The 57,671-nt window shown below is 35.7% G+C and carries 52 protein-coding genes (2 of these 52 cut by a window edge); 36 read left to right on the forward strand and 16 right to left on the reverse strand.

Annotated elements, in window-relative coordinates:
• On the reverse strand, window positions 1-775 hold the 5' portion of the coding sequence (locus DN389_RS02110; RefSeq protein ID WP_000892986.1) for an ATP-binding protein. Its footprint begins 119 nt before the window's first position; only the first 775 of its 894 coding nucleotides appear in the window; it begins with the start codon at window positions 773-775; the stop codon falls past the left edge of the window.
• Between the two features lie 127 nt (window positions 776-902).
• On the reverse strand, window positions 903-2,432 hold the full coding sequence (locus DN389_RS02115) for a cardiolipin synthase (RefSeq protein ID WP_088121274.1): 1,530 nt from the start codon (window positions 2,430-2,432) through the stop codon (window positions 903-905).
• Window positions 2,433-2,819: 387 nt separating this feature from the next.
• Here DN389_RS02115 and DN389_RS02125 point away from each other — a divergent pair, with 387 nt between their 5' ends.
• Together DN389_RS02125 and DN389_RS02130 are read left to right on the forward strand one after the other, a co-directional pair.
• A complete protein-coding gene (locus DN389_RS02125) occupies window positions 2,820-3,155 on the forward strand; it encodes a cobalt transporter (RefSeq protein WP_088121275.1) in 336 nt (111 codons plus the stop codon).
• Window positions 3,156-3,634: 479 nt separating this feature from the next.
• Complete coding sequence (locus tag DN389_RS02130) at window positions 3,635-5,338, forward strand: putative bifunctional diguanylate cyclase/phosphodiesterase (RefSeq protein WP_087983374.1); 1,704 nt, start codon at window positions 3,635-3,637, stop codon at window positions 5,336-5,338.
• 31 nt (window positions 5,339-5,369) lie between these two features.
• On the opposite strand, the gene DN389_RS02135 is transcribed toward DN389_RS02130, so the two are convergent.
• The gene (locus DN389_RS02135) at window positions 5,370-6,767 is read right to left on the reverse strand and encodes an amino acid permease (RefSeq protein WP_000448430.1); all 1,398 of its coding nucleotides are present in this window, start codon (window positions 6,765-6,767) and stop codon (window positions 5,370-5,372) included.
• Window positions 6,768-7,216: 449 nt separating this feature from the next.
• Between DN389_RS02135 and treR the strand changes: the two genes are divergently transcribed.
• The 3 genes from treR to treC all read left to right on the forward strand — a co-directional run bounded on the left by treR (window position 7,217) and on the right by treC (window position 11,170).
• Complete coding sequence (gene treR / locus DN389_RS02140; RefSeq protein ID WP_088061842.1) at window positions 7,217-7,927, forward strand: trehalose operon repressor; 711 nt, start codon at window positions 7,217-7,219, stop codon at window positions 7,925-7,927.
• Window positions 7,928-8,067: 140 nt separating this feature from the next.
• Complete coding sequence (treP, locus tag DN389_RS02145; protein WP_098190764.1) at window positions 8,068-9,495, forward strand: PTS system trehalose-specific EIIBC component; 1,428 nt, start codon at window positions 8,068-8,070, stop codon at window positions 9,493-9,495.
• Window positions 9,496-9,508: 13 nt separating this feature from the next.
• On the forward strand, window positions 9,509-11,170 hold the full coding sequence (gene treC, locus DN389_RS02150; RefSeq protein WP_098190763.1) for an alpha,alpha-phosphotrehalase: 1,662 nt from the start codon (window positions 9,509-9,511) through the stop codon (window positions 11,168-11,170).
• A gap of 31 nt (window positions 11,171-11,201) precedes the next feature.
• Here the strand turns inward: treC and gerKC are convergent, their stop codons facing one another.
• The 3 genes from gerKC to gerKA are packed head-to-tail and all read right to left on the reverse strand — an operon-like array spanning window position 11,202 to window position 14,896.
• Entirely contained in the window at window positions 11,202-12,326 is a 1,125-nt protein-coding gene (gerKC, locus tag DN389_RS02155; RefSeq protein WP_000474009.1) for a spore germination protein GerKC, read from the reverse strand.
• Complete coding sequence (locus tag DN389_RS02160) at window positions 12,307-13,413, reverse strand: GerAB/ArcD/ProY family transporter (protein WP_098190762.1); 1,107 nt, start codon at window positions 13,411-13,413, stop codon at window positions 12,307-12,309. Before DN389_RS02160 ends, gerKC begins: the two co-directional genes overlap by 20 nt.
• The gene (gene gerKA / locus DN389_RS02165) at window positions 13,394-14,896 is read right to left on the reverse strand and encodes a spore germination protein GerKA (protein WP_098190761.1); all 1,503 of its coding nucleotides are present in this window, start codon (window positions 14,894-14,896) and stop codon (window positions 13,394-13,396) included. Before gerKA ends, DN389_RS02160 begins: the two co-directional genes overlap by 20 nt.
• Window positions 14,897-15,045: 149 nt before the next feature.
• Here gerKA and DN389_RS02170 point away from each other — a divergent pair, with 149 nt between their 5' ends.
• The 12 genes from DN389_RS02170 to DN389_RS02230 all read left to right on the forward strand — a co-directional run bounded on the left by DN389_RS02170 (window position 15,046) and on the right by DN389_RS02230 (window position 26,169).
• Window positions 15,046-15,732, forward strand: coding sequence for a CPBP family intramembrane glutamic endopeptidase (locus DN389_RS02170; protein WP_088121278.1), 687 nt, complete (start codon window positions 15,046-15,048; stop codon window positions 15,730-15,732).
• Between the two features lie 23 nt (window positions 15,733-15,755).
• Window positions 15,756-16,727: a phosphotransferase enzyme family protein gene (locus DN389_RS02175; protein WP_088061850.1), complete on the forward strand. Its 972-nt coding sequence runs from the start codon at window positions 15,756-15,758 to the stop codon at window positions 16,725-16,727.
• 159 nt (window positions 16,728-16,886) lie between these two features.
• The gene (locus DN389_RS02180; protein WP_000387178.1) at window positions 16,887-18,347 is read left to right on the forward strand and encodes an alanine/glycine:cation symporter family protein; all 1,461 of its coding nucleotides are present in this window, start codon (window positions 16,887-16,889) and stop codon (window positions 18,345-18,347) included.
• A gap of 136 nt (window positions 18,348-18,483) precedes the next feature.
• Window positions 18,484-19,215, forward strand: coding sequence for an amino acid ABC transporter ATP-binding protein (locus tag DN389_RS02190; protein WP_048541716.1), 732 nt, complete (start codon window positions 18,484-18,486; stop codon window positions 19,213-19,215).
• 12 nt (window positions 19,216-19,227) lie between these two features.
• Entirely contained in the window at window positions 19,228-20,058 is an 831-nt protein-coding gene (gene glnH, locus DN389_RS02195) for a glutamine ABC transporter substrate-binding protein GlnH (protein WP_098190760.1), read from the forward strand.
• 100 nt (window positions 20,059-20,158) lie between these two features.
• Window positions 20,159-20,815, forward strand: a complete 657-nt coding sequence (locus DN389_RS02200; protein ID WP_098190759.1) for an amino acid ABC transporter permease — start codon at window positions 20,159-20,161, stop codon at window positions 20,813-20,815.
• Window positions 20,816-21,460 carry an amino acid ABC transporter permease gene (locus DN389_RS02205; RefSeq protein WP_098190758.1) on the forward strand — a complete coding sequence of 215 codons (645 nt, stop codon included), beginning with the start codon at window positions 20,816-20,818 and terminating at the stop codon, window positions 21,458-21,460.
• Between the two features lie 204 nt (window positions 21,461-21,664).
• Window positions 21,665-23,083 (forward strand): amino acid permease, encoded by a 1,419-nt coding sequence (locus DN389_RS02210; protein ID WP_046953813.1) that lies wholly within the window; start codon window positions 21,665-21,667, stop codon window positions 23,081-23,083.
• Window positions 23,067-23,444 carry an OsmC family protein gene (locus DN389_RS02215; protein WP_088121282.1) on the forward strand — a complete coding sequence of 126 codons (378 nt, stop codon included), beginning with the start codon at window positions 23,067-23,069 and terminating at the stop codon, window positions 23,442-23,444. The genes DN389_RS02210 and DN389_RS02215 overlap by 17 nt, the downstream gene beginning before the upstream one ends.
• An 11-nt stretch (window positions 23,445-23,455) precedes the next feature.
• Complete coding sequence (locus tag DN389_RS02220; protein ID WP_098190757.1) at window positions 23,456-23,941, forward strand: HIT family protein; 486 nt, start codon at window positions 23,456-23,458, stop codon at window positions 23,939-23,941.
• Between the two features lie 286 nt (window positions 23,942-24,227).
• Window positions 24,228-24,785, forward strand: coding sequence for an RNA polymerase sigma factor (locus DN389_RS02225; protein ID WP_098190756.1), 558 nt, complete (start codon window positions 24,228-24,230; stop codon window positions 24,783-24,785).
• Entirely contained in the window at window positions 24,751-26,169 is a 1,419-nt protein-coding gene (locus DN389_RS02230) for an anti-sigma factor (protein ID WP_098190755.1), read from the forward strand. The genes DN389_RS02225 and DN389_RS02230 overlap by 35 nt, the downstream gene beginning before the upstream one ends.
• Window positions 26,170-26,200: 31 nt before the next feature.
• Here DN389_RS02230 and DN389_RS02235 read toward each other — a convergent pair whose 3' ends face one another.
• On the reverse strand, window positions 26,201-27,196 hold the full coding sequence (locus DN389_RS02235; protein ID WP_179955879.1) for a helix-turn-helix transcriptional regulator: 996 nt from the start codon (window positions 27,194-27,196) through the stop codon (window positions 26,201-26,203).
• A gap of 65 nt (window positions 27,197-27,261) precedes the next feature.
• On the opposite strand from DN389_RS02235, the gene DN389_RS02240 reads away from it, so the two are divergent.
• Complete coding sequence (locus tag DN389_RS02240) at window positions 27,262-27,783, forward strand: dihydrofolate reductase family protein (protein ID WP_098190753.1); 522 nt, start codon at window positions 27,262-27,264, stop codon at window positions 27,781-27,783.
• A 19-nt stretch (window positions 27,784-27,802) separates the two neighbouring features.
• On the opposite strand, the gene DN389_RS02245 is transcribed toward DN389_RS02240, so the two are convergent.
• On the reverse strand, window positions 27,803-29,188 hold the full coding sequence (locus DN389_RS02245) for a sensor histidine kinase (RefSeq protein ID WP_098190752.1): 1,386 nt from the start codon (window positions 29,186-29,188) through the stop codon (window positions 27,803-27,805).
• A gap of 11 nt (window positions 29,189-29,199) precedes the next feature.
• Window positions 29,200-29,877 (reverse strand): response regulator transcription factor, encoded by a 678-nt coding sequence (locus DN389_RS02250; RefSeq protein ID WP_098190751.1) that lies wholly within the window; start codon window positions 29,875-29,877, stop codon window positions 29,200-29,202.
• A gap of 174 nt (window positions 29,878-30,051) precedes the next feature.
• On the opposite strand from DN389_RS02250, the gene DN389_RS02255 reads away from it, so the two are divergent.
• From DN389_RS02255 to DN389_RS02285, 6 genes are all read left to right on the forward strand, one after another.
• Window positions 30,052-31,299 carry a cell wall-binding repeat-containing protein gene (locus DN389_RS02255; protein ID WP_098190750.1) on the forward strand — a complete coding sequence of 416 codons (1,248 nt, stop codon included), beginning with the start codon at window positions 30,052-30,054 and terminating at the stop codon, window positions 31,297-31,299.
• Window positions 31,300-31,456: 157 nt separating this feature from the next.
• Entirely contained in the window at window positions 31,457-32,908 is a 1,452-nt protein-coding gene (locus DN389_RS02260) for a SulP family inorganic anion transporter (RefSeq protein WP_098190749.1), read from the forward strand.
• Window positions 32,909-33,130: 222 nt separating this feature from the next.
• Window positions 33,131-33,220 (forward strand): hypothetical protein, encoded by a 90-nt coding sequence (locus DN389_RS29120; protein WP_327958286.1) that lies wholly within the window; start codon window positions 33,131-33,133, stop codon window positions 33,218-33,220.
• Window positions 33,213-34,568 carry an RNA-guided endonuclease TnpB family protein gene (locus tag DN389_RS02270; RefSeq protein ID WP_098190748.1) on the forward strand — a complete coding sequence of 452 codons (1,356 nt, stop codon included), beginning with the start codon at window positions 33,213-33,215 and terminating at the stop codon, window positions 34,566-34,568. The genes DN389_RS29120 and DN389_RS02270 overlap by 8 nt, the downstream gene beginning before the upstream one ends.
• A 328-nt stretch (window positions 34,569-34,896) precedes the next feature.
• On the forward strand, window positions 34,897-35,319 hold the full coding sequence (locus DN389_RS02280) for a universal stress protein (protein ID WP_000277996.1): 423 nt from the start codon (window positions 34,897-34,899) through the stop codon (window positions 35,317-35,319).
• Between the two features lie 208 nt (window positions 35,320-35,527).
• Window positions 35,528-35,653 (forward strand): DUF4027 family protein, encoded by a 126-nt coding sequence (locus tag DN389_RS02285; RefSeq protein ID WP_176535877.1) that lies wholly within the window; start codon window positions 35,528-35,530, stop codon window positions 35,651-35,653.
• Window positions 35,654-35,753: 100 nt separating this feature from the next.
• On the opposite strand, the gene opp4A is transcribed toward DN389_RS02285, so the two are convergent.
• The 6 genes from opp4A to glpT all read right to left on the reverse strand — a co-directional run bounded on the left by opp4A (window position 35,754) and on the right by glpT (window position 43,010).
• Window positions 35,754-37,529 (reverse strand): oligopeptide ABC transporter substrate-binding protein, encoded by a 1,776-nt coding sequence (opp4A, locus tag DN389_RS02290; protein WP_098802710.1) that lies wholly within the window; start codon window positions 37,527-37,529, stop codon window positions 35,754-35,756.
• 12 nt (window positions 37,530-37,541) lie between these two features.
• Window positions 37,542-38,447, reverse strand: coding sequence for an ABC transporter permease (locus tag DN389_RS02295; RefSeq protein WP_000880734.1), 906 nt, complete (start codon window positions 38,445-38,447; stop codon window positions 37,542-37,544).
• A 17-nt stretch (window positions 38,448-38,464) separates the two neighbouring features.
• On the reverse strand, window positions 38,465-39,430 hold the full coding sequence (gene opp4B / locus DN389_RS02300; RefSeq protein WP_033657692.1) for an oligopeptide ABC transporter permease: 966 nt from the start codon (window positions 39,428-39,430) through the stop codon (window positions 38,465-38,467).
• A 14-nt stretch (window positions 39,431-39,444) separates the two neighbouring features.
• Window positions 39,445-40,371: an ABC transporter ATP-binding protein gene (locus DN389_RS02305; RefSeq protein WP_098190746.1), complete on the reverse strand. Its 927-nt coding sequence runs from the start codon at window positions 40,369-40,371 to the stop codon at window positions 39,445-39,447.
• The gene (locus DN389_RS02310) at window positions 40,358-41,377 is read right to left on the reverse strand and encodes an ABC transporter ATP-binding protein (protein WP_000795385.1); all 1,020 of its coding nucleotides are present in this window, start codon (window positions 41,375-41,377) and stop codon (window positions 40,358-40,360) included. The genes DN389_RS02305 and DN389_RS02310 overlap by 14 nt, the downstream gene beginning before the upstream one ends.
• 283 nt (window positions 41,378-41,660) lie before the next feature.
• Complete coding sequence (glpT, locus tag DN389_RS02315) at window positions 41,661-43,010, reverse strand: glycerol-3-phosphate transporter (RefSeq protein WP_000466391.1); 1,350 nt, start codon at window positions 43,008-43,010, stop codon at window positions 41,661-41,663.
• 272 nt (window positions 43,011-43,282) lie between these two features.
• Here glpT and DN389_RS02320 point away from each other — a divergent pair, with 272 nt between their 5' ends.
• The 11 genes from DN389_RS02320 to DN389_RS02375 all read left to right on the forward strand — a co-directional run bounded on the left by DN389_RS02320 (window position 43,283) and on the right by DN389_RS02375 (window position 56,123).
• The gene (locus tag DN389_RS02320) at window positions 43,283-43,741 is read left to right on the forward strand and encodes a MarR family winged helix-turn-helix transcriptional regulator (RefSeq protein ID WP_098095864.1); all 459 of its coding nucleotides are present in this window, start codon (window positions 43,283-43,285) and stop codon (window positions 43,739-43,741) included.
• Between the two features lie 19 nt (window positions 43,742-43,760).
• Window positions 43,761-45,374 carry an MDR family MFS transporter gene (locus DN389_RS02325; RefSeq protein ID WP_098190745.1) on the forward strand — a complete coding sequence of 538 codons (1,614 nt, stop codon included), beginning with the start codon at window positions 43,761-43,763 and terminating at the stop codon, window positions 45,372-45,374.
• A 143-nt stretch (window positions 45,375-45,517) separates the two neighbouring features.
• Window positions 45,518-46,489, forward strand: a complete 972-nt coding sequence (rbsR, locus tag DN389_RS02330; protein WP_098190744.1) for a ribose operon transcriptional repressor RbsR — start codon at window positions 45,518-45,520, stop codon at window positions 46,487-46,489.
• A gap of 13 nt (window positions 46,490-46,502) precedes the next feature.
• The gene (rbsK, locus tag DN389_RS02335; protein WP_048541756.1) at window positions 46,503-47,399 is read left to right on the forward strand and encodes a ribokinase; all 897 of its coding nucleotides are present in this window, start codon (window positions 46,503-46,505) and stop codon (window positions 47,397-47,399) included.
• A complete protein-coding gene (gene rbsD, locus DN389_RS02340; protein ID WP_000716160.1) occupies window positions 47,396-47,791 on the forward strand; it encodes a D-ribose pyranase in 396 nt (131 codons plus the stop codon). The genes rbsK and rbsD overlap by 4 nt, the downstream gene beginning before the upstream one ends.
• An 18-nt stretch (window positions 47,792-47,809) precedes the next feature.
• Window positions 47,810-49,294 carry a ribose ABC transporter ATP-binding protein RbsA gene (gene rbsA / locus DN389_RS02345; protein ID WP_098190743.1) on the forward strand — a complete coding sequence of 495 codons (1,485 nt, stop codon included), beginning with the start codon at window positions 47,810-47,812 and terminating at the stop codon, window positions 49,292-49,294.
• A gap of 2 nt (window positions 49,295-49,296) precedes the next feature.
• Window positions 49,297-50,232 carry an ABC transporter permease subunit gene (locus tag DN389_RS02350; RefSeq protein ID WP_001074641.1) on the forward strand — a complete coding sequence of 312 codons (936 nt, stop codon included), beginning with the start codon at window positions 49,297-49,299 and terminating at the stop codon, window positions 50,230-50,232.
• A gap of 14 nt (window positions 50,233-50,246) precedes the next feature.
• Window positions 50,247-51,173, forward strand: a complete 927-nt coding sequence (rbsB, locus tag DN389_RS02355; protein WP_048541760.1) for a ribose ABC transporter substrate-binding protein RbsB — start codon at window positions 50,247-50,249, stop codon at window positions 51,171-51,173.
• A 34-nt stretch (window positions 51,174-51,207) separates the two neighbouring features.
• Complete coding sequence (gene fsa, locus DN389_RS02360) at window positions 51,208-51,855, forward strand: fructose-6-phosphate aldolase (RefSeq protein WP_000667662.1); 648 nt, start codon at window positions 51,208-51,210, stop codon at window positions 51,853-51,855.
• Window positions 51,856-52,322: 467 nt separating this feature from the next.
• Window positions 52,323-54,722 carry a M6 family metalloprotease immune inhibitor InhA2 gene (inhA2, locus tag DN389_RS02370; RefSeq protein WP_149236777.1) on the forward strand — a complete coding sequence of 800 codons (2,400 nt, stop codon included), beginning with the start codon at window positions 52,323-52,325 and terminating at the stop codon, window positions 54,720-54,722.
• Window positions 54,723-55,346: 624 nt separating this feature from the next.
• Window positions 55,347-56,123: an N-acetylmuramoyl-L-alanine amidase gene (locus DN389_RS02375; RefSeq protein WP_048567124.1), complete on the forward strand. Its 777-nt coding sequence runs from the start codon at window positions 55,347-55,349 to the stop codon at window positions 56,121-56,123.
• A gap of 30 nt (window positions 56,124-56,153) precedes the next feature.
• Here DN389_RS02375 and DN389_RS02380 read toward each other — a convergent pair whose 3' ends face one another.
• Window positions 56,154-57,332: an MFS transporter gene (locus DN389_RS02380; protein ID WP_046957312.1), complete on the reverse strand. Its 1,179-nt coding sequence runs from the start codon at window positions 57,330-57,332 to the stop codon at window positions 56,154-56,156.
• Window positions 57,333-57,558: 226 nt separating this feature from the next.
• Here DN389_RS02380 and bdhA point away from each other — a divergent pair, with 226 nt between their 5' ends.
• On the forward strand, window positions 57,559-57,671 hold the start of the coding sequence (bdhA, locus tag DN389_RS02385; RefSeq protein WP_000645832.1) for a (R,R)-butanediol dehydrogenase. The gene runs 940 nt beyond the window's last position; 113 of the gene's 1,053 nt are visible here — the first part of the coding sequence; the start codon lies at window positions 57,559-57,561; its stop codon lies beyond the right edge, outside the window.

The raw sequence follows: 57,671 nt of genomic DNA on the forward strand, positions 1-57,671 counted from the left end.
AATCACATGCGTCGATAATGCCACGAATACTTGCTGCTTCTTCACTTACACGTCCATCACGAGCTAAAGGCATAAGGTCGCTTGCAAATGCAACGAACTTTTCAATTGTTGCAACATCATTTAATTTTGATTCAGATAGTAATAGTTCTTTTAATGTGTCACCTTGAATGTATGGAACTTCAATAATAACGAAACGGTTTTTTAATGCTTCGTTTAGTTCACTTGTTCCAACGTAACCTTCATTAATTGCTGCAATTACACGATACTCGTCATCGCCATATACAACCTCTTGTGTAAATGGATTTGTAATCATTTTACGGTAATCTAATGCACCGTGAAGAAGTGGTAACGTTTCAGGTTTTGCCATATTGATTTCATCAATATATAGGAAATGACCGTTCTTCATTGCTTTCATAAGAGGGCCGTTAACAAATGTAACTTCAGATGCGCCATCTTTCGTTTGTAGTGTGTTGTATCCTAAAATACCTTCTACATCTAGGTCAACAGAACAGTTAATGCTATGCATTGGTTTTTGGAATAAAGAAGAAAGAGTTTCAGCTAGTACTGTTTTACCACTACCAGTTGGCCCTTTTAATAGAATGTTTTTGCCAAGAAGAAGTGCTGTAATAGCATCTTCAATAATGCTGTTATCAGATGCTTTATATATTTTCTTTCCAATTAAATGTGCGTTTTCACCAGCTTCTTGTTTATTTTTTTCGTGAATGGTTGAGAGCTGTTGTTTTAAATCAGAATGTATATGAAATTGTTCTAACATGTATTTCCCACCTAACATTATTTTCATAAAGTAATACATCTTATGATAACTTGTTTTAATATGGTATGCAAAGAAAAGGAGAGAGGGGAAATGGAAAAGAAAAAGCAATCAATAGTACATTGATTGCTTACAGTAAAGGAGAAATGAGTCGCATGAAAGACTCTAATATTCGTTTTTTGATACTTCTTTTTTGGAATGCGTTCCATTTAATTTCAGTGGAATGCTTAAAGTCGTCTTCAAAATCATGTTTAATATCATGAACGGTTTCTGATTCATATAGTACGCTAATAAGTTCATAATTTAATTCGAAGCTGCGTACGTCCATATTTGCCGTTCCAATTGTCGCGATCTTATCATCAACGAGTACAATTTTTGCATGCATAAAACCATCTTTATAACTATAAATGGAAGCACCAGCTTTTAAAAGCGGAGTGAAGTAGGACTGAGATGCTTGATCACTAATAATACTATCACTTTTACCAGGATATAAAATACGTACATCTATGCCAGATATTGCACTTAAACGTAATAATGTTAAAGTTTCTTGATCTGGAATAAAGTAAGGTGTAGCGATCCAAATCGATTTTTTTGCAGATCCCATAACAGCTAATAATGTATTGCGAATGCTTTTATCATCTGAGCTAGGCCCGCTGGCTACAATTTGCACAGCACCTTCTGCACTTGAAATTTCTTTACCTGGGAAGTATTGTCTATTCATAAATTGATCCCAAGAATAAGTATTCAATCCACTAGAGGCATAGAGCCAATCTTCTAGAAAAATTGCTTGTAATTTATATAACGCTTTTCCTTCTATTTTTAAATGACTATCACGCCAAACGGGAAATTTTTTTGAACGGCCAAGATATTCATCACCGACGTTGAGTCCACCAGTAAAACCGATTTCTCCATCTACAATAACGATTTTTCGATGGTTACGATAATTGACAGTTTCAAGTAACCAAGCTGAAAAAATAGGGTCAAATTCTACAATTTCAATACCAGCTTCTTTCATAGGTTTTAAAAAGCGTCTTCTTAACGTATTACTTCCGAGTCCATCATAAAGAAAGCGTACAATAACACCAGATTTTGCTTTTTTTATTAAAGCATCTCGAACTTTCGTACCAATCTCATCAGATTTATAAATATAGTATTGAATATGTATGTGATGTTTTGCTTGCTCGATAGCTTGCAAAATTTCTGAGAATGTTTGATCTCCATTTGTTAAAAGTTTTGTCGTCGTTCTATCTGCGGCAGGACCGCCTCCAAATTTTTGTACGACTTCTGTTAAATGTACAGAACGTTCATGTAAGGGGACTGTGAGTGATAATTCTAGTCGTCTTCCTTCTAATATTTCACGGAATAATTTTCTTTGTTCTTCTGAACGATGGAGATGTTTTTTCCTTCTCCAACGGCTACGACCGAAAATAGAGTATAAAAGCACACCTACAACAGGAAGAAGTGCTAATACTAAAAACCACGCTAAAGTGCTTTGAGGAGACCTATTTTCGATGAAAATAACGAATGAAATTCCTATGATTGTGATGGACCAGAGAGCACCGACAAATGTATATAAAGAAATAAACGATGTATTTAATAGGAAAAGAACGATAGATATAATTGTAAATATTAATAGTAATTGAACGATAGGCTTCTTCATTTCTATAAAATTCCTCTAATCTTTCTTAAATATAGACTTCTTATATAAAAGGTATAATCCGACATTCTTATTATAAAGTGTTTTGTTTTTTTTACAAAATATAGACATTTTCCCCATGCTTTCCGCATTTGTCCTACATACAGTATATTGTTACGTTATTATCCAGCTATTTGCTGGTTAATAAACAGTGTAGGAGGGACAAAACCCTTGCCCTTTATATAGGAACGGGGATAACCATATCATGGATTTGTAACAGGTGCATGATGAAGCCAAGGATATGGTTATTCGTATTATACGGATTCTTCTTATTATATAGGTTACTAACAAGGTCCGTAATATTCATACAATACCTATTAAGATAAGAAAATGGAAAAGGAGAGGGGAATAATGAATTATATAGAAAATAACGGATTGTATTATCGTCATAATCATGGAGGTCACCATCATAATGGCGGACATAACCATCATGGAGGGCACAATCACTATGATCATCACCACCATCACGGAGGTGGATGGGGCTGGGGTGGTGGCTCATGGGGCGGTGGATTTTTCCCAGGAAGTTTTGCTGGAGGCGTGTTAGGTGGACTTACAGCTGGCGCATTAACGGGTGCAGGAAGTGGAGGCTACTATCCAGCACCGTACCCAGTAACTTATCCAGCACCATACCCAGCACCATATCCAACTCCATATCCGGGGTATCAGCAAATACCATATCCGTATTAAACTAAAAAAGAGGCTTGCCTCTTTTTTTAGTTTAATAAAGTATTTATAAAATATTTCCAAAATAAAGGTGAAAATATGTTAATATTTTGTTATTGTAATTCAAAAACATATATACTAATTTTAACTTTTATATTATTATCCGTGAATAGTTGTATAGTGTGCTCGAAATTCTATTTCGCTAGTAAAGTAAAGAGGTTAGATATGCGCGAGATTAATAGGGAATAGGCGTTGTATAGAGCTAGCTATAAAGGAATGTAAGAGTATAATAAATTAGGCTAATTATAGCGATAAGAAACTACTATTTATAATTGAAACGGTATTATATTGCTTTTTATTACAAATAATATTATGTTATTTTAATCGGCATATTTCAAAATGTGATGAATGCAAATAGCTATTATTAAGAAATGAAATATCTCTATTTCTATGAAGAGAAACAAGTTGTGTTTTAGTCAGATAGGAAGCAAGGAGAGATGCGCATGCTAGAACAAAGAGGTCATGCATTATATGACTCTTCATTGCGAGATTTAAAGTTAGCATTAGATGAGTCTTCAATTGTTGCGATTACAGACCGAAATGGTCTTATTACATATGTAAATGATAAGTTTTGTGAAATCTCCAAATATACACGAGAAGAGTTAATAGGAAAAGATCATCGTATTTTAAATTCAGGATATCACCCGAAAACATTTTTTCAAATTCTATGGAAGCGTATTTTGAACGGAAAAGTATGGAGAGGTGAGATTCGAAATCAAGCAAAAGATGGGACGTATTATTGGGTTAAAACAACAATTGTTCCGTTTTTAAATGAAAAAGGAGAGCCGTATCAATTTATCGCGATCCGAAATGATATTAGTAGTAGGAAAGAAGCGGAACAGAGGTTGCGGTTAAGTGAAAGTCGTTATAGGGAGCTTGCGTATCATGATGCTTTAACGAGTTTACCGAACCGATTGCAGCTAATAACGACTGTAAACGAGATGATTGCAGGAAAAAAAGAATTTGGTATGATTTACTTTGATTTGGATCGTTTTAAATTAGTAAACGATACGCTAGGTCATATGATAGGGGATTTACTTTTAAGCGAAGTTGCTTCACGGTTGCATTATGTGCTAGGAGAGAAAGACGTTCTGGCTAGGCTGGGTGGCGACGAATTTGTGCTGTTAACAAAAAATCATAAACAAGATGAAATGAGGCAGTTAGCAACATCTGTGTTGTCATGTTTTCAGGCCCCATTTATGCTTGAAGGTCATGAAGTATACATTTCAGCTAGTCTAGGACTGTGCGCATATCCGCAAGACGGACAAGATGTAGAAACTCTATTGAAAAATTCGGATTTAGCCATGTATAGTGCGAAAGAACAAGGCAGAAATGCCGCGTGTTTCTTTACAGATGAGTTACGTGCGAAAATAAATCGTAGAATGAAAATTGAATTCGCTTTGCAAAAGGCAATTCGGGATGAAGAATTAGATGTGGTACTGCAGCCTATTATTGATTTGAAAACGAAGAAATATACTGGTATTGAGGCTTTAGCACGTTGTTCGACAGAAGAAGGGCCTATTTCGCCAGGCGAATTTATTCCAGTAGCTGAAGAATCTGGACTTATTATAAAATTAGGAGACTGGGTATTAGAAAAGTCATGTCGCTTGTTTAAAACATTGCCAGATTACGAAGAAGGACTAAAGTTATCTGTTAATTTATCCATACAACAATTAATGCAAAAGCGTTTTATTATATCTGTACGTAGCATTTTAAGGAGAACTGGCTTTCCACCGAATCGTTTAATTTTGGAAGTAACGGAAAGTATCGCTGTTCGCCATTTTGATTATATTATTGCTACATTACAAGAATTAAGAAATATGGGTATTTTAATTGCTTTAGATGACTTTGGAACGGGTTATTCTTCCTTATATTATTTAAAGCAACTGCCACTGGATATAGTGAAAATTGATCGTAACTTTATTCGTGAATTTCATTATGATCACGCACAGCCAGAGCGAACGATTGTAAAATCTGTTATTGAAATTGCCCATAGCTTAAATTTAGCAGTAGTTGCTGAAGGAGTAGAAACAGTAGAGCAAGAAAGTTTATTACAATCTATGGGCTGTGATTACGTCCAAGGATTTTATTATGCGAAACCTTTATCTGTAGGAGAGTTAAAAGAAAAGTTAATTACAGATTTTTAATAAAAAAGAGAAGCTGGTAGCTTCTCTTTTTTTAATTCGTTTTTTGTGAGTTTTTCATGAGTACTGGATAAAGAATAAGACCTAATACGAACAATCCGATTCCTAAGAAGAAAGTTTTTAAATCAGCAGTTCCGGTTTTGATAACCCAAATAGAGTATACAAATGCTAATGTGGTAATGATCCCATCCTTTATTCGAGAGCCAGGCATTATATCATACGTTTCTCCTGTAATAACCAATTTGAATTGGTACAGCGTAGAAACAAGGTATGGAATTAAATAAGCTAATGTTGCTACAACGATAGCGAAATTATAAGCTTCTGATACGGTACCAGAAATCGTTGAGAATAAGAAAATTTGCGTCATCACATTTGTAATAAATAATGATTTTGAAGGACTACCTTTTTTATTTGTTTTCGCGAAAAACTTAGGGAAAAGTCCATTCTTGGCTGCCTGGTAAGGTACTTCTGAACTAACAACGATCCAGCCAACTGTAGATCCAAATAAAGATACAAGTGCAAGTAAAGCCATGATATAGGCACCTTTATTGCCAATTGCTAAATTTAATGCGTCTACTAATGGTTTTTGAGATTCTTTTAAAGCATCTTGCGAGAGAGCTCCCATTGTAAGTAAAGTAATTGACATGTAAATAAGAAGAGCGATAATCAACCCGAAAATGGTAGCTTTTTTTACATCGCGCTGAGATTTTGCACGGTTAGAAAGCATTACAGCAGATTCAATACCGATAAATGCCCAAAGTGTTGCGATAGCAGCTGAATTGATTTGTCCACCTAACGAAATTGATTGTCCTGCTTCATTCATAAATGTTTGACCGTCTCCGAAATTAGAGGCATTGAAAATGAATAATGTGATTACAATAAACATTGTAAATCCAATAATTTTTGCAATGGTAGCAAGAAGATTCATATTTCCAGCTCGGTCAATATTTTGAGAAAGAATATATTGAATTCCCCATAACATAAGGCTACATACGAGGAAAGTTAGTCCTTTTCCGAGTTCTAGTGAAAATCCGTTCGTTGAAAAAAGAATTTGCTTACTTTGTAACACTGGAAAGAATGTTGATAAATATCCAGCAAAGGAAATAATAACAGATGCGGTTGCAGCCCAGTTCGCAGCCCAATAGCCCCATGCCATACTATATCCTGCAACTTTACCCGCTTTTTTTGAAGGGAACATCGCTTGAGCATAACTTTGTGGTCCAGCTTTTAATTCTGGTTTTCGGATTGCTAAATTTCCAAATACGAGTGCAATCATAAATACGCCAAGGCCTGTAATACTCCATGCGAGTGTAGAACCCATTGGACCTGATACATGTGCTAAATTTGCTGGGAGCATAAATACGCCACCGCCAACCATATTTCCGATTACAAAAGCTGTTAAAATCCATAATCCCCATTTTTTCGTTTCCATTTTTGTTAACTCCTTTGTAGTAAGTTTTGCTTAAACATCATTTTTTACTAGCTTTTTGGCAATAAAAAAAGAGCCATGTAGATAAAAAATACCTACATGGCTCTTCGCCTAACGTAGGTACAACGGGAATAACCCTTGTACCTACGCGTAATTTTTCCGCTAGGTTTCAAGGGTTACGTATGATGATGATGTTTTTGTGCAAATGTAACTACAATTGTTGTATAAGTAAGCATAGTTCTTTGCTCCCTTTCTCCTCTGATTTTGAAGTTAGTATACTACATGTTTTTTTGAATGAAAAGAAAAATATAAAAATTTTTATAAAAATACGTTTTAGAGATTAAATATTTACCTGTATTTTTCCTATACTGGAAAATAAGTGAGAGATTGGCAGAAGAGTGTAGCATGGTATAATACATATAGAATTAGAAGGTGACAAGGGGCTATTGTAGATGATGAGTAAGTATGAACAAATTTATACAGAAATCAGTAAGTCTATTGATAATAAGCGATTAAAAGAGGGATGCAAAATCCCATCCGAAACTGAATTAATGAAGCAGTATGAAGCAAGCCGCGGTACGGTAAGAAAAGCTGTAGATTTATTACAAGAGCGTGGCTATGTTCAAAAAATACATGGAAAAGGTGTTTTTGTTTTAAAGCGAAAAAACATTGAATTCAACTTTGGTGGTATTGTAAGTTTCCAAGAAGAAAATGAACGTTTAGGACGCCATTGTATTACAGAAGTCGTGGAAATGGAGAAAGTAAAAGCGACAAAAGAAGTTGCAAAGCTATTAAATGTGAAAGAGAAAACAGAAATAGATCATATTAAACGAGTACGAAATATTGATGGAGAAAAAGTAATTTTGGATATTAATCATTTTGTATCGGAATATATTCCTGGATTAACGAGTGAAATTGCAGCGGAATCCATTTATAAATACATCGAGAAAGAATTAGGTCTTCATATTAGTTACTCACAGAGGGTAATTGAAGTGCAGCCATGTACAGAGGACGATAGAGAGTATTTAGATTTAAATGGAACAGACTATGTTGTCGTTGTGAAAAACTTTACGCATTTTTATGATGGAAGTCAGTTCGAATATACAGAATCACGCCATCGTTTAGATATTTTTCATTTTTCGGATGTGGCGCGGAGAAAATAAGGAGATGGAACGAAATAACGTTTCATCTCTTTTTTTATAAAAAAATCACAAACTCGTACATACGAGTGTTGACTAACTTATATATACGAGTTAATATGTAATTGTAAACGGTATCAAAAAAAGAAAAGAGGGACGGGAATATGGGGAAAGACTATCGTCAAACAGCAGAGGAAGTGTTGCAGTATATTGGTGGAAAAGACAATATTGAACAAGCTGCGCATTGTGTAACGAGGCTCCGTATCGCTTTAAAAGATGAAAGTAAAATAGATAACGATAAATTACAGTCTGTTTCATTAGTGAAGGGAGCGTTTCATAACGCTGGAGTATTTCAAATTGTAATCGGTCCAGGAGATGTTGATCGAGTTTATGCCGAATTGATAACGCTTGCAGGTATGAAGGAAGCGACAGTAGCTGATGTAAAAGATTCTGGAAACCAAAAGTTAAATCCAGCTCAAAAGTTTGTAAAGGTATTTTCAGATGTATTTATGCCGATATTACCAGCCATCGTAACAGCTGGTTTACTAATGGGAATTAACAATTTATTAGGGGCAAAGGACTTATTTTTTGAAGGTAAAAATTTATTAGATGTGTATCCAAACTTAAGTGGGCTTTGGGATTTAATTAATATGATGGCGAATACAGCATTCGTATTCTTACCAGCACTTGTCGGTTGGTCAGCGACGAAGCGTTTTGGTGGTAGCCCGATATTAGGGATTGTTATGGGATTAATGCTTGTGCATCCAGCCTTATTAAACGCGTGGGATTATGGTAAAGCAGCGACTGGTTTAGATGGACAAAAGATTGAGTACTTCGATATTTTAGGATTATTTCAAATTGAAAAGGTAGGGTATCAAGGTCAAATTCTACCGGTTTTAGTAGCAGCATTTGTATTAAGTAAAGTGGAAATCTTCTTAAAGAAACATGTACCAAATGCAATTCAATTATTAGTTGTACCAATTACAACGATTGTCGTAACAGGTGTGTTAGCATTAGGAATTATTGGTCCAGTTACACGTCATATTGGAGATTTATTAACAGCTGGATTAGTAGGTGTATATGAAACAGTACCAGTAGTTGGAGCAATATTGTTTGGAGCATTATATGCACCGCTCGTAATTACAGGTATGCATCATATGTTTATTGCTATCGACTTACAATTAATTGCACAGCACGGTGGTACATTCATTTGGCCAATGATTGCTCTTTCTAACATTGCGCAAGGTAGTGCGGCACTTGCGATGTTCTGGATTTCTAAAAATCAAAATGATAAAAGCATGGCATCTACATCAGCAATTTCAGCATATTTCGGTATTACAGAGCCAGCTATGTTTGGTGTAAACTTACGAAATAAATTCCCGTTCTATGCAGCGATTATAGGATCGGCTATTGCAGCTATATTTATTACGTTAAATGGTGTATTAGCACCTGCTATCGGAATTGGCGGATTACCAGCATTTATTTCTATCATTCCGAAATCGATTCCAATGTTTATTGTAGGAATGGTTATCGCAGTTGTAATCCCATTTACGTTAACATGGTTATTTGCAAAACGAGTAAAACAGAAGTAGGAGGAAGTTAAACATGAAGGATTGGCATAAAAGTGTAGTTTATCAAATTTATCCGAAGAGCTTTAATAGCTATTACAATAAAGAAACCGGTGATATAAAAGGAGTTACAGAGAAACTAGATTATTTAAAAGAACTCGGAGTAGATTATATTTGGCTAACACCGATATACCAATCACCACAAAATGATAATGGATACGATGTAAGTGATTACTACAGTATTGATCCATCTTACGGAACGATGGAAGAGTTTGAAGAGCTTTTAGAAGAAGCAAAGGCACGTAACATTGAAATTATGCTCGACATTGTTGTAAATCATAGTTCTACGGAGCATAAGTGGTTTAAGGAAGCGAAGGAAGATAAAAATAGTCCGTATCGTAATTACTATATTTGGCGTGATGAAAAAAATAATTGGCAATCTAAGTTTGGTGGGTCTGCTTGGAAATATGATGAGAAGACAGAGCAATATTTTTTACATCTATTTGATGAGACACAAGCTGATTTAAATTGGGAAAATAAAAAACTTCGTGAAGAAGTATATGATATGATGCGTTTTTGGCTTGATAAAGGGGTAACTGGATTCCGATTAGATGTTATTAATTTAATTTCAAAAGATCAACAGTTCTTAAATGATGACGGAAGTACGGCGACAAGCGATGGGCGTAAATATTATACAGATGGCCCGCGCGTTCATGAATATTTACAAGAGATGAACCGAAATGTTTTTGAAGGGAAAGATGTAATTACAGTTGGAGAAATGTCATCTACGACAATTGATAATTGTATTAAATATTCAAACCCTGAGCGTAATGAATTAAGTATGACGTTTAGTTTCCATCATTTAAAAGTAGATTATCCGAATGGAGATAAGTGGACGCAAGCTGATTTTGATTTCATTAAATTAAAAGAGATTATGTCTAATTGGCAAATTGAAATGCAAAAGGGCGGAGGATGGAATGCGTTGTTCTGGTGTAATCATGACCAACCCCGCATAGTGTCACGCTTCGGTGATGATAGAAAGTACCGAAATGAATCTGCGAAAATGTTAGCGACAGCTATGCATATGTTGCAAGGAACACCTTACATTTATCAAGGCGAAGAAATCGGTATGACGAATCCTAAATTCGAGTCCATCGAGCAATATCGCGATGTGGAATCGTTAAATATACACGATATAAAGCTAGAAGAAGGATTATCAAAAGAAGAGATTATCGGGATTTTAAAACAAAAATCTCGTGACAACTCTCGTACTCCGATGCAGTGGAATGAAAAGGTGAACAGTGGTTTTACAACAAGTACACCTTGGATTTCAGTTGCTGAGAATTATAAAGAGATTAATGTAGAAAAAGCATTAGAAGATAAAGAGTCTGTATTTTATCATTATAAAAAGTTAATAGAACTTAGAAAAACGTATGATGTAATTACAGAAGGAGAATATGCTATTTTAGATGAAAATCATGCTAAGATTTGGGCATATACTCGTACTACAGAGAGTGAAGTGTTACTTGTTATTAATAACTTCTATGGAGAAGAAATAACGTACTCTGTACCAGCTCATGTTCAATTAGATGGGATGAAGCAAGAAGTACTAATGTCGAATTATAAAGATTTCAGCAAGGATATTACAAAACTTAACTTAAGACCATATGAGTCAATTGTCTATCGATATACGAAATAAAAGGTTGTATGCCCGCGCGGCATACAACCTTTTATTTTAAGACACCGCTATACAAAATGCTTACCTCTACCTCAGGCTTAAATTTTACTTTTGCATAATCTTTATTCCAATTTTTTTTCTTCCATAAGTCAGGGTGATAAGCGATAAGATGTCTTCCAATACCGAAAGCATCACAATTTGCTTTTTGTAATTTTTTCGTTATCTTTTTAGCTTCTTTCGTAAGCTGTTTAGACAATTCTTTGTTTAGTTTGGCTCTTTCATCCATTTTGTAAAGATTATCTCTCGGAGCTTCAAGCGCTATAACTTTTAATTGAAGCTTAATGTGAGCATAAACATTTCCTTTTTTATCCGTTGTTATTTTTAAGTCTCGTTTTAACTTTCGATTGCTAATTTCCATTGTTAAATAATCAGATGTCTTCTCTGATTCATCGCTAGTAAGTTTTTGGGTTATACGGGCACTTGTTCCCATTTTTCCGGTTAATAATACGAATAAAACAGAGTGTTTCAAAGGTAAATGCCCAGTTAATTTATCATTATTAAATAAAGCTAACCCGTTTGTAATTACTTCTTTTCCTTTTATTTTTATAGACGGGAGGGTGAAATCTTTACCGGGATCTAACATTTTTGTAGCAGCTGTTTCTAAAGTTTCTTTTGGAAATACACTCATATCTTCTAAGCTTTTCACTTTTTTCTTTAGAAAATCTCCAATTAGTAAATTTCCTACTTTCTTTTTTTCGAGTATCTCGGACGTTTCACCATCTACTGCAATAAGTTTTACTAAAGCAGTTGGATTTGTTGGGTCACGAAAGCTGACATCTAAATAGGGTAGTATACCTTTTTTTAGAATTTTGGTTCCTAGTAATTGAACACCATATTTGAAATAGCGAATATTCCCAGTCACATTTTTTTTTAGGGCATCGCTTGTATCCCTTATGTTATGCCCGGTTGCTGAATGTATTTCATTTTCGAATGAAGATTGCTCTCCGCTCGAACTTTTTACGAGCTCGATTGTTTGCTGGAGTTTATTCTCTTCCGTAATATCAGATCCAATACTATAAGCTAACCTTGCTTCCCTTAATGGTTCTTGATCCCAACAGCCAGAAAGGAGGGAACTAGTACATAATATAAAAAGTAATTTAAATCTTTTTTTGAACATACTGTTCTCCTTTCTTCTTTCTTATTACTGAATAGAGTAGAAATAAAAGAGGGAGGACAACGATGAAAATATAGGTGAACTTATCAGTGAAAGTTGCAATTACTTTTAATTCTTCAGGTGTATCTATAAATAAGGCTACACTAAAAGCAATAATACCAACGATTGGAACAGCCTTTTTATGATTAGAAAGATTGAATATATGTCCAATTCCGATAGAAGCGGCACAGTAATAACTAGCGATAGAAGCTACAACAGTTATCATCCAAATTGGTATGAATAGTAAATCAGTTCGGTCTATAATCCCGATATGTAAGGAGCGTAATAAGTAAGCAACTGGTTCTGGGATAAGTTCAATTTGTTTTGGACTAAATACGATAAAGCAAATCCAAACAGTAAAAGTATAAAAAAGAGTTACAAATCCATTAGCGATAGAAATGGCCTTCAGTTTTGCCACAGCAGTCCCATTTACTTTTGGGAAAGCGATAAGAATAATTTCAAAACCATACATAGCTGTAATTGTTTCTTTCGATGCTTGAATAATATTCCACCATCCAGCCTCTGTAATGGGAAAAATATAAGAAAAATCAGCCCGTGAGAGCCCAAGTCCAATTAAAAGCGCCATAGGTAAAATGAGAATAGAGGCCATGACATAAAATCGTACGATGACTTTAAACGTATTATAAGCTACATAACAACAAGCTATTGTAAATAGCATAAGAATGGCAGACCAAGGAGTGGCTTGTAAGATCCAAACTTTAATGACATTACAAGCGCTTAACATAACCGTCATACCAATAAGGGTAAAATAAAAAACATAAGCAAAACCTAATAGTTTTCCAAACTTATTACCAAATAGCATACAAACACTTTCATACATATCTGCATCCGGAAATCGTTTTAGGAAAAACCACATAAGTAAAATAATAAGTTGAATTGCAAGTCCAGCGATGAGAACAGAAATCCACCCACCACCTTTCGCAATTGGGTGAAGGCGGTTTGGGAGAGAAAGTATACCCACTCCGATTTGGCATTGAATAACGAAAAAGGTAAATTGAACAAGCGAGATGTTACTTTGCGTGTTTGTCACCGTTCTCATCCTCTCTCGTTACATGTTGTCGTTGCATTGTTTTCGGCTTTGGATCATGAGGCCGTTCCCAAAATGACCAAATTGGGAGTCTTACGAAAGAATCTTTCATATCTTTTATCCGCATCGGGGCAACAGGAGAAAGATATGGTGTATGAAAAGAATGAAGCTGACATAAGTGAACGAAAGTTATAATCAAGCCAAATGAAATTCCTACATATCCGAATAGGGCAGCAAGAATCATTAATGGAAAACGAAGAATTCGAACTGCTGAACTCATATCGTTTGATGGAACGAGAAAAGATGAGATTGCAGTTAAAGCTACAACGATAATCATTGTGTAAGAAACGAGTCCGGCTTTTACAATTGCATCACCAATTACTAAACCACCTACAATACCGATCGTTTGTCCAACTCGGCTCGGCAGACGAATACCAGCTTCCCGTAATAATTCGAAAATTAATTCCATTAAGAGAGCTTCAAAAATAGGAGGAAGCGGTACTTTCTCTAATGAAGCTTTAATTGTATACACAAGTTCGAGCGGCAACACATCGGGATGAAAAGCGACAGTTGCAATATAAAAAGCTGGCAAGAGAAAGGCAATTAAAAAACTTACTAAGCGAATCATTCGGATGAAAGAACCGACAATCCAGCGGTTATTATAATCATCTGGTGATTGATAAAAAGCGAATAACGTAACAGGTACGATGAGCACTGTTGGATCTCCGTCAGATAAAATGGCAACCCGTCCTTCCATTAAATTTGCTGCGACTCTATCTGGACGCTCTGTATTTAATTGCTGCGGAAATGGCGAGAAAGACGTATCCTCTATAAATTCTTGTATGTATCCTGGTGGCATAAGTGCATCCGTTTTAATTGTTTCTAATCTTCTTTTCACTTCTGTAACTAAATCGTCATTCGCTATATTTTGCATATAAGCAATTGCTACTTTCGTGTGCATTTCTTCACCAATTGTAAAATACTTAACAACTAAATTTGAACTCTTAATGAGTTTACGAATAGAGGTTAAATTAGTTGCTAGGTCCTCTACAAAACCAGTATGTGGACCGCGCACAACCCCTTCATTATCAGGCTCTGCTATATCTCTCTTTAAAGATAAAGCTGTTTCGAAAATACAAAAACTAACGACATGTTCATGAAAATATAATGATTTACCTTGTAATAAAAGTTGTATCCCATAATTTAAATTCGTTTCTTTTTTCATATTTAACGTAGAAAAAGATTTATCTAAAGATAAATCCGACCGCGTTAATAATGGCTCAAGAGCTAATTGATGAATTAGATTTGGATCTGCTAAAGATTCAATATATATGATCGTTCCTTTTCCGTTTTGAAAAGGGACATCTAATTTTTTTATATCATCTGAGTGACAGAGCTTATTTTCAATGTAATTAATATTTTCCGGAAGTGATGGAAACATATGCTTTTTGCTATTATTTTGTTGTGAATTTTCCTGTTCAGTCATAATTTCCACCTCTATTAGAATAAAGTCACTCCTGTTAATTTTTGCTTTTTGTGAGAAATTTATGCTTGGATTATTTGGAAAAAAATCTTGAAAGTTACGTTACGTCATCTTTTATACTTAAGGAAATACGGAGTAGAGGGATGGTGTATATGATTTTGAAAAATATGTGGGGATGGAAAGAAATTTTATATTTATTAGTTTTCGTATTTCTAATTGTCCCAGTAACAGTTGAATCTCTTTTTTATAACTATGCTTTAAAAATAATAGGGAACTCATTATATGCCGGAGTATTAATGGGATTTATAATGGCAGTGATATTTACTACTGTAGTTTATCTTTTTTGTATAAAAAGATATCAACTATCTTGGAAAGATATTGGAATCCGAAAGCTTTCATGGAAAGATTTTTTATGGACGGTTATAGCATTGATTACCTTAATTGTAGTTAGTGTTGCTGTATTAATGATAATGGAGAAAATGGGTATTTCTTTTGAAAATAGTAAAACGGAGACGGTCCAAAATAATAAATCAATATATTCGTTCTGTATCGCGGTAATTGGAGCAGCAGTTATATCACCAATTTATGAAGAGATTTTATATCGAGGTGTTTTTTATACATTTTTTCGTGATAGATATGGTATATGGGGTGGAGTGCTTATAAGTTCTATAATATTTACCGTTGTTCATATTCCAACATATAACACATTACCAGTGAATTTTTTAAGTGGAGTAGTATTTGCGTGGTTATATGAGAAAACAAATTCTATTTTATCAGCTATAATTGCCCACGCACTATTTAATTTCATAGCAGTACTTTTAACATTTGTGTCGAATTAAGAAGATATATAGGAGGGATACATATGGAAATAGCTGTAGAACGTGTTTTTACAAAAGAGGTTTTAAAAAGAGCAGCGAGTTTGTTTCATGTAACAGTGGAAGAGAAGCCACTTGGAGATTTTGAAAATTATATTTTTAAGGCGAAGGGCGATCGTGGTGAAGATTACGTATTACGTTTAACTCACTCTTCTCATCGTTCTAAAAAGGGGGTCGAAGCTGAACTAGATTTTTTACGATATGTTGCGGAGAATGGGGCAAAGGTAGCAGGACCTCTTTATTCAACGTCTCAAAATCTTGTAGAAGAAATTAGAGCAGAGGATGAAACTTTCTTTTTCGCTTCCTTATTTACATATGCAAAAGGTGAGCAAGTAAAAGGAGAAGAATCTCCTTATTGGGGAGAGACTTACTTTGAAGCATGGGGAAAAGCGATTGGCCAACTGCATCGCCTAACAATGAACTATCCTAAAACAGACTATCGTGATACGTGGGAAGAAGACGAAAGTGGGATTGTTAATGAATTAGAAGATGATCAAGTGAAAAAGATTGCAGCGGTATTAATGGATGAAATAAAGGCTCTTCCAATTGAAAGAGAAACGTTCGGCCTTATGCACGGTGATATCCATCCCGGTAATTTTCATTATGATGGTAAAGAGCTAACAATCTTTGATTTTGATGATGCGGCTTATAATTACTTTATACATGATTTAGCGATGGTTCTCTATTACTCTGTTCTATTTACACCGTGGACAGCGGAAGAGAAGACAGACTTTGCTCGTAAACAGCTACAAGTGTTACGAAAAGGCTATGAGTATGAGCACAGACTAGCGGATAGTTGGTATGAATCGTTACCGTTGTTTTTACGTCTACGTGATGTTGGTTTATACGGTACACTTCAAAAGAAGTTTAAGGGGAAAGATATGCCAGATAACTTCCGAGAATTATCAGAAGAGCTATATGAAAGAATTATAAAAAGAGAAGCAATTGTGAATATATAATACATTTTTGTGAAAACAAAGTATACAGAATAAATGTATGCTTTGTTTTTTTATACAAAAATATGTTTGTTTTATTAAAATAATATTGTTATAGATTCGGTATACACTTATAATTTTATATATATTCTGAATATTCTTTATAAAGAAGGAGGGGGAATGTTGGAAGCTTTCGTAAATTGGTTAAATAATATTGTTTGGAGTCCAGCACTTGTTTATTTATGTTTAGGAGTAGGTTTATATTTTTCCATTCGAACGAGGTTTTTACAAGTAAGGCATGTAGGCGAAATGGTGAAGCTGACATTTCAAGGTGAAAAATCAGAGGCTGGTGTTTCTTCATTCCAAGCGTTAGCACTTTCGTTATCAGGGCGCGTTGGGACAGGGAATATAGCTGGGGTAGCAACAGCGGTTGCATTCGGTGGACCAGGAGCTGTATTTTGGATGTGGGCAGTGGCCTTTTTAGGAGCAGGATCAGCTTATGTAGAATCTACATTAGCACAAATATATAAGACGAAACATCAAGGGCAGTTTCGTGGTGGACCTGCTTATTACATTGAAAAAGGTTTAGGTGTGAAATGGTATGCATTAGTATTCGTTGCAGCGACAATTCTTGCAACGGGACTTTTACTACCAGGTGTGCAAGCAAATAGTATTGCTGTAAGTTTAGAAACAGCTTTTGGAATTAACACTACCGTATCAGGGGCTTTATTAGTTGTTGTATTAGCTCTTATCATCTTCGGTGGCGTAAAGCGAATTGTTAACGTGGCACAAGTTGTCGTACCGTTTATGGCAGTAGGTTATATTTTAGTAGCTTGCGTTATTGTTGCTATGAATATTGAAAAGTTGCCAGAAGCATTTATGTTAATTATAAGAAGTGCTTTTGCATTAGAGGCGGCTTTCGGTGGTATTATCGGTTTAGCAATTTCTTGGGGAGTAAAACGTGGTATTTATTCCAATGAAGCAGGGCAAGGAACTGGACCACATGCAGCAGCTGCTGCGGAAGTATCACATCCAGCTAAACAAGGTTTAGTGCAAGCATTTTCCGTTTACATTGATACATTATTTGTTTGTTCAGCAACAGCATTTATGATGATTATTACAGGCATGTATAACGTATTTGATGCAAGCGGAAAAAACTTTATCGTAAATAAATTAAATGGTGCTCAGCCGGGACCGGGATATACACAAGCTGCGGTAGAATCTGTTTTCCCTGGATTTGGAAACGGTTTCGTTGCAATCTCGTTACTATTCTTTGCATTTACAACAATTATGGCGTATTACTACATTGCAGAAACGAATATCGCATACTTAAATCGTGATAAAGACCGTCCTTGGCTGTCTATGGTACTAAAATTTGTATTTTTAGGAGCTGTATTCTACGGTTGTATAAAAACAGCAGCAACGGCGTGGGCTTTAGGTGACATCGGTGTAGGAATTATGGCATGGGTAAATATCATTGCGATTTTACTATTACAAAAACCTGCATTAGTTGCATTAAAGGATTATGAAAAGCAGAAAAAAGAAGGAAAAGATCCGGTATTCGATCCAGGGCCATTAGGAATTAAAAATGCTGATTTCTGGGAGCATGAATACGGGAAAGATAAGAAAGAAGAAGTATCTTAATAGAATAGAAATGAAGAAGCAAAGGGAAATCCCTTTGCTTTTTTTATGGACAAAATGAGGCTGGAAGTTATTTTTTTGCCTATTTTTGAATATAAAAAGAATGTACATGCTTTGTTAGGGGAAGGAGGGGGAGAGTATGTTGATAGAGTTTCGTAATGTAAATAAATATTATGGCAACTTTCAAGTTTTAAAAGATATTAATGTGCAAGTGAAAAAAGGTGAAGTGGTAGTAGTTGTTGGTCCTTCAGGATCAGGAAAAAGCACGTTGCTTCGGTGTATAAATCAGCTAGAGACAATTACAGATGGAGAGTTACTTGTACAAAATACGGAGGTACACAATACAAAAACAGATATGAATGAATTACGCCGGAATATTGGGATGGTCTTTCAACATTTTTATTTATATCCACATAAAACGGTTCTTCAAAATATTACACTAGCACCGATTAAAGTAAATAAAGTTTCAAAAGAGGAAGCTGAGCAAACAGCGATGTTTTATTTAGAGAAAGTAGGAATTCCGGAGAAGGCTAGTGTATACCCGCATCAATTATCTGGAGGACAACAGCAAAGGGTAGCGATTGCGAGGGGATTAGCAATGCAGCCGGAAATTATGCTATTCGATGAGCCTACGTCTGCTCTTGATCCGGAGATGATTGGGGAAGTACTTGATGTTATGAAAACACTAGCTAAAGAAGGAATGACAATGGTCGTTGTCACGCATGAAATGGGATTTGCGCGAGAAGTAGCAGATCGGATCTTATTTATGGATGATGGTCAAATTATTGAAGATACGACACCAACACAATTTTTTGCAAATCCTGAACAGGAAAGAGCTCGTCTATTTTTAAGCCGAGTGTTAAATCATTAAAGGAGGAATTTCATGTTTAAAATGAAAAAGCTGTTTACGTTAATCGTATTCTCATGTTTATTCGTACTTGTCGTTGCCGGATGTGGAAGTAAAAAAAATGAGGCGAAAGAAACGAATACGAAGCAAGGTGGGGCTGTTGAGCAAATTAAAAAGCGCGGGAAACTAGTAGTTGGGGTGAAGAATGATACGAACTTATTTGGATTAAAAAATCCTTCCACTGGGCAGGTAGAAGGATTTGATGTTGATGTCGCGAAAGCACTTGCGAAAAAAATTCTCGGAGATGAAAAGAAACTAGAATTAAAAGAAGTAACATCTAAAACGCGTATTCCACTATTGAAAAACGGTGATATTGATGCAATTATCGCAACAATGACAATTACAGAAGAACGTAAAAAAGAAGTGGATTTTTCAGATGTATATTTTAAAGCGGGGCAATCGTTACTTGTGAAAAAAGGGAGCGATATTAAAAGTATTGATGATGTGAAAAAGGGTGTGAAAGTGTTAGCTGTAAAAGGTTCAACGTCTACAAATAATATTCGTCAAAAGTCACCAGAAGCGACTGTATTAGAATTTGAAAATTACAGTGAGGCATTTACGGCGTTAAAAGCGGGGAAAGGCGATGTTTTAACGACAGATAATGCAATTCTTTACGGCATGGCAAAACAAGATTCAAATTATGAAGTTGTAGGGAAAATTTTTACGGATGAACCGTACGGAATTGCAGTGCAAAAAGGTGCAGATGATTTGACGAAAGAGATTAATAGCTTACTAAAAGATATGAAAGCGAATGGGGAATACGATAAATTGTATGAAAAATGGATTGGACAAAAACAAGAGAAGTAAAGTGAAACTTTAATTAGTGGGGCTTTATTTCTAGTGAATAGTAACAGTGAGAGGATGAGGGATGCTCATCCTCTTCTTGTAAAGAAAGAGGGGAGAATATGTGCCTGATTTTTCTATATTAACGAATAATATTGATATGTATGTAGAAGGCTTTAAGTATACAGTTATGTCTAGTGTAATTGCATTAATAGGAAGCTTTATTTTAGGAGTAATTTTGGCTGTAATGCGTATTGCACCTATTCGTATTTTAAATTGGATAGGATCAGCTTTTGTGGAGTTTGTAAGAAATATTCCACTTGTATTAATTGCATTTATATTCTATTTTGCTTTACCTGTAATAGGAATTACTTTAAATGGGTTTGTAGCAGGAACAGTTACGCTTACCGTATATACAGCAGCGTTTATTGCGGAAGTTATTCGCGCTGGTATTTTATCAGTCGCAAAAGGTCAAATGGAAGCAGCACGTTCCTCAGGATTGACTTATACGCAAGCAATGTACTATATCGTTTTACCCCAAGCGATGAAAATCGTAATTCCTCCTCTAGGAAATCAATTTCTCAATTTAGTAAAAAACTCTTCCATACTCGGAATTATCGCTGGTACGGATTTAATGTATCAAGGAGACTTAATTTCAACGAAGACGTTAGTTACGTTTGATGTCTATATATTTGTCGGGATGTTTTATTTAATATTAACAATTCCGCTCAGTATGCTAGTGCGTTATTTAGAAAAACGCTTAGCAAAGGAGGCGGTGTAAATGGATTTTAAGGGAGCAATTACAGGAGATCATATTCTGTTTTTATTAAAAGGATTACTCATAACATTAGAGGTAGCGCTCGTAGCGATTGTACTTAGCTTTATTATTGGTAGTGTAATAGGGATATTGCGGTATATGAAAATACCTATCGTCTTACAAGTATTAGGAATTATCGTTGAAGTAATTCGAAATTTACCACTACTTTTAATTATATTTTTCACGTATTTTGCACTTCCAGAAGCAGGCTTGAAATTAGAAATTATAACAGCTACAATTGTTGCTTTAACAATATTTGAAGCAGCAATGATATCTGAAATTGTTCGAAGTGGTTTATTATCTATTGAAAAAGGACAGATTGAGGCTGCAAGATCTTCAGGATTAACGTATGTTCAAGCGCTTTGGCACATTATTTTACCACAAGCATTAAGAAGAATGGTCCCGCCGCTTGTTAGTCAGTTTATTTCATTGCTGAAAGATACATCATTAGCAGTTGTTATATCACTGCCAGAGCTTATGCATAATGCTCAAATTATTAGCGGACAGAATGTGAATTATATGATTCCAACGTTTATAGTAGTAGCTTGTATGTACTTTATCATAAATTATAGTTTATCAATTTTATCGAGAAGATTAGAACTTCGTTAACCTTTACAATATATGTAAAGGTTTTTCCTTGTTTCTCCTTATTTTCCTTTAATTATAATCTGGATCTCGCGATAATTCGATTTTTTATATTATTTTATCAGAAAAGTTTTAATTTTATATAGAAATTGTAATCGCTTTCGTGTATATTTTTATTATCAGAAAATTTTAACAAGATATAGGGGTATCGGTAGGGGGAGGATTTAGATGCAGCAACCAACGAATGAGAAATTACATCGTACGATGAAGAGTAGACATTTATTTATGATCGCACTAGGTGGTGTAATCGGGACTGGTTTTTTCTTAGGTTCAGGTTATACCATTAATCAGGCTGGACCAGGGGGAGCCATCCTGTCCTATTTAGTGGGCGGATTTATTATGTATTTAACAATGCTTTGTCTTGGAGAGTTAACGGTAGCAATGCCGGTTTCAGGTTCTTTCCAAAAGTATGCGACGAAGTTTATTGGGCCAGGAACGGGCTTTATGATTGGCTGGCTATATTGGCTTGGCTGGGCAGTGACAGTAGGACTAGAATTAACGTCAATCGGTTTAATGATGAAAAGATGGTTTCCGAATGTTGATGTTTGGGTATGGTGTCTCGTATTCGGCGTTATTCTATATGCGTCAAACGCAATTTCGGCGAAAAGTTATGCTGAATTAGAATTTTGGTTCTCTAGTATTAAAGTAGTGACAATTCTTGCGTTTGTTGTTCTTGGTGGTGGTGCATTATTAGGGTTTATATCATATGACGGAAAAGAAGCAGCACCTCTTTTCTCTAACTTTGTAAGCGATGGTGGATTATTCCCGAATGGACTAGCTGCCGTATTACTTACAATGATTACGGTTAACTTCTCATTCCAAGGAACAGAGTTAATCGGGATTGCAGCGGGAGAAAGTGAAAATCCAGAAAAAACAATTCCACGTGCAATTCGTAATACAGTATGGCGCATTATGTTATTCTTCATTTTAACAATGACGATTTTAGTAGGATTAATTTCTTGGAAAGAAGCAGGGGTAATTGAAAGTCCATTCGTAGTCGTATTTGATAAAATCGGTATTCCATACGCAGCTGATATTATGAACTTCGTTATTATTACAGCGTTACTATCTGTAGCGAATTCAGGATTATATGCGGCAACTCGTATATTATGGTCACTTGCAAATGAAGGAATGGCACCAACATCTTTCAAGAAAGTAAATAAACGAGGTATTCCAATTACAGCGCTAGTCGTAACGATTGCGGTAGCAGGGTTATCTTTATTCACAAGCTTCCTTGCAGAAGATACAGTATACATGTACTTATTATCTATAGCTGGTTTATCGGCTGTTTCAAGTTGGATCATTATTGCTCTATCTCAACTTCGCTTTAGAAGTCAGTATATAAAAGGTGGAGGAAAGTTAGAGGACTTAAAGTATAGAACACCGTTATATCCAATTGTTCCTATTTTAGCTTTAATTACAAATAGCATCGTTGTTATTAGTTTAGCGTTTATTCCAGAACAAAGAATGGCGTTATACTGTGGTATTCCATTTATCATTTTCTGCTATATATATTATTATATGAGTAAGAAACGGAAGAAACCGATGAAAGTGGAGATGGAAGCGAAGTATGAAAATAAAAATTAAGCATGATGGTATAGAGGCAGATTTATCGTATGGTCCATTAGCGATTGGAAAAGAAAATGGGTATTCACCGTTACAATTACTCGTTTCTTCTATCGCAGGATGTAGTGCAATTGTCTTTCGAACAATTTTAGAAAAGAAACGTATTACATACGATACGTTTACAATTGAAACTGAAATTGGTAGAAGTGAAGCTTTATCAAAACCAGTTGAAAGTGTTCATTTGCACTATAAAATTAAAGCCCAAAACATTACAAAAGAGCAATTGGACAAGGCATTACAACTTGCAGTGAAAAATTGTACGATTGTTCAATCGGTAAAAGATAGTATAAAAGTTATGGAAACAATTGAACTAATAAAGTGAAACATAAAAACGTGAGAATACGGCTCTCACGTTTTTATGTTTTAGAGAGAGGAGAAAGTGTAATGGAATGTTTAGGATGTAAATTAGCCAACGAAGAAGAAATTATATATAAAATATATGAAGATGAGTATGTAACATGCTTTTTAGATCATGAACCTTTTTATCCAGGTCATACTTTAATTGTGCCAAAGCAGCATGTTGTAGAAGTGGACGAATTAGATGATATTGTAGCAAAATCCATTATGGATGCTTCTAAGCTTATTGCAAAAGCGATTAAGCTATTATATAAACCAGATGGCGTTACAATTTGTCAAAATGGTGGAATCTTTAACGAGCTAACGCATTACCATATGCACGTTGTACCAAGATATAAAGAGCGCTCATTTGCAGAATTTTATACGGTACAACCGGGAGAACAGCAGAATCATAACTTAGAAGAGACAAAGAATTTGTTAAAAGAAGCGATAGAGCAAATACCGCCTACTGAAAAGGCATAAGAGGGATGTTCTTAATGGAACAGTCAGGAAAATTCTAATAAACAAAAGCCCAATTTACAATAGAGAAATTGGGCTTTTGTTTATTCTATTATTAAATTTTATCTATAAAAAGATTTTGCAGTGTCACAAAGTATATCGCTCATAAGAAACAAAAGCCCAATTTCTTAGTTACAATAGAGAAATTGGGCTTTTGTTTATTCTATTATTAAATTTTATCTATAAAAAGATTTTGCAGTGTCACAAAGTATATCGCTCATTCGTTATATAGAGTGAGAGGAGGAATTATATGAAAGTTACAAACAACGATTATGAAAAGATGGAAGAGCTATATGAGTTGTACGAACAAAAAATTTATTATGTAGCATATTCTATTTTAAATAATATTCAGCAGGCTGAAGATGCGGTTCAAGAGACGTTTATTACTCTTTATAGGAACTTGGAAAAGCTCCATAGCTTGAGCACTGAAGAGCTTAAACGCTACATTTTGAGGGTCGCGAAAAACAAGGCGATTGATAGTTACCGGAAAAATAAAAGACATGAAACATTTTTAGAAGAATATGAAAGAGAATCAATAGAAGCAGTAGATGAAAATATTGAAGAGTGGGAAAAACGTAACATGTCTGAGGTTCAAATTGATACATTGCTAACAGAATTAAGTGAATCTAACAGACAAGTGTTTAAGTATAAAGTCTTCTATAACTTAACGTATCAAGAAATTTCAAGTGTTATGGGAATAACCGAGGCTAATGCTCGCAAGCAGTTTGAACGCGCTCGAAAACGAGTCCAAAATATGATAGGAGGTATACAACATGACGAATTCAAAGAACTCCAAAGAAATATATGAACTTGCTGAAAAAATTGCTTTAGATGATTTTGATAAACTCGAAGAACAACATGAATTTTCACATACATATACGCGCAAAAAGAAATTGTTTATGGAGGAAATGAAGTTGAAAGATGGACAACCGCAGAAAAAGCGTAAAAAACATCGTATGTTAATCGCTGCTGCTTGTTTATTGATTGGTATGCCGACAACAGTTTTTGGTGCAGTAAAAGTCTACAATATGATCGTTCAAAAACAAAATTATGAAGTAAATGTTTCAGTAACAAATAAGGACTCGAAAAAGGATGATAAGTGGTATAAGCTGAAAATTGATAAATTACCAGAAAATATGGAAGCAATTGATGACTCTGCAATGAAATATTCCTTTAAAGATAACTATGCAATGGGGGGATTTTCATTCGCTCTTTGGAGAGTAGGGGGGAATTCAGATTTTCCAACTTTGTACTCGAAAAGTTATGAAGAAAAAGAGATAAATGGTAAGAAGGCAGTAATTGTCCATAGAGAAACTGGTAATAAAGATTTAATGTTTAATAGAGTGGTTTTTCTCTATTTTGAGGAAGAGGGAATTATGTTACAAAGTTATATTGGAAACGATATAAAAGAAGAACAAATGATAGATGTGCTAGGGAGTATTTCACTTGAGCCCACGTCAAAAGAAAAGTCATCACATATAAGCGATTATGATAAAAAGTATTTTAGCCAAGAAGGTAAAACAACTAAGGTGATTCCTTTGAAAAAAGACAGCAAACGACTATTTCATATAGGGCAAAAAGTTCCAGTAACGATATCTATGGATAACAGCCAAATTGAATATGTGATAGGAAAAGTTGAAGTTTTTGATTCAATTAAAGATTTTAAGCAAGAAAACTTTAATGAAATGGGCTTAGGAATACTAAGCAGGAATCAGGCTTTGGATCAAGCTGGACAATTGATACCATATAGAAGGGATAAATATAAAATTGGAAATGGTAAAGATTCAATTGATCAATTAGTAGAGTCAAAATTAGTTCATCCTAAATTTGTCTATCTGACAACAACAGTGAAAAATATAGGTAAAAAGGAGACGAAAGAAATTTATATGCATCCATCCATACAAGTGCTTCAAAGTAAAGGAAATGCATGGAAGTATGCTGGAAAAGATGGAATCGCAGAAAAAAATATTATGACAGGCGAAGTTGATTATTTAGAGCCTCATGGAGATGGAAAAAGCTTCTACAATATTGGCAGTATCCAACCAGGAGAAACGGTAAAAGTTAATTTAGGTTATTTTGTAGATGAAGATAAATTAGATTCAACCTTTTTGGATGCTTTCAATTACAGAGGGATTGGTGACACTGAAAATATGAATTCGAAAAATCGTTGGTGGTTTGATATTCGTCAATAGTAAAACAACTAGACTAAAAAGCTGCTTATATTTAGCAGTTTTTTTCGTCTTCATACATATGTAAAACTTCTTTTGCACGTATACGTAAACCATCTATCAATTCTTTCGGTTCTAAAACTCTTGCATCTTTTCCAAGTCTATAAAATAAAGGGGTAATAAAGTTAATTTCACCTTTATCAATTGTTGAATGTATATATCCTGTCCCGTCTTCGTTTACTACCACGAGTTCTTCAAGGTAAGGAACGCTTTTACATTGGCGCACGCCTTCAGTCGTTAATAAAACATGTAACTGGGTAGGAATATGCACTACGTTAGAGCTAGAGGCAAACCATTCTTCTAAATTCATGAACGTATCTTTATTTTCTTCTGTTGATAATATAGAAAGAATACGATCAACGCGATACAGTAATACTTTTTTTCTACTGAAGTCATAGGATGGTAAGTACCATAGCCCGTCATGAGCATATACACCGATAGGGTGAACATGTTTTGTTTTTATTCCCGATTTAGATTCGTATTGAAAGTGTAAATTTTTATTTTCAATAGCCGCAGTTAACACTTCGTTTAAAAGTGGTGTCTCAATTGTTCTCTTTGGATTCCAAAAAGTGATATAAGAACGTATTTTATCAACTTTCGCTTTCGCATCATGTTGTAGAGAACTATACAGTTTATGTGTAACGGAATTGATTTCTGCGTTGAAGGGCAAGTCTCGGTAGTAGCTTAAAGATTGAAATGCAAAAAAGATGGATACTGCTTCTTCTTCCGTAAATAAAATAGGCGGTATGACTCTATTCGTTAATACTTTATAGCCTCCGTTACGACCTTGTTCTGCGTAAATGGGTAATCCCATATCACTTAAATCTAAAATGTATCTATGGACAGTACGAACGGAAATATTAAATTCATCAGCTATTTCCTGAGCTGTAAATGTTTTTTGGGCAGAAGCAAATATAAGAATATCTAATAAGCGTTTAGCTTTTGACAAATGTATCACCTTTTTTCTTTTTAACATGACATAAATTATCATGTTTTATTGTTAGTATATTGTTTACATCATAATGTTATCAAGATGAGATGCAAGGAGGAGAAGAGATGTCACGTGAAATTGTTTTATTTATAGCCGCCAGTTTGGATGGATATATTGCGAAAGAAGATGATGATTTACAGTGGTTAATGGAAACGGAAGGAGAGGGAGATAACGGTTATACAGAAATGTATGAAACGATTGATACAATAATCATGGGAAAAAGAACGTACGATTATGTAGTAGAGCATACGGAAACATTCCCGTATGTAGGTAAAAAATGTTATGTTTTTTCTAACTCAGAAAAAAGTTCAAACGGACATGTAGAGTTTGTAAATGAAGATGTAGTGGAGTTTATAAAAAGGTTAAAAGCACAAGAAGGATCTAAAATATGGATGGTCGGTGGAGGGAGTTTATTAAGAGAGTTCTTTAAGAATAATCTAATTGATGAATATGTTGTCACGATTACACCGCATATATTAGGTTCTGGAGTTCCTTTATTTCAAGACAAGAATCCAGAAATTAATTTAACTTTAACGGATACGAAACGTTTTGGACAATTTGTAAATTTATATTATAAAGTAAAATGATAAAGAAACACGACTACTATCAGTAGTCGTGTTTTTGTATAGATGGCAATGAAATGATAAAGCAAGACCCATGATCGACTTCGCTCGTTACAGTAATATTCCCGCCGTGTAGTTCTACAATTTCTTTCACGATAGATAGTCCTAAACCAGTTCCGCCTGTAGCTCGTGATCTTGCTTTATCAACTCGATAAAAACGGTCGAAAATGTGAGGGAGGTCTTCAGGCGGAATACCTTCGCCTTCATCTTCAATTGTAATGGAAATACGTTTATGTTCTTCTGTAACAGAAATATTTATATGGGAATGCTCTTGTGAATGTCTATAAGCGTTATTTAAAATGTTTACTACAACTTGTTCAAATCGCTGTTCATCTAAGTTTATTAGCAGTGTAGGAGGACAAGAGAAAGAAACTTTAATGTATCTTTCTTTATACATGGCATTTACTTTTTCGGCTATGCGAGTAAGGAAGGTGTGTAAATATACTTCCTTTACTTGAATAGAAAAGTTATGTTGTTCCATTTGTGCAAGTGAAAATAAATCTTGAACTAAGTTCGTAATATAATCAGACTCATCTTTTATAATAGATAAATATCGCAAACGTTGCTCAGGAGATGTGTTTTCCTTTAAAGCAATGTCAGCATAACCTCTTACGTATGTTAGCGGTGTTCGTAATTCATGAGCAACACTCGCTAGAAATTCACTTCGCTCTGTTTTCATATAATGTAAATCATTAGCAAGCGTTTGAATAGATGAGGTTAGTTCACCAATTTCATCATTTCGAGTAGTCGTTAATGAAACAGATAAATCGCCTTTACTCATTTTTTCAGTGGCATGTTTCATGTGTAACAATGGCTTTGTTAACAACCGTGATAAGAGAAAGATGGTGATGGCTGTTAATAGAAACGTAATGACTCCGGCAATAATGAATTGTCTTGTTAGCCCGTTAACCATTTCCTCGATCGATTCTGTTCCGAGAAACATATATACGTAGCCTTCTGTTTTTCCTGCTACTATAATGGGGCTAACTGTACATATATAATTAGATGTTTTCCAATGATTTTCTATAATTGCTCCATCATGATCTGTCCGTGTTTGCATCTTTTCAATATGCTTTTTTATCGTAGTATTTATTTCGTTGGATTTAGCTAGCACATCCTTATTGGCATTTGTAATAACGACAGTGGTTTCGGCTTCGGATTCCATTAGGGCAACATGGGAGATTGTTTGCTTATCAAAATACTTTTCAAGAACATCTCGGTGACTATTTCCACGCTTTAATAAAGCTGTCATTTCTTCATTTACTCTATTGTTGACAAGGCTATAATAAAGCAAGACAAATAGAACACTTTCGATTAAAAGTGTAACAATTAAAAAATAAAATCCGAGTTGAATAGATATTCGCTTCATCGTTTTGCTCCTTAATCTAGAGTATCAAGCCATCGATACCCGACTCCGTAAACAGTTTTTAAATGATGATCAATGGGGAAATTTACTTTTCGTAATTTATCACGCAAATTACGAATATGTGAATCGACTGTTCGATCTTCTGTATTTGTATTTAATCCCCAAATTCGTTCAATGAGCTGATCGCGGCTTAACACGTAGTTCACATGACGTAAAAATAACCCGAGTAAAGAGAATTCGATTGGAGTGAGAAGAAGTTCTTCATTATAGACAGAAACGAAATGCTTTGCCTCATCCCATAAAATGCCGTGATATTGGATTTGCGCGTGTTGATTCGTTCGCCTTAAAACAGCTTCAATTCTTGCGAAAAGCTCTTTTTCATGGAAAGGTTTCGTTACGTAATCATCCGCTCCAAGTTTTAACCCTTGGATGATATCTACCGTTTGATCACGAGCTGTTACCATAATGATAGGAACGTTACTAAAGGATCGAATTCTTTCGCACGTTTCCCATCCATCCATCTTTGGCATCATAATATCGAGTAAAACAAATTTGAAATTTCGATTTTCTATATGTGAAATAGCTTCTTCCCCGGACACTGCACATACGCATTTATATCCGATTGGAGTAAGATAAAGCGTTAATAATTCAAGCATTCTCGGCTCATCATCTACGAGTAGTATATCGACCATAGAGTACCTCCGCATTTGTAGTTATTACTTAAATTGTAAGTCAAAATCATGAAGAAATGGTGCAGATTATCATGCATCTGCATAATTTCTTCAGAATTGCTTGTTATTGTAAAGTTGAAATTCCATTTTAGGTAATCATATTGGCTCGAAAACGATTCATATGGAGGCGGTATAGTGAAAAAGATGACCCGAATCTTTGGGATAACAATAATTACAGCAGTTGGTCTTGCTGCATGTGGACAAACGAACACGGATCATAAAAACCATGAATCTAAAGAAGAGAAAAAAACAGAGCAAACGGAAATGAAAATGAATCAGGAGGTAACTGCGCCGAAAGAAATGAACGAAGGTGCATCGAATGATTTATTAACGACAAGTTTAAAAAATGTAACGAGATTAAACACAAACGATCCTTTGCAAATGGCAGTAGTAACTTCGCAAACGATATGGCCAGCAACGCATAAAGAGAATCAGCCAGGCGCTATTATTTTAGTACCAGTAAACGAGTGGCAATTAGGTATTGCGAGTGCGGATCTTATTCACCATCCGAATAACGGGCCGATTTTATTTATAGAAAAAGAAAAGGTACCCGAAGTGACGTTAAAAGAAATAAAACGATTAAATCCGCTCGGAACGAAAGATGGAACACAAATTATGGTGATGGGGGATGTAGGTGAATCTACCCTTGAGCAATTAAAAGAATATAAAGTAAAGCAAATAAAAGAAACGGATCCAGCTACATTTGCTAAAGAAGTGGATAAAGAATATGCCGATATAACAGGAAGCTACCCGAATAGTGTTATTATCGGTTCGTCTGAAGAAGAAGGGCGTTTATACACAACACCAGCTGTAAACTGGATCTCTCATATGCCAGAACCGCTTTTATATACAGAAAAAGATAAGGTGCCAGAAGCGACGATAGAGGCATTAAAGATGAGAAAAGATAAAGCGAATATATATGTATTAGGACCAGAAAAAATCATTTCAAAAGCAGTAGAAAAAGAGTTAAGTAAATACGGGAAAGTAACGCGTATTAGTGGGGAGACTCCAACAGAAAATTCGGTTGCATTTGCGAAGTTTAAAGATGAAAAAACGAAATTTGGCTGGGGGTTCATAAAACCAGGTCACGGTTTATCATTTGTTTCAAGCAAAACACCAGATTTAGCAGTTGCAGGAGCATCATTTTCACATATGGGTAAACACGCACCTGTTGTATTGTTAGAAGAAGGTAAAGCTTCACAACCAGTGTATGACTTCCTCGCTAGTATTCAACCGAAGTTTAAAGATGATCCAACGCTTGGGCCGTATAACCACGGCTTCTTATTAGGACGTACGAGTGATATTTCATTTGAAACACAAGGTATACTGGATGAGAGGTTAGAGATTGTGCAAGAAAGCGGTCAAGGTCACGGTGGACATTAATAAAATGAGCAAAGGCGCTGCTAAGGTAGCGTCTTTTTCTGTAGGAAACTTTTACATAGCAAAAATCTCTCTACTCGTTATATAATAGCCTTCGTGCAGTCGGTCTAGATTTTCTTATGGAGAAAATCAAATGATAAAAGAGTAGAGGAGTGGTATTTTGTTTCAAACGATAAAAAATGATTGGTTCTCCAACGTGAGAGGGGACGTGCTATCAGGAATTGTTGTCGCTTTAGCATTAATTCCTGAAGCGATCGCTTTCTCTGTTATTGCAGGCGTGGACCCGACCGTTGGGTTATACGCAGCCTTTTGTATTGCAGTTACCATTTCATTTGTTGGCGGACGAACTGGGATGATTTCAGCGGCAACAGGTGCAATGGCATTATTAATGGTAACGCTCGTTAAGGATCATGGTTTGCAATACTTATTTGCTACAACAATATTAACCGGTATTGTCCAAATTATTTTTGGCGTGTTCAAACTGAGCTCATTTATGAAGTTTGTACCTAAATCTGTTATGAGTGGGTTTTTAAATTCACTTGGAATTTTAGTTTTTACAGCGCAATTGCCACATTTTAAAAATGCAACTTGGCAAATGTATGCACTTGTCGCATTAGGACTTGCAATTATATATGTATTTCCACGTATTACGACGGCTGTACCGTCTACACTTATTTCTATTATTATTGTGACAAGTATTGCACTTATGAGCGGAGTACAGTTAAAAACAGTCGGGGATATGGGAAGTTTACCGAAAGAATTACCGTTCTTTAGCATGCCTGATGTGCCTTTTACACTTGAGACATTAGGGATTATTTTACCGTACGCAGTTATGCTTGCAATTATCGGTTTACTAGAGTCATTATTAACAGCTTCAGTTTTAGATGATATGACGCATACGGAAAGTAATAAACATAAAGAAGCACGTGGACAAGGTCTTGCAAATATTGTCGCTGGTTTCTTCGGAGGAATGGCAGGCTGTGCAATGATTGGACAATCTGTTATTAATATTAAATCAGGTGGACGCGGTCGTTTATCGACATTTGTAGCAGGCGGGTTTTTAATCGTATTACTATTCGTTTTAGGTGATTATGTCGTTCATATTCCGATGGCAGCTTTAGTTGCAGTTATGATTATGGTTTCAATTGGAACATTTGATTGGAACTCTGTAACAACGATTCATAAAGTACCAAAAGGAAACGCATTTGTTATGATCGTAACAGTTGTGATTGTCTTAATTACACATAATTTAGCATTAGGTGTAATTATCGGAACAGTAATTAGTGCGGTTTTATTTGCATTTAATATGGCAAAGATTCACGTGAAACATTTATATATTGAAAATAAGAAAATATACGAAATTCATGGTCAACTTTTCTTTGCATCTACAGCAGACTTTATAAATAATTTTTCATTCAATGAAGATGTAGAAGAAATTGAGTTGAACTTTACTTATGCGCATATATGGGATGATTCAGCAGTAGCTGCAATTGATAAAGTTATCATGAAGTATGAACAAAGTGGCGTGAAAGTAAGTATAACGGGATTAAATGAACGAAGCTCGAAGATTATTTCAAATTTAGCTACTTATAATAAAAGAATTGCTAGTTAGAAGCCTCCTTTTTAGGGGGCTTTATCCTTTTTGGCAAGAAGACTGAACTCTTTTGTTTCGTTCATAACAATTTTTTGAGGGCGAATGTTTGTTTCTTTTTGTCTTACGATATAATCTGTTGTATATAAGGAGGGAATATATCGTAAAACAACGAAATTGGATAATAAGCATCATTAGGCTACTTGAGCCAAAAGAAATTACGATGAAGACTATGTTCACATTTTGTTCCGTTCAGTTCCAAATATTGATTTGTCAAAAGTAATGAATAATTTTAGTAAACTCTCTAAGAAAGGTGGTGAAAACAATGGTTAGAAAGAAAGCAATGAAAGTATTACGTAAACAAAAGAAAAGAGAAATCATACAACGATTCACTCAGAAACAGAATATCGGACGAGCTTGCTTGACTGCAAAAGAATTTCGCTTACTGCAACGCATGTCACATAGTTCAAAAGCATTGCGAAATGTTGGATTGTACACGATGAAACAAAGTTATTTGAACAATAAAAAGATTGCTACTGTAAAAGAAGTGGACACTGCCATGCAAGCCGATATGAATTACTGGTGCATGCAATCAAACTCTGTTCAAGCGATTCGTAGAGCCTTGTATGTAGAAGTAAAGAGCTTTTTTAAGGCATTGGAAAAGTGGAAAAAAAATCCTGAGAAGTTCACAGGGCGTCCTAAGTTTCCGAATTATTCTCGTTCAACGGACAAGCGAATCATTGAAATCTATCAAGTGCCAAAAGTGGATGATAACGGGTATTGGATGATTCCGATGAATGTTGCATTCAGAAAAAAATTCGGTTCCATTAAAATACGTATGCCTAAAAACTTGAGAAATAAAAAAATCTCCTATATTGAGATTGTACCAAAGCAAAAAGGTCGGTTCTTTGAGGTGCATTACACATATGAAGTGCACGTTTCTCAAATGAAGAAACCATCCACGACTACGAGTAACGCTTTGAGTTGCGATTTAGGTGTAGACAGATTAGTAAGTTGCGTGACAAATACAGGTGATGCATTTTTAATTGATGGGAAAAAATTAAAATCCATTAACCAGTACTTCAACAAAATGGTACGTAATCTCCAGCAAAAAAATATTGAAAATGGAATTTCAAAACGTGTTGTAACGAACAAAATGGCTGCACTTTGGCATAAACGAGAACGACAAATAAATGGTTACATTTCACAAACTGTAGGCCTGTTGTTTAAAAAAGTGAAAGCATGTAACATAGATACTGTTGTCGTAGGGTATAACGCTGGTTGGAAACAAAAATCGGATATGGGAAAAAAGAATAATCAAAAGTTTGTTCAAATCCCATTTCATAAACTGATTGCAGCAATTGAGAATAAATGTGTAAAAGAGGGTATCCGATTTTTAAAGCAAGAAGAAAGCTATACTTCAAAAGCTAGTTTTCTGGATAAAGATTCGATTCCAGTTTGGTCTAAGGATGATGGGACTCATTATCGCTTTAGTGGCAAACGAATCACTCGTGGAATGTATCAAAGTAAATCAGGAACATGTATTCATGCTGATATTAATGGTGCGTTGAATACATTGCAAAAATCAAGAGTTGTAGAATTAGATGAGAATCTTAAAGTGAAAACGCCGATTCTATTAGAAGTACAAAAATGTAAGGCTGTTGCTTCATGCATAGCTTAGTGGGTGCGTCAACCATCCATGTGTACTCGACTTGTCGGGGCTTGTAGCACACGCCGGATTCATCTGAGTGGTGGCTTCTTCCATAAGGAAGAATTGCTCTTTTTCGAAAGGGTGGTGCAAGTGGAAAAACAATCGTTCGTTGCCAGTACCAACCAAAAACATACTTGGGGTGTTACCGTAAGGTGGCATGAATGCTAGAGCGTCAAACTGTCTAGATATAGACGAAAAGACCTAGTGTTCTAACTCAAGCCCCCACTGAAACAATTCATCTCAGTGGGGGAAGTTGACTATATAATACGGGTAGGATAACGAAAAGGGGATTCAGCATATGTACAAACAAATTATATTAGCATGTGACGGTTCTGAACATGCACTTCGAGCAGCGGAACATGCAACATATATTGCGAAATGTAGCGAAGAAACAAATGTTGAAGTTGTGTACGTAGTAGATAATAGAACGGCAAAATCAGATATTATACAAGGTCAAACAGATCTAGAAACAATATCGGCTAGTCGAAAAGATAAATTAAAAGAGATTGAAGGTTTATTAAAGAAAGAGAACATTTCTTATAAAATTACGATATTACATGGCGATCCAGGAGATACGATTGTTCAATATGTAAATACAGGAGACATAGATCTTGTTATCGCTGGAAGTAGAGGATTAAATACACTGCAAGAGATGGTGCTTGGTAGTGTAAGTCATAAAATAGCAAAACGAGTGAAATGCCCGGTGATGATTATTAAATAAATTGAGTGAGATACTCTGTAGTGTAAGCAGGACTTTGATATAATTCAAGGTCCTTTTTGGTGTATAAAAGGGGAAGGTATGGACATACTAGATACATAAGTTTTAGAAAATGTTAACTTACAAATTTGTAAGTTTGTTGTCAGAAAAATCGATGTTATGAAATTTTTCCCATTGGTAAAATAAGAGTATCAAAGGGGAGATAGGGAGGATGGAAGTAATGAAATCATTGCAAAATTTATCATATAGTCAAGGGGTAAGCTTAATTTGTTTAGGCGGATTTGCTGCATCTGTTACGTTAGCTATTTTAATAAAGATGATTCATCAAATCTTTTAATTTTAGAGTAGGGAAGGAATTGGTTGTTATTAATAGCAAGAGAAGGATTATAAATAAAAAATAGCTCCTGGCATGTATCTTAGCGCCAGGAGCTATTTTATTATTTCTCTGTTTCTGCTTTATCGCTTGTTACGCTAACTTTACCCCACTTGTATTGATCTTCTGGTGTATATTTATAATCTTTTACGCGATTATTTACACCTTTTAAGTCGAATTTATAATGAAGTGGAATTAATGGTACTTCGTCATGAACTAATTTTTGCCATTTATCGTAGACATCTTTACGGTACTTTTCATCAGCAGCTTCTGGAGAAATACCTTGTTTTAATAATTCTGTGTTTTTGTCAGTAGCCCAACGTGGGTAATTGAACGCTGCATCTTTAGCCCAAATACCAGAAGGATCTGGGTCAGATCCAGTTCCCCAAGCTGCCGCGAAAAGATCAACTTTTGGATCATCTTTTTTAATCATATCGTAGAATGAGTTAAATTCATGTAAGCGACCATCAAGAAGCTCTACTTTTAGGCCGATGTCTTTCCAAGATTGAATAAAGAATTTTGCAAGTGGTTCACTTACATCGCTACCACTCATTGATAAGAAATTAGCTTTAAATTCTTTACCATTCGGATCTTCACGGAATCCATCTCCGTTCGTATCTTTATAGCCAGCTTCATCTAATAATTTTTTAGCTTTCTCTATATCTTTATCATAGGCACCAGCTTTATTGTTATGATATTTTGGTAGAGATGGTGGGATTGGTGAGTTAGCCGGATAACGTAGGCCGTGATATAATTTTTCACCAATTTCTTTTCGATCGATAGCATACGCCATTGCTTGACGTACACGAACATCTTTAAATTTCTCCTTATCCATTACTACTTCTTCTTTTTCTTTATCCATATGGCCTAATTTAAAACCGATATAGCTATAGTATAAATCAGTTTTACCGACTAATTGTGCATTTTTTAATGTACTTACATTTGGATATTGATCTGCACTTACTTCAGCAATGTCAATATCACCATTTTTTAAGGACGCGTTAACAACGGAAGGGTTAACAACTTTTAAAACCATACTTTTTAGTTTTGGTTTTCCGCCATAATAGTCATCAAAACGTTCAAATTCAACAGCTTCACCTGGCGTGATTTTCTTCACTTTAAAAGGTCCGAAACCAATTGGATTTTTACGGATTTTATCAGATTCTGCTAATTTATCGATTGGTACATCTCCTAAATATTTCTTATGAAGAGGGTATGTCCAAAGTCCAGTTTTCACTGAAGGGTTTGGTGTTTTAAACGTAATCGAAATTGTTTTTGGATCAGTTACCTTTATACCTGAAATTTTTTCAGCTTTTCCATTATGGTAATCTTCCATACCTTCAATCATTTGCATTTGAGTGTCATAGCGCGAACCAGCATATTGTTTGTTACCAATCACTAGATAAGAGTATTCTAAATCCTCAGCAGTAACAGGATTTCCATCATGCCATTTTACATTATCTTTAATTTTTAGTGTAATTGTCTTTTTATCTTTAGAAATTTCATATGTAGCAGCGCCATCATTCGTGTATTCCCAGTTTTCGTCATTTGATAATAAAGATTCATCGAAAATTGTAATGACTTGGTTATCGGGATCTCCTTCATATACAGCGAAATTTAAAAGTCCTTCAAATGGTGTGTTAGAAACAAGACCATATGTTAATGAACCATCTTTAATTTCCTTTTTATCATTTTTAACAGATGCACTAAATTTATTTGTATCTACTTTTTTTGTGCTGCTCGTTTTTTCACTACCACCACTGCCCCCACATGCTGAAAGTAGTAATGTTGAAACTGCAAGTGTACTTAATACTTTGAAAAACTTTGGCTTATTTGTCATTTCTTCCACCCCTTATCCTTTTCTTTGTCTTGCGTCGGCCGAGCGGCGTAGCGCTTGACCAATAAAATTTATACACAGCATCAATGTTAAAATCATGACTGATGCGGGTAACCAAATCCACCATTTTTCTTGTAATACATCTGGATTTCTAGCATAACTAACAAGCGTACCAAGGCTTGGTGTACTTTCTGGTAGACCAAATCCTAAGAAAGTTAGACCAGATTCAATACCGATGTTTCCAGCAAGATTTAATGTAACGCTAACAATGATAATTGAACTTAAGTTAGGTAGTACTTGGAAAAGAATGATTTTCCAGTTTGGTGTTCCTAAAGTTTTAGATGCAGAGACATAATCTAGTTCTTTTTCAGTTAATACTTTTGAGCGAATTAATCTGGCCTTTCCTGTCCATAAGAACACGCTCATAATTAAAATGAAAGTGAAGATATTGAATGTAGGAACAAGTGTAATAAATACAATTACAAGCATTAAAAATGGTAAAACCATAACAAAGTCGATAATGCGCATAATGATATTATCAATAGCTCCTCCAAAATACCCGGCAATTAATCCAATTGAAAGACCAATTAAACAAGAAAGAATAGTAATTGCTAATCCAATTGTAAAGGAGTTACGTGTACCAATAATAAGTTGGCCGAAAATGTCGCGTCCTCCGTAATCTGTTCCTAACCAATGTTCAGCAGAGGGAGGAGCATAAATAGCGAATAAATCAACTCGTACAATATCTTCTTGTTTCATAATAAAAGATGTTGCGTAGACTGCTAGTAATAAGATTGCTAGGAAAATAAGTGAAAACATTGCTAATTTATCTTTACGAAGTTCTCGCCACATAATAGAGAAACCAGAAGGGCTTTTTTCGTAATGAATAACTTCAGTTTGTTTTTCAGGGTTTGCTAACATAACGTCATCTCCTTTCTTTAATCAATACGAATACGTGGATCGACGATGCTTAGAATAATATCTGAAAGGAGAGTTCCAAGTAACGTTGCAAATCCAGTAAACATAACGAGTGCAGTTATTACACTAAAATCACGTTGAGAGATAGATTGTATAAATAGTTGTCCAATTCCTGGATAGCTAAAAATACTTTCTAAAAAGATGGCACCGCCAACTAATCCTGTAATTTCATAGCCTAAGAAGGCTGCAATTGGTAAGAATGAATTTCGTAAAATATGTCTAGAATAGATTTTTGATTCTGGAACACCCTTTGCTCTTACTGTACGCACAAAATCTTTATGTTTCGTATCAATAATTTCGCTTCGTAAATATTGAACCGTACCAACTGTCGCAATTAATGCACCAGATAAAGCTGGTAATAGCATGTGATTCAATTTGCTTAAATAGTAAGCAAATGTACCTGTTGCAACTTGAGGATCTACGCTACCGCCGGTTGGGAATATTGCAAACTTAAATCCGAATAGGAAGAGCATAACTAGTGCAAATATAAATAGTGGTGTAGCAAAACCTAGATAGTTGTAAAGGGTAATGAGTCGATCAGCCCATGTATCATTCCAACGCCCACTTATAACTCCTAGTGGTATGGCAATTAAATAAGTAAGAATAAGAATGACAAGTGCTAAAGATACTGTATTTCCAAGTCGTTCTCCAATTAAATCGGTTACTTTCATTTTATGCGCATAGGAAATACCAAAGTCACCTTGGGCTGCATTTTTAATCCAGCGAACATATTGTGTTGGAACTGGGTCATTTAATCCAAGCTTTTCTCGCTGTTCTTCAATCACTTTTGGATCCGCTTTTGGATTCATTGCTTTGCCAGTTAAGGCATCGCCTGGCATTGCCTTAGCTAGTAGAAAGACAAGTACACTTAACACGAATAATTGCGGGATCATCACTAAAAATCTCCGTAATATAAACTTCCACATGTTTTATCACTCCCTTATGGTAATGCCACCCGGTGCGTTGGCGAGATTGGTTTTAAATCATAAGCCCGACCGTTTTCATTGAAATAATTTTCGTATGACTTCTCGTACTCAGAACTTACTTGTTGACGGAGCTTACGCTGTTGCTCTCTGTTTTCAGGACGAATATCAGGAATTGCTGATATTAGGCGTTTCGTATAAATATGTTGCGGATTATTATAAATTTCTGCACTAGTTGCTTCTTCGACAATGCGCCCGCGATACATAACACCGATACGGTCACACATATGGCGAATTACACCTAAATCATGACTGATAAATAAGTACGTTAGTCCAAGTTCAGATTGTAAATCTTGTAAAAAATTTAAAACCTGCGCTTGTACAGAAACATCTAGTGCTGATACAGGTTCATCAGCGATAATAAGCTTCGGTTTTAATGTAAGAGCGCGTGCAATACCAATCCGCTGCCTTTGCCCGCCGGAAAATTCATGTGGATATTTATAAATTGACTCTGGATTTAGACCAACTTTATCAAGATATTCTTGAACCGCTCTACGTTCTTCATCAGGTGAGAGCTTCTCAAAATTTCGAAGAGGCTCAGCAATAATGTCGAGAACACGTTTCTTCGGATTTAATGATGAATACGGATCTTGGAAAATCATTTGAATATCTTTTCGTTGTTCACGTAGCTCAGAGCGACTTAATTTTGTTAAATCTCTATTATTAAAATGAATGCTACCCTCTGTTGCTTTCGTTAAATGCATAATTGCTTTACCCGTTGTTGATTTGCCACTTCCTGATTCACCAACGATCCCGTATGTTTCACCCGGTTGTAATTCAAAACTTACACCATCGACAGCACGCACGTAATCTAATGTGCGGCCGAAGAAACCACCTTTAATTGGAAAATGTACTTTTAAATCTTCTACTTTAAGCAGTGCCATGAGCTACGTCATCTCCTTTCTTATCTTGGAAGTTGAAATGCTTGTAGCAAGTACAACGTACCCAATGGTCTGGTTTTACTTCATGTAAAATTGGATTTTCCTCGTGTTGATCAGGTCTAATCCATGGAATTCGATCTTGGAAGCGACAACCTGTGCGAGGAAGCTTCGCTAACGAAGGAACGACCCCTTGAATTACATGCAATTTTTCTTTTTCACCATACGCAGATGGAATGGAGTTTAATAGAGAACGAGTATATGGGTGAAGAGGGTTGTTAAAAATTTCTTCAACTTTTCCTGTCTCTACAACTTGTCCGGCGTACATAACGACGATACGATCGGCTGTTTCTGCGACAACACTTAAATCATGAGTAATTAAAATGATGCCCATTTTCGTTTGTTCTTGAATAGATTTTAGTAAGTCTAAAATTTGTGCTTGGATGGTTACGTCAAGAGCTGTTGTTGGCTCATCCGCAATAATGAGTGCTGGGTTACAAGCAATTGCAATTGCGATAACAATTCTTTGTCTCATTCCGCCAGATAATTCGTGTGGGTATTGTTTATATGTAAGTTCTGGTTTTGGAATACCAACTTGATGAAGTAGTTCTAAGGTGCGTTCTTTTTTTTCAACTTTTGAAAGGCTTGTGTGGTAGTCTAAGTTTTCTTCGATTTGTTTTCCAACTGTCATAAGAGGATCGAGTGCTGTAAGAGGTTCTTGGAAAATCATACCGATGTTTGATCCGCGTACTTTATTCATTTCTGCGGTCGACATAGTTAGTAAATCCTTATCTCTATAGTTAAGCTGCCCTTGTAATTTTGTATTTGCTTCATTATGCAATCGCATAATAGAAAGGGCAAGTGCACTTTTTCCGCAACCTGATTCACCAACTATCGCGACAATCTCATTTTCATGGACAGTTAACGAAACGTTATCAACTGCTGCATGATATTGATCTTGTATGCGAAAGGAAGTCTGTAAGTTTTCAATGCGAAGAAGTGGATTCTTCATGGCTATCCCTCCATCTTTTCTGAAAAGACTAAATATTTTGTATGTTGTTGTTATTTTAATATAAATTGACAATGTTTGACAAGCATAAGTTGAGAAAATATTCAAAAATCTTTTTATACAGAGATTGAATGCTGTTGTATAAGGGATTGAAGTTATTTGAAAACGCTAACATATAAAAAGAGGAGAATAAATCTTTTGTAAGAAAAAAGATTTATATGTAGAAAAAAGAGAGGTGTTCTGGAAAGAACAGCCTCTCTTTTTTTGATAAGAATAATATTAGTACTTAAGCTTGTTTTTGTTTTGCAGATCCTGTGTTTAAAGTAAGAGCAAGGAAGAACATTGCAAGTACACAAGATACAAGTAATAAGATGAATCCGCCATCCCATCCGAATGCATCAACGATAAAGCCCATAGCTGCGCTAGCAAAAGTAGCTCCACCTAGGTAACCGAAGAACCCAGTTAAACCAGCGGCAGTTCCAGCAGCTTTTTTTGGTGCTAAGTCTAGTGCGTGTAGGCCGATTAACATAACAGGTCCATAAATTAAAAATCCAATTGCGACAAGTGCGATACTATCAACCATTGGATTACCAGGAGGATTTAGCCAGTAAACAAGAACGGCGATAAATACACCAACCATAAATAAAATACCAGCAGGTGCGCGGCGCCCTTTAAATAGTTTATCACTCATCCATCCGCAAAGAAGTGTACCTGGAATACCAGCCCATTCATATAGAGCGTAAGCTGTACGAGAGCTACTATGAGTGAAACTTTTTTCCTCTACTAAATAAGTAGGAGCCCAGTCTACAACGCCGTAACGTACGAAGTAAACGAAAACGTTCGCGATAGCGATGTACCATAAAAATTTATTGTTTAGTACGTATTTAAATAAAATTTCTTTTACTGAAAGTTCGCGTTCTCGATCTTTTACTTTTTCATCTGATGGATATTCTCCAGTATGTTCTTCGATAGAAGGTAATCCACAAGATTGAGGTGTATCTCTCATCGTAATTAATACATAAATACCAACTAAAATTGAAAGAATACCTGGGAAGTAAAAAATACTCTTCCAGTCATTTGCGAAGAAGTATAAGCCTAATGTCACAAGAGAAGGCATAAGCGCGCCACCGACATTATGAGCAACGTTCCAAATAGACATTTTTGTACCACGTTCACTAATAGAGAACCAGTGAACCATCGTACGACCACAAGGAGGCCATCCCATACCTTGTACCCATCCATTTAAAAACTGAAGGACAAACATAAGTATAATGCTCGTTGTAATGAAAGAAAATGAGCCGAAAATAATATTAATGATACCTGATAAAAATAGCCCAGCTGCTAAAAAGTAGCGAGGATTACAACGGTCGGATACGATACCCATAAGAAATTTACTTAATCCGTAAGCGATAGATACTGCTGAAAGGATAACCCCAAGTTCCCCTTTACTAAAGCCTTGTTCGATTAAGTATGGCATCGCTAGTGAAAAGTTTTTTCGAACAAAGTAGTAACCTGCGTAGCCGATGAAGATACCTAAGAATACTTGTAAACGTAATTTACGGTATTCGCTATCAACGCGATCAGCTGGTAAGCGTTCTGCGTGGGGCGCAGGCTTAAATAATTGTGTGAAAAACATAAAATGAAAATCCTCCCCTAATGAATTCGAAATGTTGTAAGTCAGAGAGAATATAAAAAGGCCATGAAATATAAAAAAGTTTCCTTTTTTATGATTCATAGCCGTATACTCCGATTCTCCGTGACTGTCAATATTAACTTCGTCGAAAATTATACAACTTTGTGACAGAAATGTAAACGTTTTTATAAATAAAAAGTGTTGACGGATTTTATTTGTGGGATTAATATTTAAATACGTTAAATATTTTATTGCTTAAATAAGAGGTGGATAACATGCCAAATGATATGACGCATATCGATAAAATTCAAGCTCTTGCCTTTTCGATTGGAAAGAAAATGCAGACGGAGTTATTAGAACAAATGCAAGCAACAGGACTTACACCACCGCAATTTTATATTTTAAAGATTTTAGATCATTACGGTGCTTCAAGAGCGACAAAATTAGCAAAAAAGATGTATGTAAAGCCTAGTGCAATTACAGTGATGATTGATCGCCTAATTGACCAAGAGCTTGTAGAACGCTATCACGACAAAGATGACCGTCGTGTTGTCATCATTGAGTTAACAAAAAAGGGGAAAGCTAGAGTAGAAGAGGCAATGAACGCTCGTAATGAGCATATTGCAAAATATTTCTCACATTTAGAATTACAAGAAAGAGAAGATTTGTTACGCCTCTTTGAGAAATTAGAAACAATTATTTGCGGGACACAAGAGAAAAAAGAGAATAACTAAGAGGAATTGAGGAGATTACATGGAGCAACAAGAAAACATAAATAGAAAGTTGCTGTTAATTGGTTTAATAATCGCGATGCTATTTGCTGCATTAGATGGAACCATTGTTGGTACAGCAATGCCGCGTATCGTCGGTGAACTAGGCGGATTAAGTTTAATGACGTGGTTAACAACAGCTTATATGTTAACATCAACGACAGTTGTACCAATTGCAGGTAAATTAGCGGATTTACTTGGCCGTCGTAACGTATATATTACAGGACTAGTTATCTTTATGGTTGGTTCGGCGTTATGTGGTATGGCAAATGGTATGACAGAATTAATTATTTTCCGTGGTATTCAAGGTCTTGGTGGCGGTATTATGATGCCGATGGCTATGATTATTATCGGAGATATGTTTACGGGAAAAGAACGTGCGAAATGGCAAGGTATTTTTGGTGCGTTATACGGTCTTGCTTCTGTAATTGGACCACAAGTGGGTGGCTGGATTGTAGACGCAGTGAACTGGAGATGGGTATTCTACATTAACTTACCAGTTGGTATTTTAGCAACAATCTTTATTGCAATGGGATTAAAGTCACATAAACAAACAGGACCGATCAAAATTGATATTGCTGGAATCTTTACGATGATTCTCGGTGTTGTAAGTTTATTACTTGCATTAACGTTTGGCGGAAAAGATTATCCATGGGATTCTTGGCAAATTATCGGTTTATTTGCATTAGCTCTAATTGGTATTATTAGCTTTGTTATCGTTGAAACGAAAGCAGAAGAACCGATTTTACCGATGCATTTCTTTAAAAATCGCACGTTTACAATACTGAATGCGATTGGTTTCTTTATGAGTATCGGAATGTTCGGTGCGATTATGTTCGTACCATTCTTCATGCAAGGAATTGTAGGAGTAAGTGCTGCTGAATCAGGAACAATCATGACACCGATGATGATTACAATGATAGTGATGAGTATTATCGGTGGTCAACTTGTATTAAAAGTTGGTGTGAAACCACAAATTATTACAGGGATGCTTATTATGGCTGGTGGTTTCTGGTTATTAACAACGATGGATATGCACACGACTAAACTTACTGCTACTTTCTATATGAGTATTATCGGTTTAGGAATGGGTCTTGTTATGCCGACATTAACATTAGCGTTACAAGAAAGTTTCCCGAAAAAAGATCTTGGAGTCGTAACATCATCAAGTCAGTTCTTCCGTCAAATCGGTGGAACATTTGGTATTACAATTTTAGGGTCAATCATGAATAACACTTCAGGTACAACATTAACAAATAAATTAGTACCTGTATTAGATACGTTCCCGAAAGAAGCGGGTCAAATGGTAACGAAATTTAAAGATATGATTCAAACAGATCCACAAGGTTTATATTCGATGCTATTTAGTCCAGAAGCATTAAAACAAATGCCAGAAGCATTCGCTAACAGCATTGTACCAATCTTGAAAAACTCTTTAGTAGACTCACTTCATACTGTATTCTTAACAGGATTAGTATTTATCGTAGTAGGCGCTATCTTTACGATTTTCTTACAGAAGATTAAACTGTCAGATCGTAAAAAAGATGTTGAAGAGCCAGCTACAGAGGAAAAAGAACAAACTGTATCATATTCGTAATGAAAAAGCATCGCCTTATGGCGGTGCTTTTTTTGAGTATAACCTTAAAAGCTTTTTCGTGAGAAATGATTGACGTATTTCTAGAAATACGTTATATTATTTTCTGTAAACGGTTACATGGAATGGAATGGAGAGGGAAGAGAATGAGTACGATTAAAGACGTTGCAAAATTAGCAGGAGTATCTGTTGCTACCGTTTCCAGAGTGTTAAATAAAAATGGATATGTTCATGAAGATACATTAAAGAAAGTAGAACGAGCGATTGAGATGCTAGATTATAAACCTAGTACAGTAGCGCGTTCATTGTATAATAAAAAATCTCGTTTAATTGGCTTAGTTGTTCCAAATATCGTGAATCCATTCTTTCCAGAAGTTGCACGTGCCGTAGAAGATGTAGCGCATAAGCAAGGATACACAGTTGTCCTTTGTAACTCTGATGAGAGTTTAGAGAAAGAAAAGCAATATATTGATGTACTTAGGCAAAATAATGTGGATGGATTTATTGTAGCAACGAATCCACAAAATAGTGTTAATTACATGAAGTTGTCTGTTCCAGTTGTTGCAATTGACCGTATGTTTAATGAGCGTATCCCTACTGTATATGCAGATAACTATGCAGGGAGTCAGGCAGCGACAAATCTATTAATAGATAAAGGCTGTAAACATATTGCGCATATTCGCGGACCGCGTGACGTAAGCACGGCTAATGAACGTTTTGAAGGTTTTATAGACGTTATTACGCAAAATAATCTTTCTTATATGATTGCAGAGAGTACATTTGATCCAGCTAATAGTGAGCGTGTAGCAGTGGAATTATTAGAAGAATACCCACATATTGATGGAATTGTTGCTGGAAATGATTTAATCGCAATAGGTATTGTAAAGGCTGCACTCCAAAAGGGGATTTCTATTCCAGATGATTTACAAATTATCGGATTCGATGGAATTTCTTTAACAGAAATGATGTATCCATCTATTACAACTGTTGCACAGCCAATTTATGAAATGGGGAAAATTGCAACAGAGCTGTTATTAGAGCAGATGGAAGGAAACGTATTAGAAGAGAAACACTATCGTTTACCGATTGAAATTATAGAGCGAAATACAACGAAGTAAGGAGATGAAACAGATGCCAAATATTGCAGTGGTAGGTAGTATTTCAATGGACTTAGTGGCTGTTTCAAAAAAACGTCCGAAAGCAGGAGAAACAGTAATTGGTGAAGCATTTCATACAATCCCAGGAGGGAAAGGAGCCAACCAGGCAGTTGCTGCAGCTAGATTAGGCGCAAATGTAGCGATGGTTGGAGCGGTTGGAAACGATAATTATGGAACTGTAGTTAGGAACAATTTAGAGAACGAACGCGTTTTTATCGACTATGTGGTACCGGTTACAGATACGGCGACAGGAATTGCTCATATCGTTTTAGCAGAAGAGGATAACAGTATTGTTGTTGTGCAAGGGGCGAATGCTCTTGTCAATGAGTCGGTTGTAGATCGTTCAAAAGATCTTCTTATAAAAGCAGATATGGTTGTTCTTCAACTAGAGATTCCACTTGAAACAGTAAAATACGTATTAGCTATTTGTGAGGAACACAAAATCCCGGTTATGTTAAATCCAGCGCCAGCACAAGTGTTATCAGAAGATATTTTAGAAAAAGCAACTTATATTACACCAAATGAACATGAGTGCCGCATCGTATTAGATGATTTCATATCGCCAATTGAAGATTTACTGGCTAAATATCCAAATAAACTATTGATGACAGAAGGTTCTAACGGTGTTCGTTTCCATAATGGTAAGGAGATTGTACATGTTCCTAGCATTGCTGTTGATGTAGTAGATACGACTGGAGCTGGTGATACATTCAATGGTGCATTAGCAGTTGCGCTTTCTGAAGGAGAAACACTTCAAAAAGCAATTCGTTTTGCGAATATTGCTGGTGGCCTTTCTGTAACGAAACTTGGAGCACAGGGCGGTATGCCAACGAGAGATAGAGTACGTGAAGTGCAGGTGATTGTCGGATGAAAAAGCACGGTGTATTAAACAGTGAGATTGCATCAGTCCTTGCTTCACTTGGACATACAGATACGATTGTAATCGCAGACTGTGGGCTACCAATTCCTGACGGAGTAAAACGAATTGATTTAGCTGTTGAGATTGGAAAACCTAGCTTTTTAGACGTATTGCAAGTGGTAGCTGATGATATGGCAATTGAAAAAGTAACGTTAGCAGAAGAAGTCATTAACAATAATGCGGAAGTAAATAAAGAAATCGAGCTGAAATTAATAGAGCCAGCGTTTGAATATGTATCGCATGAACAATTTAAAGAGCACACGAAGAAAGCGAAGGCGATTATTCGTACAGGAGAGGCTACTCCTTATGCCAATGTAATTTTGCATGCGGGCGTGATTTTTTAATAAAAGGAAGTGATGGGAATGCGTATTGAAATGAAAAATATTTCAAAGGCGTTCAATGGTAATCCTGTTTTGAAGAATGCACAGTTTATGATTGAAACAGGGGAAGTCCATGCATTGATGGGGGAAAATGGAGCGGGCAAATCAACGCTCATGAAAATTTTAACAGGTGTATACAAAAAAGATGGTGGAACAATCACGATTGATGGACAAGAACGAACTTTTAAAAATGCGAAAGAAGCAGAAGAGTACGGTATTGCATTTATACATCAAGAATTGAACATATTATCGAATTTAACAGTAGCTGAAAATATGTTTCTCGGTAAAGAGTTAATGTATGGGAAGACAGGTGTTTTGCGTACGCGTCAAATGAACGCGATTACGCAGCAGCAACTAGCGGAGTTAGGGTTACATGTAAAAGGCGCTATGTTGGCAGGAGAGTTATCGGTTGGACAACAGCAAATTATTGAAATTGCGAAAGCGTTAATGACAAACGCGAGCGTTATTATTATGGATGAACCTACAGCTGCATTAACAGATCGCGAAATTGAAACGTTGTTTACTGTCATTAATAAATTACGTAAAGAAGGTGTTTCGTTCGTTTATATCTCACACCGAATGGAAGAAATTTTTTCAATATGTGATGCCATTACAATTTTACGTGATGGGGAATACGTAGGAAAGAGACTTATTCCGGAAACATCATTTGATGAAGTAGTGAGTATGATGGTGGGGCGCAGCATTGGTGAACGTTACCCAGAGCGAAATAGTCAAATTGGCGATGTCATTTTTGAGATGCGTAACGGAACGAAAAAAGGGAAGTTTAAAAATGTTTCGTTTCAAGTGAGAAAAGGTGAGATCCTTGGTGTTGCTGGCTTGATGGGAGCTGGCCGTACAGATATTATGAAAGCGATATTTGGATACGAACCTTTAGATTCTGGCCAAATTTTTATAAATGGACAAGAAGTAAAGATTGATAGTCCGATAGATGCGATTAGACAAAGAATAGCTTTCATTACAGAGGATAGAAAATCTGAAGGGTTAGTGTTAGATTTCTCAATTCGAGAAAATTTAGCTTTACCGAATTTAGAAAGTCTTTCAAAGGGAAGTGTCCTTAGTAACGAACTAGAACAACAGTTTACAGCGGATATGATGAAACTTCTTAATGTGAAAGCAGCTAGTGGAGAGCAAGCGGTGAAATCTCTTTCTGGTGGAAATCAGCAAAAGGTTGTTATTGCAAAATGGCTAGGTATCCACCCGCAGTTACTCATTTTAGATGAGCCAACAAGAGGTGTAGATGTTGGAGCGAAAAAAGAAATTTACTCTATTATGAATAAGCTTACTGAGCAAGGCGATGCCGTTATTATGGTATCATCTGAGCTTCCAGAAGTTTTAGGAATGAGTGATCGCGTTCTTGTTATTCATGAAGGAAAGGTCGGCGGCATTTTAGAGAAAGGTGAGGCATCACAAGAGTCTATTATGGCACTAGCTACAGGGGGAGAGTAAGGATGGCTAAGAAGGGGAATGTATTACAACAGCTCGGTTCTTTAATCGGTTTAGTATTAATTATCGTCGTAATTACAGCTTTAAATCCAGCATTTATTGAGATTCCAAATTTATTTAATATACTGCGTCAAGTATCGATTAATGCGCTTATTGCATTCGGAATGACCTTTGTAATTTTAACAGGGGGTATTGACTTATCGGTAGGTTCTATTTTAGCATTATCAAGTGCACTTGTTGCTGGAATGATGGCAAGTGGCATGGACCCGTTCCTTGCGATGGCAGTTGGATTATTAGCTGGTCTTGTAATGGGAATTGTAAACGGTATCATCATAGCGAAGGGAAAAGTAGCTCCATTTATTGCAACTTTAGCAACAATGACTATTTTTCGTGGGTTGACGCTTGTTTATATGGACGGACGTCCGATCACTGGTCTTGGTGATCATTTAATGTTCCAAATGTTTGGCCGCGGTTATTTTCTCGGTATTCCGGTACCAGCTGTTACAATGATGATCGCTTTCGCAGTACTGTACTTCATTTTGAAGAAAACGACATTTGGTCGCCGTACATTTGCAATTGGTGGAAATGAAGAAGCAGCAGCACTATCAGGTATTAATGTTACGAGAATTAAAGTAATGATTTACGGTCTTTCCGGAATTTTGGCAGCGCTTGCAGGTATTGTCTTAACATCACGACTAGATTCTGCACAGCCAACTGCAGGTACTTCTTACGAATTAGATGCAATTGCAGCAGTTGTATTAGGTGGAACAAGTCTTTCTGGGGGAAGAGGATGGATTGTTGGTACATTCATCGGTGTACTTATTATCGGTGTACTAAATAACGGTTTAAATTTATTAGGTGTATCTTCTTTCTTCCAACAAGTTGTAAAAGGACTTGTAATCTTACTAGCTGTATTAATTGATCGCCGAAAAGAAGCGTAATGGAGGGATAGTTCATGAAGAAATGGTTACTTATACTCGTTGCATGTATTATGGTCATTACTGCTGGTTGTTCAATGGAACCACCAGAATGGGCAAAGGATTCTAGCGATAAAGGTCGAAATAAAACTATTAAAGTTGGATTCTCTGTTTCAACTTTAAACAATCCATTTTTTGTGACTTTGAAAAAAGGAGCAGAAAAGCAAGCGAAAGCAAGCGGCATTGAATTGATTGCTGTTGATGCACAAAATGATGCAGCAAAGCAAACGAACGATGTTGAGGATTTAATTCAAAAAGGTGTCGATGTAGTTGTTATTAATCCGACCGATTCAGATGCTGTTGCTTCAGCAGTAAGTGCTGCAAATGCTGCAAATGTTCCTGTTATTACAGTAGACCGCGTTGCAAATTCGGGTAAGGTTGTTTCTCACATTGCATCTAATAATATCGAAGGTGGTCAAATGGCTAGTGATTACATTCGTGAATTAGTTGGCGGGGGAGCAAACGTTGCTGAGTTAGAAGGAATCCCTGGATCTTCTGCTGCTCGTGAGCGTGGGAAAGGATTCCATAACGTAGCTGATAAGTCTTTAAAAGTAGTTGCAAAACAAGCGGCTGATTTTGATAGAGCTAAAGGGTTATCTGTTATGGAAAACATTTTACAAGCGAATGGTGATATTAAAGCTGTGTTTGCGCATAACGATGAAATGGCATTAGGGGCACTTGAAGCATTGAAGTCTTCTGGAAAAACAGATGTAGTCGTTGTTGGTTTTGATGCAACAGAAGATGCTGTAAAGGCGGTTAAAGATGGGCGTATGGCTGCAACAGTTGCTCAAAAACCGGAATTAATCGGAGAGAAGGCGATGCAAACAGCAAAAGAGATAACACAAGGTAAAAAAGTGGACAAATCTATTCCGATTGAATTAGAGCTTATTAAGAAAAACAAATAAATATAAAATGAAAATCAGGAAGGAAGAATAACAAATGAAATTTTTTATTGATACAGCAAACATTAACGAAATTAAAGAGGCAAATGCATTAGGAGTATTAGCTGGAGTAACGACAAATCCATCACTTGTAGCAAAAGAAGGCGTAGATTTCCATGAGCGTATTCGTGAAATTTGTAATGTTGTAGAAGGACCTGTAAGCGCAGAAGTAATTAGCTTAGAAGCTGATAAAATGATTGAAGAAGGAAAAGAGTTAGCGAAAATTGCTCCAAACGTTGTTGTAAAAGTTCCAATGACAACAGAAGGTTTAAAAGCAGTAAAAGCATTCTCTGACTTAGGAATTCGTACAAACGTTACATTAGTATTCTCAGCAGTTCAAGCATTACTTGCAGCTCGTGCTGGTGCAACATACGTTTCACCATTCTTAGGTCGCTTAGACGATATCGGCCATAACGGTATGGACCTAATCCGCCAAATCGCAGAAATCTTTGCAATTCACGGCATTGAAACAGAAATCATTGCAGCATCTGTACGTCACAGTGTTCACGTAACAGAAGCAGCATTAAACGGTTCACATATTGCAACAATCCCAGCAAACGTAATTGCTTCATTAGTGAAGCACCCATTAACAGATCAAGGAATTGAGAAGTTCTTAGCTGATTGGGAAAAAACACAAGAGAAATAATAGAAAATCAAGAATCCTAGTTTAATTGACTAGGGTTCTTTTTTTATTTAAAAGAATTTTCATGCAATTTTGCATATTGTCTTTTAAATTTGTTATATAAACTATTTAATATATACAAATCACTCTTTATTTTTCATATTTTGATATAAGAAGATAGAGGGTCTGACCAGAAAACTGGAGGGCATGATTCTATAACAGAAAGTTTAACGTTTATAGAATTATGCCTTTTTGTCCCGCATTAACGGTCAGTAAGATTCCCACCTCAAAATTCAGCTAGAGCAAAGAAGTTAGGTGGGAAATCAACTGCCCGTAAATGCCCGATTGGTGTGGGCTAATAATCAGTGGAGATGGACAAACTCCCCACTGATTAACGTTTCACTGTATATAGGGAGGGTAGAAAGGAGAGCTTTTGATTTAAATGCACTTATTTATCTGAATTTTAAGTTTTATAAAAGGAGAGAAATAGAATGAGAAGAAAAGCGCCATTTAAAGTGTTATCATCATTAGCAATTGCGGCAATTATCGGATGCACATCTGTAATGAGTGCTCCGCTAGCATACGCAGAAACGCCAGCAAAAGAGAAAGACAATGTATCTACAACACCAATTGATTACAATTTAATTCAAGAAGATCGTTTAGCGGAAGCGCTGAAGGAAAGAGGAACAATAAATCCAGCATCTTCTAAAGAAGAAACGAAAAAAGCTGTAGAAAAGTATATTGAAAAGAAACAAGGCGATCAGGCAAATAAAGAAATTCTTCCAGCGGATACTGCTAAAGAGGCATCTGATTTCGTGAAAAAAGTAAAAGAGAAGAAAATGGAGGAAAAGGAGAAAGTAAAGAAACCTGAAAAAAATGTGAGTCCTGAGCAAAAACCAGAACCAAATAAAAAGCAATTGAATGGACAAGTCCCAACTTCTAAAGCAAAGCAAGCGCCTTATAAGGGATCTATTCGAACTGATAAAGTATTAGTATTACTCGTTGAATTTAGTGATTATAAACATAATAATATTGATCAAACACCAGGGTATATGTATTCGAATGACTTTAGTAGAGAGCATTATCAAAAAATGTTATTTGGTAATGAACCGTACACGTTATTTGATGGTTCGAAAGTAAAAACATTTAAACAATATTATGAAGAGCAATCTGGTGGTAGTTATACGACAGATGGATATGTAACGGAATGGCTAACTGTTCCAGGAAAAGCGTCTGACTACGGTGCTGATGGTAGTAGTGGTCACGATAATAAAGGACCAAAAGGGGCACGTGATTTAGTGAAAGAAGCTTTACATGCAGCCGCTGAGAAAGGGTTAGATTTATCTCAATTTGATCAATTTGATAGATATGATACAAATGGTGATGGAAATCAAAATGAACCTGATGGTGTAATTGATCATTTAATGGTAATCCATGCTGGTGTCGGTCAAGAAGCTGGTGGCGGTAAATTAGGCGATGATGCAATTTGGTCACATCGTTCAAAATTAGCAATAGATCCAGTAGCGGTTGAAGGTACAAAATCAAAGGTAGATTACTTTGGTGGAAAAGTAGCGGCGCATGATTATACAATTGAACCAGAAGATGGAGCAGTAGGTGTATTTGCGCATGAATTTGGACATGATCTTGGCTTACCAGATGAATATGATACGAAATATACTGGAACTGGTTCACCTGTCGAAGCGTGGTCATTAATGAGTGGAGGTAGTTGGACAGGGAAAATTGCAGGAACAGAGCCAACTAGTTTCTCACCACAAAATAAAGACTTCTTACAAAAGAATATGGGTGGCAACTGGGCAAAAATTTTAGAAGTAGATTACGATAAAATTAAGCGTGGAGTAGGAGTTCCTACATATATTGATCAAAGTGTTACGAAATCCAATCGTCCAGGCGTTGTACGTGTTAACTTACCAGGTAAAAGTGTTGAAACGATTAAACCGGAGTTTGGAAAGCATGCATATTATAGTACAAGAGGAGATGATATACATACAACACTAGAGACACCATTCTTTGATTTAACCAAAGGAACAAATGCAAAATTCGATTATAAAGCAAATTATGAGTTAGAAGCAGAGTGCGATTTTGTCGAAGTGCATGCAGTAACAGAAGATGGAACGAAAACATTAATTGATAGACTTGGAGAAAAAGTAGTCCAAGAAGATAAAGATACAACAGATGGAAAATGGATGGATAAATCATATGATTTAAGTCAATTTAAAGGGAAAAAAGTGAAACTGCAATTCGATTATATTACAGATCCAGCTGTAACATATAAAGGTTTCGCGATGGATAATGTAAATGTAACTGTTGATGGACAAGTTGTATTTTCTGATGATACAGAAGGACAGGCTAAAATGAATTTAAATGGTTTTGTTGTTTCTGATGGGACAGAAAAGAAAGCTCATTATTACTACTTAGAGTGGAGAAACTATGCGGGATCAGATAATGGATTAAAAGCAGGAAAAGGTCCAGTGTATAATACAGGTCTTGTCGTTTGGTATGCAGATGATAGCTTCAAAGATAACTGGGTTGGGGTGCATCCAGGTGAAGGATTCCTTGGTGTTGTGGATTCGCATCCAGAGGCATTTGTTGGCAATTTAAACGGAAGACCAACTTACGGTAATACAGGTATGCAAATTGCAGATGCTGCATTTTCATTTGATCAAACACCAGCATGGAGTGCAAATTCATTAACACGTGGACAGTTTAACTATTCTGGATTACAAGGTGTTACAACATTTGATGATTCAAAAGTATATAGTAACAAACAAATTGCAGATGCAGGAAGAAAAGTTCCAAACCTTGGGCTTAAATTTCAAGTTGTTGGACAAGCGGATGATAAGTCTGCAGGTGCTGTTTGGATTAAGCGTTAATAAAATGGAACTTTAATCAGTCGGAGGTGTTCATCCCCAATGATTATTAGCACACACTTCCTCGTATTCGTCGAATTTCGAGGCGGGATTCTTACTGTCCGCCAATAGCGAGATAAAATAAAAGCACATTCTTCATTCGAAGGATGTGCTTTTTCTTTGTACATTAAGGTATTAATTTATCTATGTGTAGTGTATCAAATTATGTGGGGAAAAGAAGTATTTCCGAGGAAATTGTCGAAAGGATTTCTTTGTTTTTTATGAGAATTGACTCGAAGAACTTTCAGTATATCGGATGGGAATTAATTATTTTAATATGGTAAATGTTCTAATTGGAAAAAAAGTAAATACATATTTTTCAAGGTTTTACTAATTTAAGGTGTCAAAATTTAATTATTTAAAAAAAATAAAATTATATATTGCTTTTAGTTTTTGTTTTAAGTAAAATTCATAGGGAATTAATAAGATAATAGTTTAGTAGTTTAATGTAATATTCTTTCGGAAAAAGAAAAGTAGCACGTAGTAAATTTTTAATTTGTAAGTAAAGGGAGAGTAAAGTAATTGAAAGCATGGAAAAATGTATCGTTTGTTATGAAAAGTAGTATCTTTTTATTATGTTTAACTTGTATGTTTTTTATTGTGCCAAGTACAAATGCGAGTGCAGAAACAGTTAAAATTTATCTAGATCCAGGGCATGGGGGAACAGATACAGGTGCTATTGGAAATGGTTTGAAAGAGAAGGATTTAACATTAGATATTGCTTTGCGAATTCGTAATATTTTAAATTCTGAGTATACAGGTCATGAGATTAGAATGAGCCGTACAAGTGATGTGTATCCTACATTAGCACAAAGAACGAATGATGCTAATCAGTGGGGAGCAAACTTCTTCTTATCTGTGCATATCAATAGTGGTGGAGGAACAGGCTATGAGGATTACAGTTATCCGAATGTAGGTGCTCCTACTACAACGTATCACCAATTGATTCATCAAGAAATTATGAAAACAACTGATTTTGTTGATCGAGGAATGAAAACAAGTAATTTTCATGTGTTAAGAGAGACAAATATGCCTGCAATATTGACTGAAAATGGATTTATTGATCGAGCTGAGGATGCTGCAAAGCTTGCCAATGCGGATTTCAGAGAGCAGCTTGCAAGAGGACATGTAAATGGATTAGTAAAATCATTTAATTTACAAAAGAAAACATTCTTACTTCGTGTAAAGGCACCTGAATTATACTATTATAACCAACCTGATTGGAATGCAAAAGCAGGGACTGTGAAACAGGGAGATGTGTTTACTGTTGTAGAAACATTAACTGTGAATGGTTCGAAAATGTATAAATTAAAATCTGGAAATTATATAACTGCGAATCCAGCATATGTTGAAATTATAAATTAAAAGGCTATACATAGAAAGACAATGATGGAATTAACCCATCATTGTCTTTTTTACTTTGCTTTTTTCTTTACTTTTTATTTTGCTTCTTACATAAATCATTCCAGCGAATGTTAATAAGAATGCAGTTCCGATAACGAAGCTGACGCTAGGGGATGCCCCGATTGCACCAACTGTAAAGGATCCAGCAACAACTCCTAATGAGAAGAAAGCATAAAACAATCCGAATGCTTTTCCTCGCTTATCATCTGTCGTATTTTCAACAAGTAATGCATTTATCGATGGGAAAAGGATAGCGAATCCAATGCCATAAATCATCATAACGATAAAGAGCATACCTTTTGTTGCGAATAATCCAAGTAAAGATAACGCGAATGCCATTACTGCAATACCAATTAGCATGAGTTTTGAACGATTAAATCGATCATAAATACGGTTTGTTGGCAGCAAGAAGAAGAGGATGGCGGTAATGCCGAATACACTTAACATCATGCCTGTTGTAGATGCTTTAAGTGCTAATGCCTCAACTTTCACTGGTAGCATATAAGTGACAATTCCTTGTGAAAACATTAGCGTGAAAGCACCAATATATGCTTGCAATAACGGTTCTGATTTCAATAGTTCAATCATATCCTCTTTGTTCATCATTTGTGTTCTTGAAGTATCTTTTCTTGATACGTTATTTGGTAAGAAGAATAGAGATACGATTGTACCAAGGACCATTAAAATAGAAATGGTAATGAACACCCATTCTATACCAGCAGTTGCTTTCATAATTCCACTGAAAGCCGGTCCTACAATTGCCGCTGTTCCAACAGCAGCACCAGATAGAGCCATTGCCTTACCTTGTCTTGCTGAATTTGTTTGTTTTGATAAAAACGTAAAGGCAGCAGGAATTAAAAATCCGTCACTAAAGCCGTGCATAAAGCGCACAACTAATAGTTGTTCACCACTTTGAACAACGGTGTATAACAAGACTATGAAACTCGTAAGTCCCATGCTTATATAAAGTATTTTTTTTGCACCAAATTTATCGACAGCAGCGCCAGCAATAATATTACCGATCATATTAGCGAATGAGTACATACCGACAACTAGCCCAATAATAAGGGGAGATCCTCCAAGACTTTGAGCGAACGTACTCATAATAGGTAATTGTGAAAATGTATCTAGAAACGCTACGATAACAATAAAGTAAATAAAATATTTCAAGCGATATTCACCTCTCCTATGCTATTATGGCATAATGCTAATTTCAACCGCAATGAAATTAGCATTCACAGATGTGGAAAAAAGTACAAAGTGACAAAATATTGAACGTTATTTGTTAAAATTTAGTGGAAATGAGATTGTTTTTTTGAAATATATGGATAGAAGTATTATAATAGATTTGTAAACTTCACCAGGTTAAGTATATACGTAGAGAGGGATGTATAAAATGAAAGCATTACTTTGGCATAATCAACGCGATGTACGAGTAGAAGAAGTACCAGAACCAACTGTAAGACCAGGAGCAGTTAAGATTAAAGTGAAATGGTGTGGTATCTGCGG

Origin of the sequence: Bacillus sp. AY3-1 (genome assembly GCF_008368785.1) — a bacterium.
GTDB classification, from domain to species: domain Bacteria; phylum Bacillota; class Bacilli; order Bacillales; family Bacillaceae_G; genus Bacillus_A; species Bacillus_A wiedmannii.

What these genes read in the sequence shown, in the direction of transcription:
- DN389_RS02170 (WP_088121278.1), top strand. Translation starts at nt 15,046, where the DNA reads ATGATTTTGAAAAATATGTGGGGATGGAAAGAAATTTTATATTTATTA.
- opp4B (WP_033657692.1), bottom strand. Translation starts at nt 39,430, where the DNA reads ATGTGGAAGTTTATATTACGGAGATTTTTAGTGATGATCCCGCAATTA.
- DN389_RS02325 (WP_098190745.1), top strand. Translation starts at nt 43,761, where the DNA reads ATGGAGCAACAAGAAAACATAAATAGAAAGTTGCTGTTAATTGGTTTA.
- DN389_RS02320 (WP_098095864.1), top strand. Translation starts at nt 43,283, where the DNA reads ATGCCAAATGATATGACGCATATCGATAAAATTCAAGCTCTTGCCTTT.
- DN389_RS02175 (WP_088061850.1), top strand. Translation starts at nt 15,756, where the DNA reads ATGGAAATAGCTGTAGAACGTGTTTTTACAAAAGAGGTTTTAAAAAGA.
- glpT (WP_000466391.1), bottom strand. Translation starts at nt 43,010, where the DNA reads ATGTTTTTCACACAATTATTTAAGCCTGCGCCCCACGCAGAACGCTTA.
- DN389_RS02285 (WP_176535877.1), top strand. Translation starts at nt 35,528, where the DNA reads ATGGAAGTAATGAAATCATTGCAAAATTTATCATATAGTCAAGGGGTA.
- gerKA (WP_098190761.1), bottom strand. Translation starts at nt 14,896, where the DNA reads ATGACTGAACAGGAAAATTCACAACAAAATAATAGCAAAAAGCATATG.
- rbsK (WP_048541756.1), top strand. Translation starts at nt 46,503, where the DNA reads ATGCCAAATATTGCAGTGGTAGGTAGTATTTCAATGGACTTAGTGGCT.
- treP (WP_098190764.1), top strand. Translation starts at nt 8,068, where the DNA reads ATGGGGAAAGACTATCGTCAAACAGCAGAGGAAGTGTTGCAGTATATT.
- DN389_RS02235 (WP_179955879.1), bottom strand. Translation starts at nt 27,196, where the DNA reads ATGATAATTTATGTCATGTTAAAAAGAAAAAAGGTGATACATTTGTCA.
- DN389_RS02310 (WP_000795385.1), bottom strand. Translation starts at nt 41,377, where the DNA reads ATGAAGAATCCACTTCTTCGCATTGAAAACTTACAGACTTCCTTTCGC.
- rbsD (WP_000716160.1), top strand. Translation starts at nt 47,396, where the DNA reads ATGAAAAAGCACGGTGTATTAAACAGTGAGATTGCATCAGTCCTTGCT.
- rbsR (WP_098190744.1), top strand. Translation starts at nt 45,518, where the DNA reads ATGAGTACGATTAAAGACGTTGCAAAATTAGCAGGAGTATCTGTTGCT.
- DN389_RS02305 (WP_098190746.1), bottom strand. Translation starts at nt 40,371, where the DNA reads ATGGCACTGCTTAAAGTAGAAGATTTAAAAGTACATTTTCCAATTAAA.
- DN389_RS02295 (WP_000880734.1), bottom strand. Translation starts at nt 38,447, where the DNA reads ATGTTAGCAAACCCTGAAAAACAAACTGAAGTTATTCATTACGAAAAA.
- DN389_RS02230 (WP_098190755.1), top strand. Translation starts at nt 24,751, where the DNA reads ATGACGAATTCAAAGAACTCCAAAGAAATATATGAACTTGCTGAAAAA.
- glnH (WP_098190760.1), top strand. Translation starts at nt 19,228, where the DNA reads ATGTTTAAAATGAAAAAGCTGTTTACGTTAATCGTATTCTCATGTTTA.
- treR (WP_088061842.1), top strand. Translation starts at nt 7,217, where the DNA reads ATGATGAGTAAGTATGAACAAATTTATACAGAAATCAGTAAGTCTATT.
- DN389_RS02125 (WP_088121275.1), top strand. Translation starts at nt 2,820, where the DNA reads ATGAATTATATAGAAAATAACGGATTGTATTATCGTCATAATCATGGA.
- DN389_RS02375 (WP_048567124.1), top strand. Translation starts at nt 55,347, where the DNA reads ATGTTTTTTATTGTGCCAAGTACAAATGCGAGTGCAGAAACAGTTAAA.
- DN389_RS02215 (WP_088121282.1), top strand. Translation starts at nt 23,067, where the DNA reads ATGAAAATAAAAATTAAGCATGATGGTATAGAGGCAGATTTATCGTAT.
- DN389_RS02250 (WP_098190751.1), bottom strand. Translation starts at nt 29,877, where the DNA reads ATGGTCGATATACTACTCGTAGATGATGAGCCGAGAATGCTTGAATTA.
- rbsA (WP_098190743.1), top strand. Translation starts at nt 47,810, where the DNA reads ATGCGTATTGAAATGAAAAATATTTCAAAGGCGTTCAATGGTAATCCT.
- fsa (WP_000667662.1), top strand. Translation starts at nt 51,208, where the DNA reads ATGAAATTTTTTATTGATACAGCAAACATTAACGAAATTAAAGAGGCA.
- DN389_RS02130 (WP_087983374.1), top strand. Translation starts at nt 3,635, where the DNA reads ATGCTAGAACAAAGAGGTCATGCATTATATGACTCTTCATTGCGAGAT.
- DN389_RS02210 (WP_046953813.1), top strand. Translation starts at nt 21,665, where the DNA reads ATGCAGCAACCAACGAATGAGAAATTACATCGTACGATGAAGAGTAGA.
- treC (WP_098190763.1), top strand. Translation starts at nt 9,509, where the DNA reads ATGAAGGATTGGCATAAAAGTGTAGTTTATCAAATTTATCCGAAGAGC.
- DN389_RS02115 (WP_088121274.1), bottom strand. Translation starts at nt 2,432, where the DNA reads ATGAAGAAGCCTATCGTTCAATTACTATTAATATTTACAATTATATCT.
- inhA2 (WP_149236777.1), top strand. Translation starts at nt 52,323, where the DNA reads ATGAGAAGAAAAGCGCCATTTAAAGTGTTATCATCATTAGCAATTGCG.
- DN389_RS02270 (WP_098190748.1), top strand. Translation starts at nt 33,213, where the DNA reads ATGGTTAGAAAGAAAGCAATGAAAGTATTACGTAAACAAAAGAAAAGA.
- DN389_RS02350 (WP_001074641.1), top strand. Translation starts at nt 49,297, where the DNA reads ATGGCTAAGAAGGGGAATGTATTACAACAGCTCGGTTCTTTAATCGGT.
- DN389_RS02190 (WP_048541716.1), top strand. Translation starts at nt 18,484, where the DNA reads ATGTTGATAGAGTTTCGTAATGTAAATAAATATTATGGCAACTTTCAA.
- DN389_RS02135 (WP_000448430.1), bottom strand. Translation starts at nt 6,767, where the DNA reads ATGGAAACGAAAAAATGGGGATTATGGATTTTAACAGCTTTTGTAATC.
- gerKC (WP_000474009.1), bottom strand. Translation starts at nt 12,326, where the DNA reads ATGTTCAAAAAAAGATTTAAATTACTTTTTATATTATGTACTAGTTCC.
- opp4A (WP_098802710.1), bottom strand. Translation starts at nt 37,529, where the DNA reads ATGACAAATAAGCCAAAGTTTTTCAAAGTATTAAGTACACTTGCAGTT.
- rbsB (WP_048541760.1), top strand. Translation starts at nt 50,247, where the DNA reads ATGAAGAAATGGTTACTTATACTCGTTGCATGTATTATGGTCATTACT.
- DN389_RS02240 (WP_098190753.1), top strand. Translation starts at nt 27,262, where the DNA reads ATGTCACGTGAAATTGTTTTATTTATAGCCGCCAGTTTGGATGGATAT.
- DN389_RS02280 (WP_000277996.1), top strand. Translation starts at nt 34,897, where the DNA reads ATGTACAAACAAATTATATTAGCATGTGACGGTTCTGAACATGCACTT.
- DN389_RS02245 (WP_098190752.1), bottom strand. Translation starts at nt 29,188, where the DNA reads ATGAAGCGAATATCTATTCAACTCGGATTTTATTTTTTAATTGTTACA.
- DN389_RS02225 (WP_098190756.1), top strand. Translation starts at nt 24,228, where the DNA reads ATGAAAGTTACAAACAACGATTATGAAAAGATGGAAGAGCTATATGAG.
- DN389_RS02205 (WP_098190758.1), top strand. Translation starts at nt 20,816, where the DNA reads ATGGATTTTAAGGGAGCAATTACAGGAGATCATATTCTGTTTTTATTA.